Consider the following 57,671-nt stretch of genomic DNA (forward strand, 5'->3'; position numbering starts at 1 on the left):
ACGATCCCTGGCGGCAAGGCGGCATAAAAGGCGCACACGACAGCGTGCGCCTGCTGCCACGACGTCGCACTCTTGAGTTCGCCCGTCGCTGGCTCACACCACACGGCGGTTTGTTGGCGTAGATGAAAACCCACTCCGAGGTAGAAAGCCTCCATTTGGTCAACTCAGATTCTAGTCGCTTAGAGGAGAAACCGTCTTTATGACATCAGGGTTACTTTCCCCGTGTTCCACGCTTCTCCCATACTTGTTCTCCCCGAAATGTTTTCTTGCAATCATTGCGAACAAAGCTATACTGCCCGCCGTCCGTACTGCTCTTGTCCCGCGTATTCCCAGCGGGCATCCCAACAACAGCGATCCAAACGAGGACAGAAAATTCATGCAAGTGCCCCTCTTGCTTTTGCAGTCTTTGCAAACTGGCGGCGTGGCGCGGCTGGTGACGATTGATTACATCGTACTGGCGCTCTACTTCGCCGTGATCTTTGCCATCGGCTGGTATTTCTCGCGTCGTGAACGCAACACGTCGGATTACTTTCTGGCCGGACGCGATGTGGCGTGGTGGGCGATTGCCGCCTCGCTGTTTTCGTCCAATATCGGCAGCGAGCATTTCATCGGGCTGGCCGGGACGGGCGCTTCGTCGGGGCTGGCGGTGGGCCATTTTGAATGGCTGGCGGCGATGATCGTGTTGCTGTTGGGCTGGGTCTTCGTGCCGTTTTACCTGCGCTCGAACGTGTACACGATGCCGGAGTTTTTGGAGCGGCGCTACAACGGCGCGTGCCGGACGTATCTGGCGACGGTTTCGCTGATCGCGTATGTCTTCACCAAAATCGCCGTGGCGCTGTTTGCCGGCGCGATTGTGTTGAAGGCGGTACTGGGCTGGGGCATGTGGCAAAGCACGCTGGCGCTGGTGGTGGCGACGGGGATTTATACAGTGGTCGGCGGGATGGCGGCGGTGATTTACACCGAAGTCATCCAAACGGTGATTCTGGTGGCCGGTGCGCTGGTGCTGATGTTCATCGGCTTGGATAAGGTAGGTGGTTGGCATGGGTTGCAGGCGAGCGTGCCGCCAGAGTTCTTTCACATGATGAAGCCATCTGCCGATAAGGAATTCCCGTGGACGGGCATTTTCTTTGGCGCGCCGATCTTGGGCATCTGGTACTGGTGCACCGATCAGGTCATCGTGCAGCGCACGCTGGCGGCCAAGAATATCGAACACGCGCGCGGCGGCACGATTGGCGCGGGCTTTTTGAAAATCCTGCCGGTCTTTATGCTGGTCGTGCCGGGGATGATCGCGCGGGCGCTCTACCCGCAAGAGATGGCGGCGGATTCCAACGCGGCCTTTCCGATTCTGGTGGTGCGGCTGATGCCCGTGGGTTTGCAGGGCGTGATGATCGCCGCGATGCTGGCGGCGCTGATGTCGAGTTTGAGCGCGGTGTTCAATTCCAGTTCGACCATCTTCACGATGGATTTTTATAAGGAGCTGCGGCCCGGCGCTTCGGAAAAGCAGTTGGTGAATGTCGGGCGGCTGGCAACGGTTGTGATGGTGGGGCTGGCGCTGTTGTGGATTCCGCTAATGGGGCGCATCAGCTCGCAGCTTTGGATTTATTTGCAGAGCGTGCAGGCTTATGTTTCGCCGCCGATTGCGGCGGTCTTCCTGTTCGGCATTGCGTGGCGGCGGGTGAATAGCCAGGGCGCGTTGGCTTCGTTGCTGGTCGGTTTCGCGCTGGGCGCGCTGCGATTCATACTGGAAGTCATTTACGCCGGTCAAACGCTGAGCGGGTTTCTAGGCTGGTTCGTAGGCATGAATTTCCTGCATTTTGCGGTGCTGATGTTCGTCATCTGCGTCGCGGTGTTGATCGTGGTCAGTTTATTAACGCCCGCACCGACTGACGCACAACTAGCCGGGTTGACCTTTGCGACGGCGCATTCGGTGGTGGCGATTGAGAGTGAAGCGGCCACGCCGGGACTGCGGCGCTGGAATCTGGCGTTTACAGCGGTGTTGGTGGCAATGGTCGTTGGATTGTGGCTTTATTTTGCTTGAGAGGTGGCGCGTGGTGAGCGGTGTTTGGGTTCGCAACTGTTTTTTGATAGTGGTGTTGTGCGGCAGTCTGTTGGCGGCCAGTGGTTGCAGCGATGCCGCAGCGGGCCAATCCGTTGCGCAGGTCAGCGCGCAGGCAACGGTCACGCCAACGCCTGCGCCAGAGACAAAGCCAATGCCAACCGGTGCATTGCCAAAAGCAGGTGTTGGCGTAGTGGATGAATTATTCACGCTGATGCACGCGGCCCACACGCGCCCGTCGTTTCGCGCGCGCATGGAAGCCGAAGTGAACGGCGAACCGAGCGGCTTTGATTTGGAATTCGTCGCGCCGGATCGTTACCGCATGGTCGGCAAAGGTTTCGAGTTCATCGTCATCGGCCATGAGGGTTACGTGAAGATGGAAAACCTCTGGCAAAAGGCCATGCGCGATGAGGCCGATGATTCGCACACCTTCAACGTCGGCAATGCGCCGGTCTTCTGGGGCACGACGGCGGCGGCCAAACTCAAACCACTCACGACGATCAAAAATGTCAGCGAAGTCGCGGGCGAAGGCCAGCCGCAAAAGCTGTTTGAATACGAGATGACAGGCGCGCTGGGTCACAAAGGCCACAACTTTTCACGCACCTGGGTGAGTCTCGCGGACGGCTTGCCACGCAAGACCGAAGTCATGGGCGATTACGACGGCGTAAAATCGCATGCGGTGCTGACCTGGCTGGAATATGATGCGCACCTGAAAATTGAACCGCCGGTCGTACAGACCGCGCATTGAATTGAGATTGGTAAATCGGCGCACGGGGCGGGCCGCCAAGGGACGCCGCGCGCCAGTAAGTGCTAAAGGAGATACAGGATGAATTGGTTAAAGGTGCTGGTGTTGGTCGGGATGACGGGTTTAGCCAATGGTTGCGGTTCCAAGCCGCCCCAAGCGGAACAGCCGGTGGCGGCGGCGGCAAAAGCGCCCGAACCGGAAAACGAAGCGGCCATTGCCGCCGCGCGCGCGAACCCGCTGGATGGCCTCGCTAAGGCCTATCAGAAAGCCTTTGAAACAAATTCCTACCGCGTCCGGCTGGAAGCCACGCGCGAAGACATCACCGCCACCACAACCTATGAGTTCGTCGCGCCTGACCGGTTTCGGATGATTACCGGGCCGACCGAATTGATTGTGATCGGCGATGCGCCGTTCTTGAAAACACTCGGCTCCTGGCAAAAAGCCACGACTGGCTTGCAAACCCAGATGAAATCCATCCGCGATCCGCAGATGGTCGAAAAGCTGCGCAAATCCACCGACGCCAAGTTCGCCCAACCCGACACGCTCGCGGGCAAACCGATGCTCGTCTTTGAATGCAGCGCGAAGGATTTACTGGGCGCCGAGGGCGCAACCTATGCCAAGACCTGGATCGGCGTCCTGGATGGGTTGCCGCACAAAGCTGAGTTTGAAGGCATGACCGGCAGCGTCAAAACCAAAGGCGTGATGACGTGGTACGATTACAACGCCGAGATCAAAATCGAACCGCCCATTAAGTAGCAGTTCATTACCAGACCTTTCTCAACCGCAAGGGACAAAGGAGCCCAAGTACTGACGACAGTCTTGGGCTCCTTTGTCCCTTGCTTATTTTGCAGTTCAAATTCTTCTTTGCCCCCGAAACATAATGATCGCGCCAGCACAAATCATTGCTCAATTCCAAGCCCGCTTCGGCACGACGCCGCGCCTTTTTTCCGCCCCAGGCCGCGTCAACCTGATCGGCGAACATACCGATTACAACGAAGGCTTCGTCTTGCCGCTGGCGATTGACCGGCGCACTTACGTCGCGGCAGCCAAGCGCGCTGACCGGCGTGTGCGCGTATTCGCCAGCGACCTAGGCGAAGCGGTCGAGTTCGAGCTTGGGCCTGAGTTGCGTCCCGTTGCGCCCGGGCGTTGGAGCAATTATGTGCGCGGCGTGGCGGCCTGTCTGGAACAGGCCGGGCACACGCTGGGTGGCGCAGATTTGCTGATTGCCAGCGAAGTGCCGCTGGGCGCGGGCTTGAGTTCTTCGGCGGCGTTGGAAGCGGCGGTCGGTTATGCGCTGCTGTGCCTGAGTGAGCAAACCAGCAACCTGCTCAATCTGGCGTTGATCCTGCAACGCGCCGAGCACGAATTTGTCGGCACGCAATGCGGCATCATGGATCAATACATCGCCTGTCTGGGACAAGCCGGGCGCGCGCTGTTGATTGATTGCCGCACGCTGGACAGTGAACCTGTGCCGCTGGATTTGCGCGACACGCGCATCGTTGTCTGCAATTCGCTGGTCAAACACGAACTGGCCGCAGGTGAATACAACACGCGCCGCGCCGAATGCAGCGAGGGCGTGCGGCGGCTGGCGCAACATCTGCCCGGCATTCAGTCTCTGCGCGACGTCACGATTGAAGAATTCGATCAAGTAGCCGCTGTTTTACCCGACACGATTCGCCGCCGCTGCAATCACGTCATCAACGAAAACGAGCGCGTGCGATTGGCGGTCGCGGCGCTGAAACGCGGGGAGCTAGCCGTCTTCGGACAATTGCTCTATGCCTCACACGAGAGTTTGCGGGACGATTACGAGGTCAGTTGCCGCGAACTCGATTTATTGGTCGAGATTGCCCAAAACACACCCGGCGTTTATGGCGCGCGGCTGACGGGCGGCGGCTTTGGCGGCTGCACGCTCAATGCGGTGGCGGCTGACAGCGTGACCGATTTTATTGAAAGGGTCAGTCGAGAATACTCGGCGGCCACGCATTTAACCCCTGAATGCCATGTTTGCCGCGCTGCTGACGGTGTCAAAGAGCACGTGACGGGGCCTTAAACAACCAAAATCCCCTGCAAAATCGGCTAAGTTTTTGTTTGCCATATACGAAAGCATGCCCCTATAATCCGCCATCCCCTCCCGTCAGCGGAGCAAGCCCCAAACCTTGCAATCATCTTCGGGCATTCGCAGTGCGGTTTTGGTGCTAGGGAATTCAATTCGTGGCGTCGAGCGTCCCCAGAAACAGATTTATTTACCCGCTCAAAAATCGGTAAGCTGAGGTTCAGAATGGTTCGCCGTATTCTCACATCCGTGCTGCTCAGCACATTATTTGTTCAAATAGCTTTCGCCGACCCGGTCACGTACCGGCAATTGCGCCCTGAAGGGGCTGCTGCGGGCGCGGCTTTCTCGCGTCTGCCGCAACCGGCCAGCGCCGACAACACGCCGACGAAACCACCGCAAAGCCAAACGCAAAATCCGGCCACGCCACAGGGGCAAGGCGGGCGCGTGCAGGAAAGCCCGAATCACCCGGAATTTGTGCGCCTGCCGGATGGCCGCATCGTCAAATATGGCCCGGGCATTATTTGCGACGAAAACTGTATCGAAGCGGTGCCGCTGGCGCGCGCGCGCGTTTCGCGGAATTGGTATGTGCTGCCGCCCTTACTGGCCGCCGGGATTCTGTGCGCCGTGTTATGCCGGGGCGGCGCGGATGCCCCGCCTGCCCAGCCGCCAATTGTGCTGCAACCCAGCCCTTCGCCGACGTTGCAACCAACGCCGGTGCCGCCCAACCAAGTGCCGGAACCGGGTACCTTGATCTTGCTGGGCACGGGTCTGGCGACGCTGCTGGCGCGGCGCAAGCTGAAGCATAAGCCGGTCGAAGAGTAACCGATGTTTGCCCGACAAAGCGTTGTTTGCAATCAAAGCCCCGCCCAACATTGGCGGGGCTTTGTGCTGTAGTCTGATTTAGCCAAAGGCATACGACTGGGAAAGATTGCAAAAGGCGCACGCTCCCGCACCTGCCTAAACCGGTTTGCAATTGCGTTTATGGGAGCGCGTTGGGCCGAACCGCCCAAGCCCCGCTTGCTCACGCGCGCGGTACCGTCCCGGCCCAACGCGCTCTCATACACCGATATGAAAACCGGTCTAAGTACAAGCTAGATGCAAATTCGTCACAGACGTCTGAAAAGCTGGCCGCCGCTTGTCGGTTCTTGCCACACTGGCGTGTCCTTGGCGCTTCCCTGCTTGCTTCGTGGGATTTGTACGCATAACAATTTCTAGCACTCTCCAACTGGCGCGGCGGTAGTCCAGTAGATCAGACGAATACCTGGAAACGCCTATTCATCTCATATTTGCCGGTGTGTGCGCCACCCTTCGAACGGCGCACACACCGGCTGCTGACGGCAAGCCTACAACGGGCCTGCGCACACAACCGGCATACCCTTTGCTCTGCTCTCCCACACAGCCTGACTTGACCGTAAGAGCAGGCCGCGCGTACTCACGCCCCAGCAAAATTGCCCTTCGTTGATTGCCCTCGCGCTCCCGCCAGGTGACACAAGTTGACTGGCTTGCGCGCAACCCGTATGCGCAAAGTGGCGGCGTATAACAACGCCAGTCACACGCGTTCTGCCTCTGCAAGTAAAACCCGCTGCCGCCCCTTTGGCAGCCTCTGGCCGCGCCCCTGGCCTGACGACGAACTGCACACACGTCACTTCTCTCCCGTTTCATCAATCTAGTTAGAGTTCGGGCTGGCCTTAGTGTGCCCGCCCAACACCGAATAAAAAAAGGAGTCTCCCTATGCAATATCTGAAACTTTTCGTATTCGCGCTGTGCGCAACGTTCTTGAGCTTGCTGACGCTCAGCAGCCCGCCGGTCGCCAGTCAAACCATCGAAGCGCCCGCCGGTTTCGACAATCAAACCAACGGTCTCATCACGCAGGCGGCCTTTGAGGCCGACCTCGAAGATTTCGCCGCCCGCGAAGAAATCGCCGACGGGTTAGGCCCTATTTACAACGCGCAAGGCTGCGCCGAATGTCATCAGAACCCGGTGGTCGGCGGCATCAGCCAAATCACCGAATTGCGTGTCGGGTGGCGCGACCGGCAAGGCAGTTTCATCAACCCGCCCGGCGGTTCGCTCATCAACGACCGCGCCATTCATCCGTCGTTGCAGGAATACGTCACCGGCGCACGGCGCGAGATGTTTGCGCGCAACGACACAGTGCGCACCTTCCGCACTTCGCTCAACGTGCTCGGCGACGGCTTTGTCGAAGCCCTCGACGACAACACGTTGATCGAAATCGCGCGCAACCAGCCGCAACTTTCGGGCGGGTTGATTGCGGGTCAGGTGATTCGCGTGCCTGTGCTCGAAGCCCCCGGCGTCACCCGTGTGGCGCGGTTTGGTTGGAAGAATCAACACGCCAGCTTGCTCTCGTTTTCCGCCGACGCCTATCTCAACGAGATGGGCATCACCACCCGCTTGCTGCCGACGGAAAACACTTCGCTGGGTAATTCCGTGGCGGCCTTCGACACCGTCGCCGACCCGGAAGACACCGCCAATGAATTTGAAGGCTTCACCCGTTTTATGCGCGCGACCAAAGCGCCGCCCCGCGATCTGATGTTGGCCGCAACACCTAACGCCCTGGCGGGCGCGCAAGTGTTCAATCAGATCGGCTGCGCCATCTGTCACGTGCCGAATCTGGTCACCGCACCGGCTGGCATGGCGGTCAACGGCGGCACGTTCACGCTGCCCGCCGCGCTGGGCAACAAGGTGTTTCATCCTTACAGCGATTTCCTGCTGCACGATGTCGGCACGGGTGACGGCATCGTGCAAAACGGCGATCAATCCACCGCGAACAAATTGCGCACGCCGCCGCTCTGGGGCGTGCGCACGCGCACCCGACTGATGCACGACGGCCTGGCGCTGACCTATGAAGAGGCCATCGCACGCCATCGCAATGAAGCCCGCGGCGTGCTCACCCGCTACAACGCGCTGAGCAACGCGCAACGCACGCAGTTGCTCAGCTTCCTGCGTTCGCTGTGAGCAAACCAGTTGGCGGTTGGCGGTTAGCGGTTGGCAGTTGACGGTTTGAAAAGTTGGCGATGATCTTAGCTCAGTAGGAGCGCGATGTTTATAGCCACGGTCAGCGACAATTCTTCCAGCCCCAGAGGGGGCGACATGTGCCACATTTCGCTCCTCTGGAGCTGGAATTCACATTCCGCGCTGACTATAAACATCCCGCTCCTAGAGCGGTTTGCAGTTGCGTTTACGGGTGTCAGTTGAGGCCAGGACAGTACCGCGGGCGTGAGCAAGCGGCGCGTCAAGCTTGCCCCCTTGGCTGAATTGCCAAAGCACCGCTTGCTCACGCCCGCGGTACTGTCCCGCTGCGCGGTTTTCCCGTACACCGTAGTGAAAACCGATCTAACGGAGCTAAGTTTTCAACCAGCCTCTAACTGCTAATCGCTAACCGCTAACCGCCAACTGCCAACCACTAACCATTTCCAAGGAGAAGTTATGAGACGAAAGGTGATTTTCCCAATGCTGGCCCTGCTCGCCTTGAGCCTGGCCGTCGCGGTCTGGCCGCAAGGCGGCGGACGCAACAACAATGACGCCTGGGGGCCGCGTTACAAGCCCGCGCCACAAACGCGCGCGCCGCAACGCCACGGGCCGCCGTTGGGCGCCGACACACTGGCGCGGCTCAAACACTGGAACGAGTTGGCGATTAATGCCAGCGGGCTTGACCATACGCCGGTGGCCGTGGGCGAAACCCGCGTCTTTGGCGAACAACTTGGTCCCGGGCGTTCGAGCCGGGCGCTGGCGATTGTGCACATCGCGGTCTTCGATGCGCTCAACGCGCTGGTGGGCAGCTATCGCAGCTACACTGGCGTCATTGCGCCGCGCGGGCCTGTTTCGCCGGACGCAGCGATTGCCAAAGCGGCCTGTGATACGCTGGCGGCGTTGTTCCCTTCGCAAGCGGCGAGCTTCAATACGGCGTTGGCCGCAGACCTGGCGCAACTCGCAGACAGTCCCGCCAAAGTCAATGGCGTTGAATTGGGACGCCGTGCCGCGACCGCCATTCTCACCTTGCGCGCCAACGACGGCTCGCAATACACGGAGTTGCGCGTCGGCACCGATTTCATCACCAGCAACGAACCGGGCAAATGGCGGCAAGACCCGATCAGCCAGATTCCGCTCGCCCTGGGCGCAAAATGGGGCGCGGTCAAACCCTTCGTATTGCGGTCGGGCGAACAGTTCCGTGCGCCCGCGCCGCCAGCGTTGAATAGCGCGGAATACACTGCCGCGTTCAACGAAGCGAAACGGCTGGGCGGCGATGGCGTCACCACGCCGACGCAACGCACCGCCGACCAGACCGAGATCGGCATTTATTGGGCCTATGACGGCACGCCGAGCCTGTGCGCGCCGCCGCGCCTTTACAACCAAATCGCCGTGCAGATTGCCGAGCAGATGGGCACGAACGCCGTCGAACTGGCGCGGCTGTTGGCGCTGATCAACGTGGCGCTGGCCGACGCGGGTGTGGCGGCGTGGGAGTCGAAGTATTACTACCAACTCTGGCGGCCTGTCACCGGTATCCGTGAAGCCGACGCGGGCACCGGCCCGACGGGTTTGGGCGACGGTAATGCGGCGACGCTGGGCGATCCGGCGTTCTCACCGCTGGGCGCGCCTGCCAGCAATCTGACCGGGCCGAATTTCACGCCGCCTTTCCCGGCGTATCCGTCCGGGCACGCCGTCTTTGGCGGCGCGCTGTTCGAGACGCTGCGCGACTTTTACCGGACGGACAACATCGCTTTCACCTTTGTCTCGGACGAACTCAACGGCGTGACGCGGGACAATCAGGGCAACCTCCGTCCGCTCATTCCGCGCAGTTTCACCACGCTTTCGCAGGCGGAAGAAGAGAACGGCCAGAGCCGCATTTATCTCGGCATTCACTGGTCATTCGACAAGACGGCGGGCATTGCGCAGGGGCGCAAGGTGGCCAATTACGTGGCGGAGAATGCCTTCGTGCCGCTGCGGCGTGGGCGGTGAGCGGTGAACCGGGCAGCCAGACGAGGTGTTCGATGAGGTGTTCGATGAGGTGTTCGATGAGGTGTTGCTGAAATACCTCTTTCACCGAAAAGCGGCGGGCAGATTCGCAACCTGCCCGCCGCTTTTTTGCCGCTTCAACGTGACCCGAATAACTCTTACTTGATGTTGATCGTCACCGTGTTGGCGGCAGTGCCATCCACACTTAACGCCACCTCCACACTGCCGCGTCCGGCCAGGCTGCGCGGAATGAGGAGATTGGCTTGATCGAGTCCGGTGAGACTCCCTTGCGCGCCGGCGTATGAAACCGTGGCGCTGGCGCCGCCAATGGTAGCAGTGGCCGCCGCCAATGAGCTGCGATTACGGAAGCCCGTGCCATAGCCAATTAGGAAGACCTGCTCGGTGGTTGCGCCAAGGTCAATCGGGACGGCCTCATAACGATTGGTCGTGGTGTTGAATTGGGTGGCCGCTTCAAACGTTTGCGTGCCGTCGGCTTTGACACGCAGGACGAGGGCGGCGGCGACTCCGCTGCCATTGGCGTTGGCGGCAAACACACCCGGCGCAACCGCCGCCACGGTGAGCGTGCCGGCGCCGACCGTTGTGCTATTGAGCACGACATTGACCGTCGCGCTGCCGGTCGCCGTGCCCGCCGGAATCTGAAAGTTGAGTTGTGCCGGTGAGACGAAAAAGAGCGGCGCGTTGCGGGTGCTTCCGGCGGAGTCTTTCACCTGCACCTGGACGTTGCCGAGCGTGGTGGGCAAGGGCGTAGTGGAAGCGGAAACAGTGCCGGACGCCAGCCCAGTGCCAAACAGCGCGCCAATCGCTTCGGGGGCGAGTGCCCCGGAAACATAACTCGCTGCCGAAGTGATCGCGACTGCGGCCACAGCGCTGGTGTCGAGCGGCGTGGTCAGGCTTAAATCCTTGCCGTAATCGCGCACGTGATCGCGCCAGACCGTGTGGTAATGAATCTGATTGCGAAAGACGACGCCGCTCTGGCAAGCGAATTCAATCCAAACGCTCGGCCCGTCAATGCGCGCGTAATTCGTGTTGGCATTGAGAAAGGAACTCGTATCACCCGCCGTGCCGCTGCCCGTAAACGCGATGTACGTGCCGTCCAATTCGCTCTGATAAATGCTCAGCAAATTGGCGGCGACGGTGTCATCCATGTCCTGCACCCAGGGTTTCATGGCCGCCAGCACCAGCAGTTTTTGCGCGGCGCTCAAGGTGCTGACGGCAATGCCCACCTTCGTGGTCGGAAACGTCCCGTTGCCGCCATTGCTTTCGCCGGGAGTCATCGTGGTATCGCTGAAGGTGGTCGAGAGTTTGGCGCTCGCCAATTGCGTCGCGTTGAGCGCAGCCAGCATAGCCGCCAGCGCGTCGCGTTCCTGTGTGAGCGGCGCATACGTGGTTCCGCTCGTAGTAAACGTGAGCGGCTCCAGCGCTTCAAACTGCGGCGTCGTGCCGACGACGTGACCTTGGTTGTAGGCGACGTTCGCGCCGTAATGATGCCCGCCGAATTGCAGCATCCACGCGCCGGTGGCGCTGGGCGTGTTGAGAAACGACAGGAAATAGATCCCTTCGCTGTAACCGCTGCCGCCGCCATTCGCGCCAAGATACGTATCCGCCAAGCGAATTTGATTGAACTCGTCGGAGCCTTCATTGGCGACAGTGCCCATCGCGGCCTTCACGACTTCCACGGCGGCGGCCAATTGCGTCGCGGTCAGCGTGCTGAACTGGATACCGTTGCGGCAAGAGCTACCGCACGGCAGATTCGACCAGCGGCGCGCCAGTGTTGTCGTGTAAGTCTGTTCGAGCGTCGCTTGTTGCGTCGTGGTCAGCAGAGCTTTGAATGCCAGCGCTTTCGTTACGACTTCGGAAACGCCGGCGGGCGCAAGCGCTGAATCGGCTGGCGCGCCCTTGGCTGCCATCACTGACTGGGGCACTGACTGGGGCACTGACTGGGGCACTGACTGGGGCACTGACTGGGGCACTGACCGGGGCGCTGACGGCGGCACGGCGGAATTGTTTGCTGAAGCCTGAACCGGTTTGAGCGTGACCAGAAAATAGGCCGCGCAGGCCAACGAGAACAGGCAGAAAAATACCAGCAGAAGTTTCTCTCCTGCGGCGCGCGCCACGGCTGTGAACATAGCGCGTGAACCGTGAATGGAGCGGTTGTCTTGCATTTATGTTTTCTCCTCTAATGACGAAATGCTTCGTTGTTTGATTGAATGATGGACGTAAGCAGGCAGCGCCAGCAGTGCCAGCAACAAAATGCCCAGCGGCGCATACTGCGTGACCGTTTGCATCGAACGGTCAATAACGTTTGAGGCGCCGGACACACGGCTCGCGATCCAGCCGAGCGCGGCGAGGGCGGCCAGCACGGCGCTGCTGACTCTGACCCGCGTGTAAAACGGTGTGAGGCCGAGCAGAATCAACCAAGGCACGGTGACGGCAATGACAAAGACTTGCATCAACTCGATGCCGAGGTTGAAGCCGAAAATGCTCAAGGCCAGCGGGCCGGCGCTCAGTTTCAAATCAACCAAGACCGTGGCGAACGCCAAGCCATGTACCAAGCCGAAGCCCGCCGCGACGTAAGTTTCTTTGCCGGGAAACAGCGGACGTATGGCGTGAACCGCCGAAACGAGAATTGAAAACGCGATCAACACTTCGACGGGTTGTGGCGGCAGTCGCAGCCAGCCCAACGCCCCGGCGAGCAACGTGACGGAATGCCCGGCGGTAAAGGCCGTCACGATCTTCAGCAAACGGGCCAGGCTGTAACGGCTGCCGCCGAACGCGCCCCAGCGACGTCCATCAGTGAGCAACGTGGCGGGCAGCAACAGCGCCAGCAGAAACAACAAATGATCCGTGCCTGCTTTGATGTGCTGCATCCCAAGGCCGACCATGCCTTTGAAACCGTCCCACGAACTGCCTTTTTCCAGGTTGATTTCCAGCGGCTCGACGCGCGTGGTTTCGGTATTCACCTTGATGACGCCGACTTGCTCTTCGGCGGTCTGGCCGCGCTCCCAATCGTTTCTGATAGACACCAAGGCTCTGTGCGTGACGACCTGATGCAGAATGACATCGTAGTTCAGCGTGAATTTTCGCGTGTTGGCACCCGCCGGCGGCGTCAGAATCAGATGAACCGTGACCTCCTGAAAAGGGCCGCTTTGTGTTTGCTCGGCCTGTTCCACTTTCATCTCCATGACCTCGACCGCCCAGGCCTGGCCTTGATCGGTCAGCGGCTGAATGTGGGCGCGCAGATAAGCGCTGAATGGCGCCCGCCAGCTTGCCAGCGCTGTTTCGGGGTCTTTGGTGACAGCATTTCCAAAGGCCAGCTCCAATTCGCTGAGCGGCACGTGCAAATTCATCGCAACCCTATCCGGGCCGACATCCAGCACGACCAGCGTGGCCGGTTGTTGGTGCGCAAACGCGCGCTGTGACGCCGCGCCAAGTACCAATAACAATAAGAGAATTGGCAGCGGCCAGTGGTGCGAAAAAAGTTTGCTAAAGATTGTTTTGTTCATCGTGTCCTATAGAAAGGCTACACCAAGATGCACGAAATGAGTTGGTACGGAACCGGGAGCGATAGCGACCGGGTGCCTTCGCGTTAGATTTGTTGAGGAGCACCCGGTCGCTATCGCTCCCGGTTCCGTACCGCTAGACCCGCACTCCAAAACTCAACCTCGCGAGGAGTTGAATTATGAGTTCGTGTGGCGGGCGGAATCGAGCAGCGGAGATGGAAAACATACATCCGCACGAACGCAAGGCTCGCGGCAGCCGATCGCGCTGTTCATCTTTGCCACATTATTCTTTAAGCTCAATGCCGTGGTTGTCGGTTCTCGCCACGCCCTGCGACTGCTTTCCTCAAAAAACCGGCCCGCATTACCCGCAGCCGGTCAGGCATTGCAAGCGGGGTGCCAATTTATCCGGTGGTGCAAAAAATGAAGCGGCCTTGCCCGCAAGACGCGACGGCTATTCCCGCGCTGGCTTCCGCTCCGCCGGGGATGGCAACTCGCGCCCGCATCCGCTACCATACGCCCACCCTTTACTAACCAAACATTGGCAAACGACGGCGGACGCTGATATTCACCCACGACTTGACAGGCTGACACTGCAACTTGTCCACCTCCGCCGCGTTCAATGCCTGTCGCAGCACGTTGCCCCCGCACGCTGCGCGACAAAATCCGAACTCAGAACTCGCTGGGAGATTCGTTATGAAGAAGTCCATCGTCATGCTCTCCACCTTCACGGCGGCGCTGTTGCTGTTCTGTCAGCCGGCCCTGGCCCTGCGTTTCGACTGGGAAAAAGCGGTCTCGCTTTATAAACAAGGCCAGTTCCGCGCCGCGATTACCGAATTTCAAAGCGTCCTGACCGAATTCCCCGAGCACGCCGATAGCTGGAAATTCATCGGGCTGGCCTATTATCAACTCAAAGAATACGACCCGGCCGTCGCGCCTTTGGAAAAAGCCCTGACCCTCAAGCGCGGCGAAGGCAAACAGGATGTGGATATTTTGCAGGCGCTGGGCCGCATTCACGTCGCGCTGCAACAATACGACCGCGCGTTGCCTTACTTTGAAGCGCTGAGCAAACAGCAACCCAACGTGGCGGCGAATTTTTATATGCTCGGCGTGATCCAGGCCAATCTGAATCGCCCGGCGGATTCGGATGCCGCCTTTCGCGCGGCGCTCAAACTCGACCCGAAGGACGGCGACACCTGGTATTACCTCGGCGTGCAGCAATTCCGCGCGGGCAAATTCAGCGACGCCGCCAGTTCGCTGCGCAATGGGCTAAACGCCACGCCCAAAAATACCGAGATGATGGGCTTGCTGGTCGAGAGCCTCCTGCGGTTGGGCGCGAATGAACCGGACGAGCGCAAGGCACAGACGCTGCTCGACGAAGCCATTCGCGTTGCCACGAATCTCAAGACCGCGCGCCCCGATAAAGAGGATGCCGCTTCACTCGAATTGCTGGGGCGCGCCTTCCTGGCCGCCAAGAAATACACTAATGCCGAAATGACGCTGGAGCGCGCCTTGGCGGCTTCCAAGCAGCCGAGCGCCTCGCTCTTCTTCGCCGCGGGCTTTGCTCACGCGCAAAACCACGCCTGGGTGCGCGCGGCGGAGATGCTGGCCAACGCCGATCGTCTGCAACCCGGCGATTTTAATACGCTGTATTACCTGGGATACGTCTTTGAGAACCAACGCAAGTTCGCGCAGGCGCTCGATGCTTACAACCGCGCGTTTGAAGCCAGCGGGCGCGCCAACGCCGATGTCAAAGCCAGCATTGACCGCGTCGCGCCTTTGGTGCGGATGCAGTGAGCGGTTGGCGATTGGCGGTTGGCGGTTGGCAATTGATGGTTGATGGTCTGTCGCAATCGTAGAGAACTCAATGCCTACCATTCGCCATCCGCTTCCTACGGCATCCGATAAACAGTAACCGCAAACCGCCAACCGCCAACCGCCAACCGCCAACCGCCAGTTTTCTTACAACATCTCCACGAACCAATCATCTACGGTACAAAGCTATGAAAAGCGCTCTGGTTAAGAGCTGGAAGCAATTTCCGGCGTATTTGCTTTGCTTGGGATGCGGCCTGTTGACCGTAGGGTTAACGGCATGCTCATCGGCGAAAGGCGTGCTGAATAATGAAACGGCGTTCGTCGCTCCCGAAAAAATCCGGCTGCGCAGTTCGACGGCGGAGGCGGCGCGCACGGTCGGCGAACTCAAAAGCGGTGATCAGGTCACGATCACCGAGCGCAAAAGCGAGGGCAATACGGCTTGGGCCAACATCAATGGCCCCGGCGGCGTGAGTGGCTGGGTCGAGAGCAAAACGCTGGTCAAACAGGCGATTGTGGATGCCGCGCAAAAGATCGCCAGCGAAATTCAGGATATTCCCACCCAGGCCGTCGGCAAATCGAAAGCGCGGCTCAAGCTGCGGCTGACGCCAGATCGCAACAATGATGACAACGTGGCCTTTGAACTTTCGGCCGGCGCCGTCCTCGACATCGTGGCGCGCGAACGCCAGCCACGCCCTGAGAAACTCAGCGCGCAACAGACCGCCCCGGCGAACACTGCTGGCAACAATGCCGCCGCCGCCGGGCCGAAATTCGATGACTGGTACAAGGTGCGCATCAAAAATCTGGCGATTGCCCCGGCGGGCTGGATTTATGGCGGTTCCGTCGAACTTGACGTGCCGGGCGACATCGCCTTCTTCACTTCCACCGGACAGCGCATCACGGGCTGGCAAAAGATCGGTTCGACGCAGGACGAACAAAACCAAACCAAAGAACATTATTTGGTGGCCGAGAAACAGCTCTTTGGCGGTGATGAACGGCTCGATTTCAACCGGCTAAAAGTGCTGGCCTTCGATCCCAAGCGGCGCGAGTATTACACCCCCTTTCGCGAAGATGTCTCAGGCCGCTTTCCCATCCGCGTCAAGCTCGACGACAAACGCGGCTCCTTTCAAGTCACGGCCCTCGACAAAGCCAATCAGTCTCATCCCATTGATTACACCTTTGAATTCGTCGAGAACGGCCGCCCCAAAGTCACCCGTGTGACGCCCAAAGAAAGCGGCAAGAAGCGCTGACCGGGACGTACAGCAACCTGGAAAGATTCCTGTACAGAAGCCAAACGGTAGTGGCGAAGTCCGGTGGGATGTGTCAGCAGCCCGCGCTCCTTCAGGGCTTGTGCATTTCTTGGCGCCAGTTCCAGGGGCGTCGCTCCGCTTTGCCCCTGGCTATTGGATGTCGCCCTTTCAGGGCTTTACGCCGCAATGGAATTCCCTGCGCCGTTCTTTCTCGCAGCGGTCTCCGCTGGGTGTCCGCTGTATAGCTTGACCTCCTTCTGCTTCTTGGCTAGTTTGCCGTGGCGTTTGGCGTGCGCCGCGCAAGCCGCCCGCGCCACCGTGCCCCAAGCCGTTCACCCACGAGGAAACAAGCTCATGCCTGCACGACCCGGACAACTGACCGCGATGATCAGCAGCACTGCGCGCGACCTGCCCGAACACCGCCAAGAGGCGCTGGACGCCTGTCTGCGCCAAAGCATCTTCCCGGTGATGATGGAGCACCTGCCCGCCAGCGACGACGAAGCCATCGGCGCATCGTTGCAGATGGTGGATGACGCCGACATTTACCTCGGCGTGTTCGCGCATCGCTACGGCTACGTGCCTGCGGGTCACCAGATTTCCGTCACCGAGATGGAATACGACCGCGCCGTTGAACGCAAAATCCCGCGTCTGATTTTCGAGATGGGCAAAGACCATCCGATCAAGTTTGAAGACGTGGAAGTTGAGGCCGCTGCTCAACTCAAAGCCTTCAAAGACCGCGTCGGCACAGAGAACATCGTCAACTTCTTCAACTCGCCCGCCGATTTGCGCGCAAACGCCATCAACAGCCTGTCGCAAGTGCGTGCCAAGTTGGAGGAGACCAAAGGCACTTCGCAAAAATTCAACTTCCATCCGCCCAACCTCATTCCCACCGCGCCCGCGCCTTACATCGCGCACCCGTACTCGCTGCTGCAAACCGGCCAGGTCATCGGGCGGCGCGAGGAATTGAAGCTGCTGACCGATTGGGTGACGCGCAACGCGAGCGACCCGGCCAGCATTCGCCTGTTCAACGTCGTCGCCATCGGCGGGATGGGCAAGAGCGCGCTGACGTGGAAGTGGTTCAACGAGATCGCGCCCAACGAATTGCCGCAGTTGGCCGGGCGGATGTGGTGGAGCTTTTACGAGAGCGATGCCTATTTTGAAAACTTCGTCATCCGCGCGCTGGCTTATACGAGCGGGATGCCCGAAACGGAAGTGCGTCAGCTTGCGCCCGACGTGCGCGAAGACCGGTTGTTTCACCTGCTCGATACGCAACCGTTCCTGCTCGTGCTCGACGGGCTGGAACGCATCCTGCTGGCGTATGCGCGGATGGATGACCTGGATGCAGACCTGGGTACGCATCGCTTCCAGCGTGCGGACTCGGCAGCGGACGGAATGAAGGCCGAGGAAATCCCCTCCGGCATCCGTGGCTCTCAAGCCGAGACTGCTGGCAAGGATGCCAGCGTACCCAGGGAAAAGCATCGCTTGCGGATGTGCAGCGACCCGCGCGCCGGACGCTTTTTGCGGCGGCTGGCGCAGGTGCGGGCCGCGCGCGTGCTGGTTTCGACGCGGCTCTATCCGGCGGAATTGCAAACGACGACGGCCCAGCCGAGGCCCGGTTGTTATGCGCTCTTTCTGGAAGGCTTGAGCGACGATGATGCGCTGGCGCTCTGGCGCGCCTTCATCGGCGGCGAACGCAGCGGCGCGCGCGCGCGGTTGCTGCCGTGCTTCCGCGCCTTTGGCAATTATCCGCTGCTGTTGCGCGCGCTGGCCGGTGAGGTAGCCGAATACAAACCCGCGCCCGGCGATTTTGACCGCTGGCTGCAAGACCATCCTGATTTCAACCCTGCCGAGCTTGATCTGCGCAACGCCCGGACGCACGTGCTCGGTTACGCGCTCGAAGGCTTGCGCGACACGCACACCCGCACGCTGCAAACGCTGGCGGCCTTCCGCATGCCCGCGACGTGGGAAACGTTGTGCGCTGTACTGGTTGGCAAAGGGAAGAAGCCTTGCCGTGACCAGAGCGCGTTGGTGGCGGTGCTAACGGAGCTGGAAGATCGTGGGCTGGTCGGCTGGGACAAAGCAGCGAACCGCTACGACCTGCATCCGATTGTGCGCAGCGTGGTGTGGAGCAAAATGAGCAACAAAATGAGGCGTGTTGTGTGTAAGAGCTCGCTCAAGTACTTCGACTCGTTGCCAAAAATTGGCAATCCGCTTAAGGTCAATAACCTTAGTGACCTAACACTTGCCATCGAACGTTACATTACGCTTGTTCATCTTGGACGATATAACGCTGCTTTGTGGGTCTTCTTCAAACAATTAAATAGCGCCACGCTTTATCGTCTTGGTGCCAGCCGACAAGCTATTGAACTTCTAGAGATGCTCTTTCCTGCTGGGCTAGACCAGTTACCGACATTCGGCTTTCGCTTGTTTCAATTTTGGGTGTTTAATCAATTGGCTTTGGGGTACATAGGCATCGGACAGCCCGAACGTGCAATAACGCTATTTCGCCGCGCCAACATACTTCAATCACTGAGTACTTCCAGGGGCAATTTATCAGAAGCATTGCTAAGAAAAGGCAAAATCTATCAGGCTGAAGTTGCGGCACGTCGTTCTTTCATAATCGGGCGTGATAGGTTCCCCTTTCTAAAAGGCAGGAGCCCGGTCTTGTCTGAATGGGGTGCCAAAGTATTTGGAGTTAAGTCGATATTCCCGCTTTTGACCTACGGGCTTATCTTAGCGTTACGCGGAATTACAAGTAAGTCTGAATCCATCCTAAAACAATCGTTGCGAGTATTGGCTAATCAATCTGAAGTCCAAGCAGAAGGTCGCGCCAATTCCCGTTTAGCGCAAAGAGCGTTATGGCTGAAGGAATTTGCCAAAGCAAAAGTGTTCGCGACTCACGCTTGGGAATTATCCAGTAAAGCGAATTTTGAAGGAGACTTTATTCTTGCTGCGCGACTGCAAGGCGAAGCTGCTTTAGGGCGTAATCATTTCGCTACTGCCAACGAACACTTGCACCACGCGCTAACCCGCGCACGGGCGGTGAACCTTGAACTCCCCGCCCTGATTGCCCTCGCCGAATTGCGCCGCCAGCAATCGTCGCCGGACGAGGCGCGCGAACTGCTCGACGCCGTGTGGGACAGTGCCGCGCGGGGGCCGTATCCGCTCTTCCACGCCGATGCGCTGAACGTGCTCGCCGCCCTCGAACGCGACGCGGGCCAGACCGAGGCCGCCATCGCAGCCGCCACCGCCGCCTACCGCCACGCCTGGTGCGACGGGCCGCCGTATGCCTACCACTGGGGCCTGACCGCCGCGCGCCGCCACTTGCAGGAACTCGGTAGCCTTGAACCCCAGCTTCCGCCCTTCGACCCCACGCGACACGAACCCATGCCGGCGGTGGACATCAATCCGCGCGATGAGTTTTATGTGGAGGTGGGGGAGGAAGAAGCAGAATGAGATTTCGCCCGCGCAGCCGGGCGGCAGCATAAAGCCCAGGGTGGAGCACGCTTCGTGCGGAACCCTGGGACAGCGCCGTGAATGACACGTTAGCCCACGGAGTGGGCGGCAGACATTGGCCCATCCGCCATGTCTACCGCCCATCAACAATCACCTATTCCCCAGGGTTCCGCACTAGCGCGTACCGCTGGGACAGCGCCGTGAAATCACTTATTCCCCGGGGTTCCGCATAAACTCTGGGAACAACACCAAACCCTCGGAGGAATGCCATGCCTCAATCTTATGTCAACCTGCTTTACCACCTCGTCTTTTCCACCAAAGAACGCCAGCCGCTGATCACCGAGGCCTATCAGCCGCGTTTATATGAATACCTCGGCGGCACCATTCGCGGGCTGGGCGGCGTGGCGTTGGAGATCAATGGCGTCGAAGACCATGTGCACGTGCTGGCAAAATTGCGGCAGGACAAAGCCGTGTCTGAGGTCTTGCGCGATCTGAAAGCGAATGCGTCTGGCTGGTTGCACGCCGTCTTCCCAGAGTTACAGCAGTTCGCGTGGCAAAACGGCTACGGCGCGTTTACGGTGAGCACGTCGCAAGTTGCCGCCGTGCGCCGTTACATCGCCAATCAGAAAGCGCATCACCAACAGCAATCGTTTGAAGAGGAGTTCGTGCAGTTGCTGAAATTGCACGACGTTGAATATGACGAACGTTATTTGTGGAAATGAATTGCGGAGATCGTTCGCGGGCTAGGCATATTTAGCGCCGCATTCCCAAGTGATTGCGGCGCCAGCCCGCGAACATGGATGGCGGATGTGCGCTCATTCGCCCATTCGCCCATTTGCCAAGGTCTGCCGCCCACTCCGTGGGCTAATGTGTTCTTCACGGCGCTGTCCCAGGGTTCCGCGCGAAGCGCGCTCCACCCTGGGCTTTATGCTTCCGCCCGGCTGCGCGGGCTGGGCGTATTGAACTGTCGTGCCAAGCTCAAATGCTGCGCCGTGGCTGAGAAGTCGTCACAGCGCCCCGGCTTTTTCAAAATACGGCTCCATCAACCGGATGCCTGCCAGGCCCGGCAGCGTGCCCATTTTGGCGTCAATCTCCTGCACCACTTTGCGGCGCGCGGCGGCGGGAAAGACGGTGGTGAAGAGGCGTTTGACTTCCGCCGTAGTCTTGACGCCCGCGCCGACCGGCACCCAATTGGACTCCAGCAAGCGCCGCGTCAACCAGCGTGCGCCGGGCGTTTGTTCGAGTTGCTGGCGGGCGTGATTGAAATACCAGGCGAAGTGGCGGCGCTCCTGTTTGGCAATGCGGTCGCACAGGGTTTTGAGCACGGGATTGCGCGTGAATTGTTTGAGGTGTTCATAGCCACGCAACGTCGTCATTTCTTGAATCGCGCCGAACGAGAGATACACCGCCGGGAACTGATGATAAAAGACGCGCGAGAACAGCGGCGTCAGCACCAGTTCGAGCCATTCTTTGAGCGTGCCGCGCTTTTGGACTTGTTCAACGCGATTTTCTTCCAACGGATGGCCGCAGGCCGCCAGCAGGCGCGCCAGTTCGTAGCCGTGGAAAAACTCTTCATAGTTCCAGGTCGCCAGAAAGGCCGTGACGGCGGGTTCGAGGGCGATTTTCATGCCGAGCAGGCTGCGCAGGTAACGGATCGTCTGGCTTTCAATGTCAGAAAAGTAGGTGATGACAAAGCGTTCGTCCTCGGTCAGGCCGACGCGGCTGGCTTCGTCCCAATCAAGGTCAGTGGTGGCAATGCGGGTTGAAGCGCCGATATAACGTTCAATGTCTGCGGTCATAGGTGAAGTCTCCTTTTCACCAGCGATTACGGGGAGAATGGCGCAATGGATTTCTTTGACCGATGGCTTTGAAACAAGATGTTTGCAAATAGGAATGAACCACGGGGCACACGGGGGAAGAGGGGGGAAACACAAACTGCGCCCGCAGATCGCAACTTTACCCTCACATATATAGCTTTCAAGAAAAAGAAATTCTCCCACGAAGCTACACGAAGAAAACACGAAGCAGGATTGATGGGTATTTCTTTCTTCGTGGAATCTTCGTGTGGCTTCGTGGGGAAAATCATTATCTTGAAATCTATATTTGCTTGGTCTCCCTGTGCGCCCCGTGTGCCCCGTGGTTGGTTCAATACGAGCGCTCCCAAGTGGCATCCTTTGCCTGTAAACTAGGCGCACTCGTTGCCAGTGAAAGAAGCAGTGCCGGGCAAGGCCCAAGTGGCATCCTTTGCCTGTAAACTAGGCGCACTGCAAAATTTACGGCAGGTTGAAACCAACCGCCCCGGCTCGTCACTTACCCCACGGAACACGCAAGAGAAGTTTTGAGGGAAACACAGTGTGAATGTGATGAGCAGTTGGGCGATAGCGAGCGAGAAGCGAGGGACAATGGCCTTTTCCGAAATCGCGCCCGGCGTGGTTACGCGAGCGAAGAACGGAGACGAAGATGCGTTTCATCTCATCTTCAACCGTTATGGCCGACCTGTCCTTAGCTTCATCAACAACCTGGTGCAAAGCCACGAGTTGGCCGAAGAATTGGCCCAGGAAACCTTTGTGCGCGCCTACCGCAACCTGCGCGGCTTGCAGGATGAAGCGCGCCTCTCGACCTGGCTTTTCGGCATCGCCCGCAACGTTGTACGTGAGGCGATTCGGCAAAAGATCAAAGCCGAAAAGAAGGTAGACCTAGACGCCCCGGAAACGCTCCAATTGCCCGCGCCAGGCGTGTTGCCGGAGGGAGCGATGCTCGACCGCGAATTGACCGTGAAAATCAGCCGCGCGCTGGCTGACCTGGACGAAGACAAACGCGTCGTGTTCAGTCTGAAGATTTTTCATGAGAAAAGTTACGAAGAGATCAGCGCGCTGACCGGCCATTCCGTCGGCAAGCTGAAGACGGATTTACACCGGGCGCGGCTGGAAATCCGCAAACGGCTGGGGACGTATTTAGAAAGCGCGGCGTGTTGAAAGGCAATGATATTTTGACAGGATGAACAGGATTGGTGGGAAGGATTGACAGGATTCAAAGCTTTGGGACAAACCGTTCCAGTAACCTCATGCTCATCCTGTTGGTAATCCTGTAAATCCTGTCTAGCTCTGATGAGCTTTGCCGGAGAAGTTATGAATTGCGAACGTTGTCAGACAGAACTCGAAGATTTCTTGTACGGCGAATTGGCCGAGAGCCAGACCGCCGCTGTGCGGGCGCATTTGGCGGATTGTGCCGACTGTGTGCAGGCGCGGGCGACGCTCGAGCGCGAGCATGAAATCTTCGCGCAATACTACGAACAGACCGCGCTCGAACCGGCGCCGGAAATGTGGCAGACGATTCAGGCGCGCATTCATACTGAAGCGACTGCACCTGCCGCTGCGCCAGAGAAAGCCGGCTTCATTGCTGGGATACTGGCTTGGCTTTCCGGCGCAGCAGTGGTGCGGCAAGTGGCGTTGGCGCTGGTGCTGGTTGTGGTTTCGGTCATGGCGACGACCTACTATCTCAAATCGCAGCAGAGCAATGATCCGCGACTGGCAAGGCTCAAGCCGTCACCGACTGTCACCGTTGCGCCCACGCCTGGCGTAACGCCGGAGCAGTCGCAGGTCGCTCCGCCCACGCCACTCGCAAAAGATTTGGCGAAACACAACGCGCCGGTTCAGAATGCGCCACGCACGCCGCTCAAACCGCAACCGAAATTCAGTGAAACGCAGTTGATTCAAAATCAGATCGCGCGCGCCGAACGCGAATATCAGGGCGCGCTCAAATTGCTTGACCGCGTGATTGCGCGCCACCGCGACAACTTTGCGCCCGGGTTGTTGAAACGGTATGAGAGCAGTTTGGCATTGATTGATAACTCAATTGCCGAGAGCCGCCGCGCCTTGCGCGAACGCCCGGAAGACGCGGCGAGCGGCCAATTCCTGTTGGCTGCGTATGCGAAGAAGCTGGAATTGATGCAGGAGATTGCGACGCAGGCGGGGCAATAGATTAGGTGAAAGAAGCATGAAGAGAGATTACGGAACAGACGGAAATAGCAGAACAGACGGAAGCAGAACTAAACCAGCCCAGACGCGTTCTGTCTGTTCCGTTATTTCCGTCTGTTCCGTCATCTCCTCTTCTTTTGAGATAAAGATGCGAAACGTTCTGTTCAACTTGGCAACTTTGCTGACGCTGCTGACGGCATTCACCGCCGCCGCACCCGCGCAATCGTTCCCGCGCGAGTTGCACGAAGTTTACAACCTCAACTCCGACGGCACGATCAGCGTCACCAACAGCAGCGGCTACATTCGCATCACGACCTGGAACGAGAATCGTGTGCAGGTGGACGCCGTCAAAAACGCGCGCCGCGATGAGGATTGGCCGTTGATCGAAATCCGTGTCACGAGCCGTCCTGAACGTTTGGAAATCACGACCGTTTATCCGCGGGGCCGTTCGAATACGGCCAGCGTGAATTACGATTTGAAAGTGCCGCGTTCCGTCGTGCTCAACAACATTGCTTCGACCAGCGGTGATGTGACGATCACCGGCCCGCTGGCCAGCGTCAGTGCGCGTTCGACCAGCGGCAACGTCACGGCGACAGAGGTGACCGGCAATGCGAATGTTTCCAGCACCAGCGGCAATGCGACCGCCCAGCACATCGGCGGCAGCCTTTCGATCAGTTCCACCAGCGGCAATGTGAGCGCTTCGGATGTGGCCGCACGAGCAACGGCGCGCAGTTCGAGCGGCGACATTACCCTGAGCAAAGTGCGCGACGATGCCAGCGCGCATTGTGCCAGCGGTTCGATTCGGCTGGAACAGATCGGCGGACGCGTCGCGGCGCAAAGCTCCAGCGGCAGCGTCACCATTCGCACGGTCAGCGGCGATGTCGAAGCCGCCTCGAACAGCGACAACGTGCTGATCGAAGACGTGCGGGGCCGTGTCGTGGCGACCTCTTTCACCGGCAACGTCATTGTGCGCAAGGCGGATGAAGGCGTGCGCGCCACCGCGACCAGTTCCAACATCGAAATCACCAATGTCAAAGGGCGCATCGAGGCCGAAACCATCAGCGGTTCGGTTACGTTGCGCGAAGTGGATTCGCATGATTTGCGGATAAAAAGTCTGAGCAGCAGCGTGCGCTATCAGGGCAAGCTATATGCCGATGGCCGTTACGAATTTTCCAGCTTCAGCGGTGATGTCGTCGTGACCTTGCCCGCCGACAGCGAATTCAATCTGACCGCGCAATCGTTTAGCGGCACGATCAACACCGACTTTCCCATTCAACTAACCACCGGCAAACTCAGCAGCCGTGGCCCCGTGCAAGGCGTTGCGGGCAAAGGTGGCGCGCAACTCAAAGCCGAATCCTTTAGCGGCAGCGTGCATATCAAAAAGCTCGTGGCGCAAAACCGCTAGATCAGTTTGCAATTGCGTGTACGGGCAGCGTGTGGGGGCGGTACCGCGCGCGTGAGCAAGCGGAGGCGCTGCCCTGCTGCCAATTCGCCTCACTTGACGCGCTGCTTGCTCACGCGCGCGGTACCGTTTTCCCGTACAGCGCGCTCCTTCGTAGACGCGCTCCTCAAATCCGAATGAAAATCTTTTTGCGATACAGCCAGAACAACATCAACCAATAAATCGCCAGCACTCCAACACCCAGCAAAAACGGTTCGTAGGCTTCGCCGAACAGCTTGAAAGTATTCTGGCCGAAATGGCGTTTGAGCATGGCGGTCATAAAGCCGCCCCACAATTCGGCGATGCAATACGCGGCAATTGAATTCATGCCGATCACCAGCAACGGAAAGGCCCAACGCCGCTGGCCGTGCCAATCCAGCACACTGTAAAACCCGGCCAGCAACAGGCAACACCAGCCGCCGCTAAACAGCACCCAACTCGGCGTCCAGATGCGTTTGACGACCGGGCAAATTCCCAGCCAGCCGAGCAGCCAACCTGAAGCCAAGCCAACCAGCCCAGCGATCACAAACCATTTGGCTTTCTCGCGCTGGCTACGGTCGGAACGCAAGATGCCGCCCGCCAGCAAACCCAAAATCATCGTGCCCAGCGTCGGAATGAAGCTCAGCGTCAGATAGCCACCGCCGTTAAATACGAACGGCTTTTCGCGTGGGAACAGATTCAGGAACCATTGATCGAACCAAGCGGCAAAATTCGTATTCTTGTTCCAATGCGCGGCAAAACCCGTCAGCAGGTGCGGCCAGTCTTTCGCCACACCCACCCAGGTCAGATCGAAATCGGCAGGCGGCAACGGGTACAACGCAAACGCCAGCCAATAACCGACTAGAATTACGCCCAGCGCCAGCCATTGCACGCGCATCGTTTGCCAGCCGAGCAAGAACAGAAACACGTAGCCCAAGCCGATCTGCGTCAGCGTGTCTTCAAAGGTGAAATAAGTCATGGGCCGATTGACCGAACGCAGGAAGATGCCCAGGAAGATCAGAATCAACGCGCGCTGGCAGGCGTGGCGTAACATCCGCGCTTTCGTCTGGCCCTGCTGTTGGCGGCTGATGAGCGAGAACGGCAAGGCCGCGCCAACCAAAAATGAAAACGACGGTTGAATCAGATCGTGCAGCGAACAGCCAATCCATTCGACGTGCGATTGATGCCAGGCCAGGAAGCGCCAGAAACCGCTCTCCGGTAAAGCCGTTGAAACGCGGCGTAGGTGCAACACCTCGGCCATCATCAGCAGCATAACGAAACCGCGATAGGCGTCGAGCGAGGTGAGTCGGTTGGGCAAGGGCGCTTTGTTGGAAGTGCTTTCGACAACTGCTTCGGCCATACAGAGAACGTCCTTTCGTGAACCCTTGATACAGCAGTTGTGGTTGGCGTCAGCGAGCCGTCCAGACCAGGCGGCCGGCAACGACGGTTGCGACCGGCGCACCACGTAATTCCCAGCCATCAAACGGCGTGTTGCGGCTCTTGGATTGAAACTGCCCGGCCTCCACCTTGATCTGTTTAACCGGATCGAAGATTGTCACATCGGCCAGCGCGCCAGCTTTCAACGTGCCGCGCGCCAGCCCGAACAAACGCGCCGGATTACAGGACAGTAATTCCACCATCCGGCTCAACGAAATCACGCCTCGGTGCACCAGCCGATCCAGGGCTAAAGAGACCGCCGTTTCCAGCCCGATGATGCCGTTGGGCGAGCGGTCGAATTCGAGCATCTTTTCGTTGGCGTGATGCGGCGCGTGGTCGGTCGCAATCGCGTCAATCGTGCCGTCGCGCAAGCCTTCGATGATCGCATCCACATCGCTTTGGGCGCGTAACGGCGGGGCCATTTTGAAATTGGTATTGTAACGACTCTCAAATACATCGCGGTCGGTCAGCGTGAAATGGTGCGGCGCGACTTCGCAACTGACGGCCAGGCCCTTGGCTTTAGCTTCGCGCACCAGTTCAACCGAACGCGCCGTCGAGATGTGCGCGATATGCACGCGCGCGCCGGTGATTTCGGCCAGCATGATGTCGCGCGAAACGTGCAGGTCTTCGGCCAAGCCGGGCAAGCCTTTTAACCCCATCAGCGCGGAGTATTGGCCCTCGTGCATCGCCCAGCCCGTCGCGCCACAACAATCTTCGCAATGATCCACCACCGGCAGATCGAAATCGCGGGCGTATTCCAATGCGCGGCGCATCATGCCCGAATCCACCACTGGCTTGCCGTCATCGCTGATCGCCACGATCCCGGCGGCCTTCATCTCGCCAATCTCGGCCAGATGCTCGCCTTTGGAACCTTGCGTGATCGCGCCAATCGGAAAGACGTTCGCCAAGCCAGCCTTGCGCGCCTGTTCGATGATGAAGTTAGTGACCGACGAATTGTCATTGACCGGCTTCGTGTTGGGCATGCAGCAGACCGACGTGAAGCCACCCGCCACCGCCGCCCGCGCGCCTGTTTCGATAGTCTCTTTGTATTCAAAGCCCGGTTCGCGCAGATGTACGTGCAGGTCAATGAAGCCGGGCGCGACGATCAAGCCGGTGGCGTCAACGGTTTTGACACCCTCTGCATTGATTGTCTCATCAATGGTTTCGACTTTGCCGTCGCGAATGAGCAGATCGCGGCGCGCTTCGAGTTGTTGCGTGGGGTCAATGAGGGTGCCGTTTTTGATGAGCAAGGAAGACATAATTTCAAATTTGAAATTGGAGACTCAGGAGTTCCAAATTTCCGCTTGTCGCGAAGTGTCGTACCAGAGAACTGACTCCTGACTCCTGGTTCCTGATTCCTGACCAACGAAAAATGCTGGCTGATTTTCTGCCTGGCAGGAATCAGGAATCAGGAATCAGGAATCAGTTGAGTCTCCAAGTCTATGTTTCACCCCAATTTTTGGAACTACTGCGACTCGAAATTGGAGATGAGGGCACAGCTATTCACCGCCTGCCAGCAAATACAGCACCGCCATCCGCACCGACACGCCATTGTTCACCTGATCCAAAATCAGCGAGAAGGGCCCATCGGCTACGTCGGAATCAATCTCGACGCCGCGATTGATCGGGCCGGGGTGCATGACGATGGCGCCAGGTTTGGCTAGCGCCAAGCGGCGGCGGTTCAGGCCGTAATAGGTCGAGTATTCGCGCAACGAAGGGAAAAAGCCGCCCGACTGCCGCTCCAATTGGATGCGCAACATCATCACGACATCGGCGTCAGCAATCGCATCGTTGACGTGCGGGGCGAAGGTCACGGAGCCTTCCGACGGCGCGAGCAGTTTTTCAAAACCGAAAGGCAGCAGCGTGCGCGGCCCGGCGAAGACTACGTGCGCGCCAAGCTTGGAAAGCAGGTGCGCGTTGGAGCGCGCGACGCGGCTGTGCAGCACATCGCCGATGATGGCGACTTTTAAGCCTGCGAGCCGGTGCTTGTTCTGGCGGATGGTCAGCGCGTCGAGCAGCGCCTGCGTCGGGTGTTCGTGCGCGCCATCGCCCGCGTTGATGACACCGGCTTGTACGTGTTGCGCCAGCGCGTGCGGCGCGCCCGATGACGGATGGCGGATGACAATCGCGTCGGGCGACATGGCCTGCAGATTGAGCGCGGTGTCAATCAGCGTCTCGCCTTTGACGACGCTCGATGTCGAAGCCGAAATGTTGATCGCATCGGCGGAGAGGCGCTTGGCCGCGATTTCAAAGCTGGTGCGCGTGCGCGTCGAGGCTTCAAAGAAAAGATTGATGATGGTTTTGCCGCGCAGCGTGGGGACTTTTTTGATGCGGCGCGTGTTGATGTCGCGAAACGTCTCGGCGGTGTCGAGGATCAAATTGATCTCTTCGACGCTCAGGTCGGCGATGCCCAGCAGGTCTTTGCGTTTAAGAGGCATTCGGAAAGTTCGAGGTTCTGAGTTCTACGTTCTGGGTTTTGAGTGCCGCGTTTGTAAATCACCCGCTCTATGTATTAGCGGGTTTGATTTGCACGCAGATAGCTGGAAAAGCCGATGATCAGGGAAGACGTTTCTTCAGCGAGCTTATACAAGCTGTCAAAGGCGGCTTGGTTGATATAACCAATGTCCAGCGCCACGTAAAGCAGCGATTGCGTTTCCATCGTCGAGCCGCGCGCCATATCGAGAAAGTGGGCGAAGTCCTTGTTGCTGCTATGCCCAAAACCTTCAGCAATGTTGCTCATTGACGAAACGGCGGCACGGCAGATTTGATTGCGCAAGCCATAATCCTGGCTAATCGCACCGCTGCCGCAAGTCTTGTAAATCTCGTGGGCCAGCTCGCGGGCCTTTTGCCAGGCTTTGATCTCCTCAAACTTTCTGATCGCCGCCATTGCGACCTCCTCCAACATAGAACTCAGAACCCAGAACTTAGAACACTTAGGGGTGTTCAACCACGATGACTTTTTCCGTCTCGTCGAATTCGGGCAGCATTACCTTGATGATTTCGGTTTCGGTGGTCGTGACGGTCTTGCCGACGTAATCGGCCTGGATTGGCAATTCGCGCCAGCCGCGATCAATCAACACGGCCAGTTGCACGCGGCGCGGGCGGCCAAAATCAATCAGTTCATCCAGCGCGGCGCGGATCGTGCGGCCCGTGTAAAGCACGTCATCCACCAGAATGATCGTCTTGCCGGTGATGTCGGCAGGCAATTCGGTTTTATTGACGACGGGGCGTTCGCCGACGGTGCTTAGGTCGTCACGATAGAGCGTGATGTCGAGCGCGCCGGTGGCGACGGTAACGCCGTCCATTTCGTTGATCTTGGCGGCGATGCGTTCGGCCAGCGGGACGCCGCGCCGCCGTATGCCGACGAGCAGCACGTTGCCGAGGTCGGGGTTGTTTTCGACGACTTGCGAAGCCATGCGCGCCAGCACGCGGCTCATATCGGCGGCGGTCATCACCACGGATTTTTCAATAAAGTCCATAGGCTCTCTCTTCCGTTTCGTCCTGTTCGATCATCTGGGCAGTGATGCCCGTCAAGCTGGGCAACAACTCTTGCAACGGCAGGTCGCGCCGGGGCGCTTCTTGCGCCAGCATCTGCACACAGACGTTGACGCATTCGTTGCAAATGGCGACGTGCGCGCCAGTCAGCAGCAATTGCACCTGTGTGCGGGGTTTGCCGCAGAAATTGCAGCGTAATTCTTCTTCTCGCTTCGGGAGCGTGGCGTTTTCCATTGGGTTCATCTGGTTTGAAGAGGTAGCGCTGATTTGCGCCGCGCCGAATATACAACGCCTACAACCGTTTCGCCAATTCCATCTGAAAGGCGCGGATGCGGCGCGCGTTGGTGCCCAGATCGCCTTTGCCGATGCGCGATTTTGAGCGGACGTTGACGATGGTTGCGCCGTCCCCGCTCGTCACCGTGATGGTCACATCATCTTTGAATTTCAGCAGCCGCGTCGTCGCGGTCGCATCAATCGTGCCTTGGGCCGGTTCAGTCAAGCGGATTTCCCAACCACTGGCTTGCGCAACGGCCAGGGCGGCGGCAAAGACTTTGTCTGCCGGTTGGTTGAACCGTTGTGGTTTAATGTCGGCGTATTGCGGCGTCTCGCCCGTGCGCACGTCGTTGATGCGCGGCCAGATTAGTCCGAGGATGAAGGGGCTGCTGGCGAGTAAAACAATGCCGACAATGACGTAGACGTAAATTTTATTGGCTTTCATGCTTGTGCCTGTAGATTGAAGTATTGGAACCAATCGGCACGATACACGAATTCGCGTTGGTGCGACAATCCACGCCGGCAACGCCCAGCTTGTTCGTTTTGAAAAGCATCTGCTAGACTGCGCGCCTGTTTCCTCAAATCTGCCCTGCACGGAGAACTTCCCGAATCCACGGATGCCGAATCTCATGAAAGACACCATCGCCACGGTCGAACGCAACGAGTTGAGCCAAGCGCTGTCCGGACGCCGCTACGGGCGGTTGTGGTTAAGCCTGCCGGACTCGTTCCCGATTCTGCCCGGCCAGTTCGCCATGCTCAAAGCCGCTGGCATTTACGAACCGCTGCTGCGCCGGGCGATGGCTTTTTACCGCAGCCAACGCACGAGCAAGGAACTCAGGTTCGAGTTTATCTATCAAATTTTGGGACGCGGCACCCAGGCGCTGGCCGCAGTGCAACCGGGCGCGGGCGTTGAGTTTCTAGGCCCGCTCGGCAACACCTACGATCTGGATGCGGCGCGCGGGCGTGAGGCCGTGTTGGTGGCGGGGGGCGTGGGCGCTCCGGCGTTGTATATGCTGGCCGAAAAGCTGATCGCCTGGCAGATTCCGACGCGGCTCTTTATCGGCGGCGCGAGCCAGGGCGATCTGTGCGGGCTGGCAGATTTTGAAGCGCTGATTGCCAAAGGCAACGTGCACGGCGCGACGATGGATGGCAGTTATGGCGTGACGGGGTTTGTAACCGTGCCGCTGGAAAGTTATCTACAAGAAACGCCGAAGTTGCCGAAGATCATCTTTGCCTGCGGTCCCGATCCGATGTTGCAGCGCGTGGCGCAAATCGCGGCGAGTTACGACGTGCCCGCGCAGCTTTCGCTGGAAGCGCCGATGGGCTGCGGCTTCGGCGTGTGCGTCGGCTGCGCCGTGGCGGTTAAACACGAATGCGCCGAAGGTTTCGTGTACAAAAAAGTCTGCACCGATGGGCCGGTCTTTTGGGGTGACGAATTGCACTTTTGAATGCGGAATTCGGATGGCGGAATTTAGGAGCTAGGTATGGTCAATAAAAAGACAGTGAAAAAAAAGCAAAGCACGAAACAACAAACCAATCCGCCATCCGCCATCCGTAATCCGCAATCCCCGAAGATCACCTATGCGGCGGGCGGCATTCTGTGGCGCACCTCAAAACGCGGGCGGCAGGTGTTGTTGATCATGCGGCCCAAATACCACGACTGGACGCTGCCGAAAGGCCACATCGAAAAGACCGATGACGGCTGGGAGGCGGCAGCGCAACGCGAGGTCAAGGAAGAAACCGGTTATGACACGATGATCACCAGCTTCGCCGGTCACACCGCTTACGAAGTGAAAGGCCGTCCGAAAGTCGTGCTCTTCTGGCACATGACCCCGGTGGGCAATGCCAACTTCGAGCCGTCGGACGAAGTCACCGGCATCGCCTGGTTTCCGCTGGCCGAAGCGGTCGAGAAACTCACCTATGAAAAGGACAAAGCGTTGCTGCGGCAGTTTCTGAAGCATGAATAACCACCAAGCTCTAAATCCAAAACTGGCCATCGAGGTCGCCGGCATCGCGTTCAACAATCCCGTGCTGACGGCGAGCGGAACGTGTGGCTACGGGCTGGACATGGCCGAGTTGATTGATCTGAACCAACTCGGCGGCATTTGCACCAAAGGCCTGTCGGCCAAACCGATGCGCGGCAATGCCCCCTGGCGCATCGTCGAAACGCACGGCGGCATGCTTAACGCCATCGGCTTGCAAAACATCGGCGCGCGCGCCTTCGTCACGGAGAAGCTGCCGGAGTTGCGCAAGTACGACACGCGCATCATTCCGAATGTGTTCGGCTACACGGTTGATGAATACATCGAGGCAATTGAATTGCTGGAAGAGGGCGCGGGCATTCACGGCTACGAGCTAAACATCTCGTGCCCGAACGTGAAGGCGGGCGGCGAGTCGTTTGCCAATGACCCGCGCCAGGCTGCCGCTGTGACCGAGGCGGTGAAGAAAGTCGCCACGCGCCCGGTGATCGTCAAGCTCTCGCCGAATGTCACCGATGTTGCGGCGGTGGCGCGCGCGGTCGAAGCAGCGGGCGCGGATGCGCTGTCGCTGATTAACACGGCGGTCGGGATGGCGATTGACATTCATACGCGCCAGCCGCGCCTGGCCAATGTGACGGGCGGGCTTTCTGGCCCGGCAATCAAACCGATTGCCGTGCGCTGCGTGTTCCAGGCTTTCCGCGCGGTCAAAATTCCACTGCTCGGCATTGGTGGTATTGCGACCGTCGAGGACGCGCTCGAATTCATCATCGCGGGTGCCAGCGCGGTGCAGGTGGGCACGGCGAACTTTTATGATCCCAGCGCGTCTCTCAAAATCGCCGCCGGATTGGCCGCATATTGCGAACAGCACCGTCTGGCGAACATCGGGCAACTCGTCGGCACGGTGAGGCTGGCCCAGGAGTAAGATGAATTGATGCTCAAGGCGCAGTGCATCAAGTGGGCGTTTTTGCAATTGGCCTTTTTGGCGAGCTTCGCGTTGGCAAGCCAAGCGACGGCGCAAACATTGCCGTCCTTTGTCGTCACGCTGGAACCGGAACGCCTTGTGAATGGCTCACCCTGCGTGTTTCGAGTGACGGCGCCAACCGGGACGATCAACCGCGTGACTGGCACCTGGATGTGGCGGCGGCTGTTGTTTAACTTCGACGCCAAAGCGCGCGCGTGGTATGCGGTGGCGGGCGTTGGCCCGGAAGCCGCGCAGGCCAGTTATCCGCTGGTTGTTGAAGCCACACTGGCCAGCGGCGAGATCGTGACTTCGACCTATAACGTGCCGGTTGGACAGGTCAAGTTTCCGTTGTCACGGCTGAGCGTTGACCCAGACTTTCTTGATCCGAATCCGCAGATACGGGCGCGCATTGCGCGGGAACGTGGGTTGAAAAATGAAACCTTCAGCCGTGTGTCGGCACAACCTCTGTGGGAAGGCCCGTTTCGCCTGCCGCTCCAGTCTGTGATGACAGAGGCTTTCGGCACACGCCGGACATTCAACGGCAAGCGGCGCGGTTCGCATCACGGGGTGGATTACGACGCGAACCTGGGCACGCCCATCGCCGCCATGAACAGCGGCAAGGTCGTGCTGGCGCGCAATCTGTTTTTTGAAGGCAACTGCGTCGTGCTCGATCACGGCCTGGGGTTGTTGACGCTGTATCTGCATTTGTCCGCGTTCAAGGTGCAAGAAGGCGCGACCGTCAAACGCGGCCAGGTGCTTGGACTCAGCGGTGACACAGGGCGCGTGACCGGCCCGCACTTGCACGCCGCCGTGCGCTGGCAAGGGATTTATGTTGATCCGGTCAAACTGTATGGACTGGCGCTGCCCTAAGAATTTGAGATTCGAGATTTGAAAGTTGGTAAATACCGTGACCCATAACTCGCAATCCGCAATCCACAATCCGCCACCCGTGACCCGCAATCCGCAATCCGCAATCCGTAACCTGCAATCCACAATCCGTAATCCATTGGTCGTGGCGCTTGATGTGGATTCCGCCGCACAAGCCTTGGACGTGGTCGAACAACTGCGCGGAATCGCCGGCATGTTCAAAATCGGCAAGCAGCTTTTCACCGCCGCCGGGCCGGACATCGTGCGCCGTATTGTGGGCCTGGGCGAAGACGTGTTTCTCGATCTGAAATACCACGACATTCCGAACACCGTGGCCAAGGCGGGCATCGAAGCCGCGCGGCTGGGCGTGCGGATTTTCAATGTGCACGCGCTGGGCGGTGCGGCGATGTTGCGCGCGACTACTGAGGCGGTCGGGGAATTTGCCGCACGTGAAGGGGTGGCCCGTCCATTGATTTTGGGCGTGACGATTCTGACCAGCCACACGCCGGAAAGCTTGCGCGAGTTGGGCATCGAACGGGAACTGGCTGCGCAGGTTGTGCATTTGGCAAAACTTTGCGACGAGGCGGGCCTTGATGGCGTGGTCGCTTCGCCCCAAGAGATTGCGCCAATCCGCGCGGCAGTGCACAATCCGTCATTCGTGCTGCTGACCCCGGGTGTGCGTCCGGCTGGGGCGGCGTTGAATGATCAGGCGCGGGTGATGACACCCGGTGAAGCGATACGCGCGGGCGCCAGTTTGTTAGTCGTTGGCCGCCCGATTCTGGCGGCCTCTGACCCGGCGGCGGCGGCCCGGAAAATTATTGAAGAAATCGAACAAGCCTCGACGTAGTTCGTGAAAGCATGCGGCCTTTGACTCAGGCCCCGTTCAATAAATTAACGACAGCGCTGATAGACCAACGTTGAAAACATCGCTCGCAACGTATGCTGACGACGCTTCCATTCAATCGGCTCTGATTCCGGCAGCTTCCAATTTTTATAGGCCGTTTTCGTAGACCGTTAATAGGCCCCTCATTGGCGCATTCATTCTCTGTAGTAAGGCGGATTTGCTTTTAATGCTTCGTACTCTTTCACGTAAGGTCATCATGGCGGCGCTGTTGGTCGGCGGGCTGGGCTTATGCGGCTGGCGTTTGCTGGCGCAGCCCGGCGGGCAGGCCACGCAAACCACGCCGGGATTCACGCAACCGCCCAAACCAGCCACCCCAAAAACGGAAAAAGCCGCCGCCTTGGCCAGTGAGGGAATGCCTTTTGTGGCGGGTGAACGGCTCGTTTACAACGTGACCTGGTCGCGTTTTGCCTCCGCCGCACGGCTCGAAACCGAGGTCGTCGAACGCGGCGCCTTCTTTGGCCAGGAAGGTTATCAACTGCGCACAAAAGTTGAGACGGCGGGTGATGTCAAAGCGATCTTTTTTGAGATGTACAACCAGTACACGACCTACGCCAGTCCGCGGTCGCTGCTGCCGTACCGCTTGGAAAACACCATCCGGCAAGGGGTGAACCAGATGGATGAAACCATCTTCTTCGATCAAGCGCACCGCGAAGCCCGCTTTAACGACGACAGTACGTTGCCACTGTCACCCAACACCTACGATTTCACTTCCCTGCTCTACGCCGTGCGCCAGCAGCCGTTGGCGGAAGGCTGGAAGCAAAGCTTCAGTGTGCTGTATGGCAAACAACCGCTGGAAATCGAAGTCGAGGTGAAAAAGCGTGAGGCCGTGATTTCCCAACTGGGCCGGTACAACGCTGTGCGCGTGGATTTCACGCCCAAAGAAAAGCAATTCAGCAAATTCCGCGCGCGCGTCTGGTTCTCTGACGATGCCCAACGGCTGCCCATCGCCATTTCAGCGCAACTGCCCTTTGGCGAGGTGCGCGCCGAATTGACGAATGCCACGCAAACTTCGCGCGGCACGCAGCCGCGCATTCAAAACACGCCGCTGGCCGAGGCGCCCGAAGGCGGTGCGCCCGCGACGAACGGTCATCCGCCGGGAGGCGCGCGCGGCGAAGCCAAGCTCCCTTTTGACTTGGGCGAACGCCTCAATTACGACATCGCTTGGGGCAATTTCACTTCGGTCGGGCGCGCCAGTTTTGAAGTCCGGCAAAAGGGTTATGTCGGCGACCGCCGCGTGTTTGAATTTGCGGCGGAAGCGGCTTCGATAGGCGCCGCGCGCACACTCGTCAACGTCAACGATCAGTTGATTAGCTTCGCCGACGCCGATTCGCTCGAACCGATCAAAACCGACACCCGCTTGCGCGAAGGCCGCCGCGTCAAACAGGTCGCCGCCGATTACGATTGGAGCAGCAAACAAGCCAAACTGCCCAATGGCACAGTCATCGCGATTGCGCCGGGTACGCTCGATCTGCTGACGCTTTTTTATTCCGTGCGCGCGGCGGAATTGAAAGTGGGCGCGCTCTATCAATTTTCCTTCCTGGATGCCAATCATCGCGTGCGCGGCGTGGCCGTCCGCGTCAACAAAACCGAACCCATCGGCAGCGCCTTGGGTGCACGCGACGCCTTGCAACTCGACATTCTGACGACGGACAAAACACAGCTTTTGGCCCAGGCCTGGATATCCAACGATGCACGCCGCCTGCCGTTGTATATCGCCACGCGCACGCGCTTTGGCGAACTGCGCTTTCAAATCGCCACCGTCGTCAACCCGCGCTAAGGCTGGCGAAAAAACACCTAGATCGGTTTTCACTTCGGTGTAGGGCAAAAGCTGCGCAGCGGGACAGTACCGCGCGCGTGAGCAAGCGGAGCTTACGTCGTTGCGCCAGTCAGCCGTACTTGACGCGCCGCTTGCTCACGCGCGCTGTACTGTCCCAGCGCGGCGTGCCTACCGTACACGCAAATGAAAACCGATCTAAGCAAAAAGCGCCCGGCTTGTTGAATCAAGCCGGGCGCTTTTAGCTAACCATTTGGCTAAATCAGAATGGCGTTTGGGACAGTACCGCGCGCGTCAGCAAGCGATAATTCGCCGCGGCAGCCGCTTGCTGACGCGCGCGGTACTGTCCCAGCACACCTATGCCCCTTCAAACCGCACGTTGATGCGATAAAGCGTATCCACAATCAGCACGGCGATGGGCGGAAAGAGAATCACGCCCAACAGCGCATCATTGAGCGTCGTATTCAAAAACAACTCGGTTGAGATATTCGTCAGGCTATCAATCAGGATGCCGGCCCCCAGCGAAGCCATGTAACCGCCGATCACAAACGCCCAGGCTACACCCCGTTTGAAGCGTTGCCGTGGCGGTTTCCCTTTTTGGCTCTCGCGGCGTGTGGGGCGATAGGTGTAATAATCAAAATGCTGCTGCAAGCTCGTCACCAAATGCCAGACGCCCACGGTGAACAGCACCAGCAACGCGGCGCGCCAAAACAGGTTGGCGGTTTCCAGCAAGTTGGGCTTCGTCATGGCGATGATGAAGGTGGAAAGAAACAGCGTCACCGTGGTGTAAACCGCTTTGCCGCGCGCGCGCGTTTCGACGCGTTCACGTTCCAGCCATTCATTGACGATGCGGTCGGCGCGCGCCTGGTAATAGGCCCGCCGCGCCGCGCGCATCGAGGCCACGCTCATCTGCTGTGTATTCGAGACGAGATTGACGCCTTGCAGACTGCCGGTGCGGTCATACCAGGTGCGCCGCGTTGGATCGCTCAAGACGTGATAGGCCTCGTTGAGCACGGCGAATTTTTTCGCCGCCAAAGGATCCGGGTTGACGTCAGGATGATACTGGCGCGCCATGCGGCGGTACGCGGATTTGATCTCGGTGGCATCGGCGGAGCGTTTGACGCCCAACACCGCATACAGATCGGACATAGCGATTCCCAGCAGGAAGTCTGGGAAAGTCTGGGAAAGTCTGGGAAAGTCCGGCGGTCATTCGTTGCCAGAATTCTCCAGGCTTTTCGAGACTTTTCGAGACTTTTCCAGACTAACTACTAACGCACCAGGCCCGTTAGCGGGCTGCTCGCGCTTGCATACAAGCGTTTCGGCATGCGCCCGGCTTGATAAGCTCCGCGCCCGGCTTGCACCGCCAGCTTCATCGCCTCGGCCATCGCGCCCGGCTGTTCGGCTTCGGCAATCGCTGTGTTCATCAAGAGGCCGTCAATGCCCAACTCCATCGCAAAGCAGGCGTCGCTCGCCGTGCCTACGCCGGCGTCAACGATGAGCGGCACCTCGGTAATTTGCTCGCGCAAAATCCGCAGGTTGTTCGGGTTCTGAATCCCCAACCCCGAACCAATCGGCGCAGCCAACGGCATCACCGCCGCGGCCCCTGCGTCAATCAGCTTCTTGGCCATGATCAAATCGTCGCTGAAATAGGGCAGCACGGTGAACCCCTCTTTGACCAGAATTTTGGTCGCCGCCAGTGTCGCTTCGTTGTCGGGAAACAACGTCTTTTGATCGCCGATCACCTCGACTTTGACCCAATCCGACAAGCCGACCTCGCGGGCCAATCGTGCCGTGCGCACGGCCTCTTCCGCCGTGTAGCAGGCCGCCGTGTTCGGCAAGATCGAAAACTTTTTGAGATCAATAAAGTCCAGCAGCGACGGTTGCGAACGGTCGGTGATGTTCACGCGGCGCACCGCGACGGTGATCATCTCAGCCCCGCTGCGTTCAAAGGCCTCGACCATTTGTTCATTCGTGCGGTACTTGCCCGTGCCGATAATCAACCGCGATTTGAATTCTTTCCCAGCAATAATCAGTTTTGTATCCATAAGTGCATTATGCCTCGCTTTCTCGAAAGCGCTCAACTGCGATACTCCAACCGCAAATCAAAGCCCAGCGGCGAATGCAACTGCGCGCTCAATTCGTCACTCTTCGCCTGCCACGCCTGCCCTTCCAATTTGCTCGCCAACTGAAAAATCTCTTCTGCTGGCGTTTGGCTTTGCGTCAAGCGTTCATAGAGCGCCAGCGGGCAACTCATCTGAAAGCGCATCCGACGCGCCCGCGTGCGTTCGTCGGGAAACAGGCTCTCTTGCGCACTCAGCGTCGCCTGCAAGGGCAGCGGATATTCGATCTCGAATTGCAGTTTCTCCCTGCCCTTCTTGACTGGGAAGGCCAACTGCTTGCGCGTCTCAACCAGCGCGCGTTGCTGTTCGGTCAAATCCGCGACGGCCAGCACATTCGCCAGCGCGTGGCAGCCGAGCAGCGCGAAATGCTTGGCCAGCGCCAACTGCACGACCGCGATCAGCAAATCGCGAAACGGAATCTCGGTGAAAAGCGGAATCATCTCTTCCCACGTCGGGTCGCTCAGTTGCAGCGTCGCCGTTTCTTTGCTGCGCGTTTGTGGAATGAACAGGCCCGCGACCAGCGAATGTTTGATCCGGCTGCCTTCGCCCGGACTGAGATTTTGCTTCTGCTCAATGCCCGTCTTGATTGCCCGTTGCAACTCTTTGAGCGAACTCTGATTGCCTTTGCATTCCAGCGCGCTGAAACCCAACTCGCGATCCAGCGCGATGTAATCGGGTGCCTTCTTCGGCCCCTTTTTGGTCGTGCGCCCCAGCTTGAGCAGCTTCGTCCCCAGCAACTTTACCAGCGCCTTGGTGTCTACAAACAACAGGAAGCCCAACTTTTCGGTAAGCACTTGCGTAGCGACGCCGACGCTCATCTCTTCGCTCAACACAGCTTTTTGCTGACTGCTAATCTCGTCCCACTCGCGCCGCAACCGCAGATCATACGCCGGGGCGAACGCCCGCTGATAGCGCAGCCACGCCCAGCAATCGCTCAGATCGCAGCCGGTAAAACGCGGTGGGCGCGTCCACAACGCCGTTTGCAACAGCGCGAGGTCTAGGCTGACTGCCGCGCTGCCGCTAAGATCGGTGATTTCCTTCGGCGGCTTGCTCTTGGGCCAGCTTGGTTTGTCAATGAGGATGGTTAGGTGTTTGTTGTTCGACATTCAAGTAAGCCGGTCTTCGCTCAAATTTCGGTCAATTCAGGAGGATGCCAGCCCGCGCGCACCCAATTTTTGCGTACTGTCACCGCTAGCGAATTGCTCATCTTCAGAGTCTCAACGGTGGCGCGTCCGCAGACGGTCAGGCCACTTAGCAGCGTGCCGTCTTCACTCCAAGCGAAATGCTCTGTCCACAATTGGCGGCGCGGATGAAATAGCCCAATCTACTCATTCGTCAACGGGTCTAGGCCAATCGTTTTCTTCCATTTGTATTGATTGCAAAGCTCGCATGCCAGACACAGATTTTCGACTTCATCCACGCCATCCGCAGCCCGTGGCGTGATGTGGTCAACCTGCAACCGCCCCAGCACATAGTCCTGATGGCTCAGGCAATACTCACAACAATTGCCTGCACGGCGGCGGACGAATTCACGTGTTTCTTCCGAAACCATCTCTTAAGCGTGTAAAGGTTCGCGCAAGCCGCGTTGGACGGCTTCAGCTAGGGCTTCTGACTTACGCAAATGTCCGATTTGATAAATGCGTAGCAACGTCAACAATTCGTACCGCTCCGCGGCACTCAACGATTCGGCTTTGCCTTTGGCTTGTAAATCACCCAACCGCCGATTCTGCGTCTCATCCATCTTGGCTTCGGCCAGTCGTAAAACTTCGGCATCGGTCAGCGCAGCAACTGGCGGATAGCCGAGCAATTCCGGGGCGTCGTCAACCATCGGGAATAATAATTCCAACGCATCCGTCAGCACCCCTTCAACGGCCTGCTGTGTCGCACCGCCAAACAGCCTGGCGTTTTGGATTACTGGTTCAGAAACTGTAAGCGTGATTTCAACTGACATTTCAATACCTCTTCATCGTAAAAGTGCTTCCACCTGCCCCCGCACATTCGCCTCAATCACACTCTCGCTCAAATCCGCTTTCACATCCTTCACCAACCACCAACGCTCCACATGCTCTACGCTCTTGCCCGGCGCAATGCGTGCCATCGGTCCCAGCGATTCGACTTCCAAAAAGTCCTGATTGGTGAAGGTCTCGAAGTTGCAGCCGTTGTCGGGATAGCGCCGCCCTTGGGTGTACGGCAAGGCTTTGACGAAGAGCACGCCGCCATTCAGATAGCCGACCCAGCCCAGTTTGTGCGCCAAGCCGATCTTGGTCGGGCCTTTTTTCCCGTCATAGCGCAACACGATATAGCGCTTGCCCCACGTCCAGCGTTTGTCGCTGAGGTCTGTGTACGGCCAGATGATCATTTGCTGATTGGGCGCGAGGCCCTGCGGATGCGGTGTTTTGGGCGGCAGTGGAATGATTTCGGCTCCACCGGACGCCATTACCGACAAGGCCCAGGGCGCGAGTTCGATGTCCCAGAGGTTGGTGTTGCGCAAACGATGTACGACGCGCACAGCGGTGTTGGCGGCATCGAGCGTGATGTCCATTTCCTTTTGGATGCCGGTCAACGGCTCGACCTTTTGCGTGATGCGCACGCTGCCGTCTTTGAGTTGTTTCCATTCAACCGGCGAGTTGTCCAGATCGTAGGTGCGCTTCAAATCTTCCGGCGCGTGCCACAGCCGGTGGCCGCCGCGCATCTGCCAATCCTTTTCGCCCGCCTTGCCAAGCTGCTCGCTGAACTCTTTGAACACATTCGCGCCACCCGTGAAACCGTAGCGAATAATGCGCGGGCCAACTTCGAGCGTGATGATCAATTCGGCGGCGCCGTTGGAAAGTTTCAGGTTGTTTTGCCAGCCTTTGTATTCGACGGTTTCGATGTTGACGGCGGCGGGCGTGGCCGCGGCGAATTTCTTCTTTGCCATAGTTGATGTATGCGGGATAAGAGCAAAACCCAGCGTCAAGCAAGCCACCACTCCAATGCGCTGTGAGTTATGTCTGAACGACATTGCGGGTGTCTCCAGTTGACGGGATGAACTGCCGTGAACGCGAGCAACTATAACGGCAATGTCCGGATGCGGCAATTCTAGCTGAGTACGCAGCACGGCCAGCGGGCTGCCGTGGCGTAAGACGTGCTTGTGCCGACTGGTTTCCCTTCAGCATCGGCCCATCTCACGCGAAGAGCACGCTGGCCGCGCTGCGTACCCGGATGAAGTTGTCAGGACTTGCGCAAAAATTTGCCACAGAGGCACGGAGACACTGAGCAGAGACACAGAGCAGAGATACGGAGCAAGCCAGAAAACCTCGCCAGAGATGTATCAAAACTCTGTGGCTCTGTGCCTCTGTGGCAATCTCACTCGCGTTTTGCGCAAGCCCTGGTTATTTTTTCTTCCGGCTGCGGGAGCCAGATTCCTTGCCCGCATTGAGCATTGAAAAATCCACCAAGTGGCGGTCTACGTTCACGCGATCAACGCGCACGCGCACGCGGTCGCCTAAACGAAAGCGCCGTCCGGCCCGCCCGACCAGCGCGTGAATGCGTTCATCATAACGATAGAAATCATCATGTAGCGATGAGACTGCGACCAGCCCTTCGATAAAAATCTCGTCCAGTTCGACATAAAAGCCGAAATCGCGCACGTTGATGATCGTGCCATCGTATTCCTCGCCAATGCGTTCGGCCATGAATTTGGCTTTGCGCCAATCGTCAAGCTCGTGCTCGGCGGCATCGGCGGCGCGCTCGCGTTCGCTGGACTCTTCGGCCAGCGCGTCGAGTTGGGCAAACGGAATCGGAATGGGTGGGTGTTTGTGCTTTGAATGCTCGACGCCAAAAGTCGGCCCGGTCGCTACCGCTAACAGTACCGTACCGCGAGCCGTGCTTTCGCCAAGTTTTGGATTGGTGTGCAACAACGCGCGCAAGATGCGATGCACCAGCAAGTCAGGATAGCGGCGAATCGGCGAGGTGAAATGGGTGTAAGTCTTCGCGGCCAAGCCGAAATGGCCCGCCGGTTTGTCTATTGCGGCGGCATAGCGCGCCCGCATCAACGAACGCAGCATCGCATAGGCCAGCACTTTCTCTTCCGGCTTCCCTTCCAGTTGTTGCGATAGCCGCTGGTAATCGTGCGAGCTAACGCCTTCGTAAGGGAAGCCGTAGCCGTAAGCGTGCGCCAGTTCGGCGAATTCGATGACACGCTGCGGGTCGGGGTCTTCGTGGATGCGATAGACAGAGGGCACGCTCAAGGCTTGCAGATGCGCGGCGACGGTTTCATTGGCGAGCAGCATGAACTCTTCGATGATACGGTGCGCGATGTTGCGGTCGGCTTTGAGCACGCCGGCAACACGGCCTTCGTCATCGAATTCAAAGATGGCTTCGGGCAGGTTGAAATCAATCGCGCCGCGTTGTTGCCGCATTTGGATGAGGATGTGCGCCAGTTCCTCCATCGTTTTGAACAAGTCGAGCACCGAGGCGTAGCGCGTCTCCAATTCCGGCTCTGCGTGTTTGAGCAGCTTGTTGACGTTGGTGTAAGTCATCCGCTCGGCACTGCGAATCACCGTTTCGCACAGCCGGTAATTGACCACGCGCCCGTTGCGGTCAACCTCCATCAACGCCGACATTGCCAGCCGGTCAACCTGTGGATTGAGCGAACAGATGCCATTCGACAAATGTTCGGGCAACATCGGGATGGCGCGTTCGGGAAAATAAACCGAGGTGCCGCGCAAGCGCGCCTCGTGATCGAGCGCCGTGCCTTCGCGCACATAGAAACTCACGTCGGCGATATGCACGCCTAGGTGAAAATTGCCGTTGTCGAGTTTTTTGAGGCTGATGGCGTCGTCAAAATCGCGCGCCGTCTCGCCGTCAATCGTCACCGTCGGCACGGCGCGCCAATCCACCCGTCCCGCGCGCTGTTCGTCAGTCACGTCGGAGGAATACGCTTCCGCTTCGGCTAGCACTTCGTCGGGGAATACGTGCGGCAGGTCGTGTTTGTGGATGACGATGTTGATGTCCATGCCCGGCTCATCGCTGTTCGCGCCGAGCGTATCAACGATACGGCCCTGTGGATTGACGCGAAACGCGGGGTAACGTGTGATCTCAACGATCACAATCCAACCATCGGCCAGGTCTTTGCCGTCAGCATCTGCTAGGTCAATCTCGTGCAGGAACTTTTCATCCAGCGATTCGACCCAAGCTTGCCGGAACCCATGATGCAAGCGGCCAACGATTTTGAGTTGCCCGCGTTGCACCAGCATCTCGACGCGTGCCTCGCGTTCGCCCCGCGCGTTCGGACGCGACAGACTGACCAGCACGCGGTCGCCATCAAACGCCCCATGCAACTCTTCGGGTTCGACACGCAGGCGGCCCAGCTTGCGGGCTTCCAGGTCGTCGGGGATGAAGTGGATCACCTTGCGGCGGCGCTGGCGAATCGTGCCGAGCATGGCGCGCTGCTGATTCGACCGGCGGAACTCTTGCCCATAGCGCCGCACCAGGCCGAGGCTTTGCAACCGATTGAGCAACGGCGTCAGGGCTTTCTGCTGCGCGCGATTGAGTTCGAGCAGGTCAGCGAGGTCGCGGGCGGATAAACCCTCTTCGGCTTGACCCAATTCGGTCAGCACGGCGTTGAGGTCGAGCAGCGACTGCGTTTCATTGATCTGATGTTTGCGGCTCATAGCGGTCAGCATACGCAAGCTGCGCGCGGAACGAAACCGCCTTGCGTGTTTGTCCGTTCCCTGCTTTCCGCATTGGTCAAACCACTCTATAATCGCGGCAACTTACTTGCTGCGCTAGGCAGCTTCCCGCGCGAACGAAATGATTATGGCTAAGAAATTCAAACTCGCCCTCTGTAGTGCCGTCTGCTTGTCGGCGTTTGTCTGGCTGTGTGAACGTGGCTTGCCCCAATTTGCCAGCGCACAAACGCGCCCGCTTGATTTCAAACGCGACATCGAGCCGATTCTGGCGGCGAACTGCTATGGCTGTCACGGCGCACAAAAAGCGTCAGGCCAGTTGCGGCTGGATTTGCAAGCGACGGCTATACGCGGCGGTCTCAGCGGCGTGGTCATCCTGCCCGGCAAAGGCAAAGATTCGCGCCTCGTGCAGCGTTTGCGCGGCCTGGGTGGCGAGCAACGCATGCCGTTGGGCAAATCAGCGCTGTCTGCTCAGCAAATCAACCTGATTGAACTATGGATTGATCAAGGTGCGACTTGGCCTGCTGACCAATCCGCAATCCGCAATCCGCAATCCGCAATCCCGCAGCATTGGGCGTTTGTGACGCCGGTGCGGCCAGCGTTGCCGATGGTGAAAGACAAGACTTGGGGAAAGACGCCGGTGGATACGTTCGTTTTAGCGCGGCTCGAAAAGGAAGGGCTGACGCCTTCACCACAAGCCGACAAGACGACACTGGCGCGACGCTTGTACCTGGACTTGCTGGGCTTGCCGCCAACATTGCAAGAGCTGGATGCGTTTATGGCCGACACCTCGCCGGATGCGTATGAAAAACTGGTCGAGCGGTTGCTGGCGTCGCCGCATTATGGCGAACGTTGGGGCCGCTGGTGGCTGGACGCGGCGCGTTATGCCGATTCGAATGGGTTTGAAAAAGACCGCCCGCGTTCAATCTGGCCGTATCGCGATTGGGTCATCAAGGCGTTTAACGAAGACAAGCGCTTCGATCAATTCACGATTGAGCAACTGGCCGGCGATCTGTTGCCAAAGGCGACGCTCGAACAACGCATTGCCACCGGCTTTCTGCGCAATTCGATGCGCAATGAAGAGGGCGGCGTAGACCCCGAACAGTTCCGCGTCGAAGAGATCATTGACCGCGTGGATGCGACGGGCAAAGCCTTCCTAGGTTTAACGGTCAACTGCGCGCAATGCCACACGCACAAATTCGATCCGATCAAACACGAAGAGTATTACCGGTTTTACGCCTTCCTCAACAGCGACATTGAGGCCGAACTCGACGTGCCCGATGCCAAGGTCACAGCCAAACGCGCCGAAATCAACCAAGCCGTCGCCAAGCTGGAAGACGAGCTAAGCGCCAAGACGCCCGATCTGACGGCGCGGCTGGCCGCGTGGGAAGAGCAGATGAAGCCGCTGGCGGGCGCTTGGCAGGTGCTTGAAGATTCCACCGTCACGGCTTCGTTCGGCGTGAAATTCGAGCGGTTGCCGGATGGTTCGTATGCGGCGCGCGGCGATGCTTCGACGAACAACAGTTACGTCATCAAGGCGAAGACAGCGCAATCGAACATCACCGGCATCCGTTTGGAAGTGCTCAGCGATGTCAGCCTGCCGCGCGGCGGCCCTGGTCGCCGCAACGATGGCGTGGCGGCGGTCAATGAATTCACTATCGAGACGGTGCCTTATGACAACAAAGAGGAGCGGCCTAGCGGCGCGAAAGTCGCCTTTGGTCAAGTGAGCAGCGATTTCGAGACGCCGAAAAACCTGGCGAAGTTTGCCGCCGATGGCGATGGGAAAACAGCCTGGAGCACCGACACGCTCGTGGCCGAACGCCATCAGGATCGCAAGCTGGTCTTCGCCTTGCAGCAACCGCTGACGCTGGGCGCCGAAAAGCAATTCGTCTTTCAACTCATTCAAAAATACCCCGACAACAATGCGATTGATTGGGGCGTGCATTCGACGGTTGGGCGCTTCCGCGTTTCGGTCACGAGCGCGCCCAATCCACAAGCCGATCCGTTGCCTGCGCGCGTGCGCCAATTGCTGGCGACGCCTGTGGCGCAGCGCACCAAAGAACAGCAACGCGAAGTTTTCAGCTTCTACCGCACGACGGTGAAAGAGTGGAGCGAGACCAATCAAAAGATCGAAGAGTTGCTGAGAGCGTGGCCCTATGGCGACGTGACGTTGGCGCTGGCTGAACGCAGCGTCCCGCGCCCGACGCACATCTTCCGGCGCGGCGATTGGAAGCGGCCCGAAGCCGAAACCATCACGCCCGGCACGCCCGCGTTTCTGCATCCGTTCCCGGCGAATGCGCCGCGCAATCGGCTGGGCCTGGCGCAATGGATCGTAGCAAAAGACAACCCGCTGACGCCGCGCGTAATTGTGAATCGCCTCTGGCAAAGTTACTTCGGCGCGGGGCTGGTCACGACACCCGAAGATTTGGGCACGCGCTGCGAACCGGCTTCGTACCCGGAACTGCTGGATTGGCTAGCGCGCGAATTTTGGGACAACGGCAAGAGTTTCAAGAACGTTCACCGCTTGATCGTCAATTCGGCAACCTATCGCCAAGCATCGCGCATTACACCCAAGCTGCAAGAGGCCGATCCAACCAATCGCTGGCTGGCGCGCGCGCCGCGCTTTCGCGTCGAAGCGGAAACCGTTCGCGACATTGCGCTGGCGGCGTCGGGTTTGCTCAGTCGCAAGATCGGCGGGCCGAGCGTGTATCCGCCGATTCCCGAGGGCGTGCTGAGTTTGAGTTTTGGCCGCGCGATGGATTGGAAGACGGTGCCGGGCGAAGACCGATACCGGCGCGGGATGTATACGTTCTGGAAACGCAACGTGCCTTACCCGGCCTTGCAGGTTTTCGATATGCCGAACGGCGATTTCGCCTGCACGCGGCGCACGCGCTCGAATACGCCGTTGCAAGCATTGACGACGCTCAATGACGCAACGTTTATGGAAATGGCGCAGGTCTTTGCCTTGCGCATCTGGAAAGAAGGCGGCGCTGACGAACACGTGCGGATGCAGTATGCCTTTCGTTTGTGCACGAGCCGCGTGCCCGATGCGTTTGAATTGGAACGCTTGTTGAAGCTGCTGCACGAAGAGCAGCAGCAATTCGCGGGCAAGACGGCGGCGGCGGTTTACGTGTCGTCGGCGGATTTGAACAAGCTGCCTGAAGATGTTGATCTGCATCAACTGGCGCCGTGGACGATGGTGGCGCGGGCCTTGCTGAATCTGGACGAAACGATCACCAAGCAGTAAGGCGCGCGCTGTTGACACCTGCCACGAAGCCACCAGGATGTCCGACAAGCTGCCAGCTTGTCGCGGCTTGGGAGGCGAACCGCTACCGAGGTTGCTACGAAATTGGCCAGGGACACGGTGGCCTCAATGGGTCACAGGCCAAAAGTTCGACAAGCTGGCAGCTTATCGAACATACAAGCCACACGAAGTGATACCAAGAAAGAACCCCAGACTGCCGCCTGCTCTTTGTGTTCCTTCGCGTGGTTTCGTGGGAGAAATGTTCTTTTGAATTCGCGGGCTTAACTCAGCACGAATTCGCGTGACTGCCGCAGGTTGTGGGGCAATTCGGCCAGCACTTCCGCCGCTTGTTCCAGCGTCAGCTTGAGCAAGGTTCCCGCCGGATGGTTGACCAGCAAGGTGGGCGAAAAGCGTTCGAGGGCGGGCGCCAAATCTATGCGCGGCGTATTGATGGCGAGTGTCGCCAGATAATCGGCGAGGGCCGTGACCGCCACATAAGGCAGGTCGTAATAGTTCTTTTCCAGACCGTGATGAAAGGCCATGGCTTCGATAACCGCGCCGGGCAAGCGCCATTGTTCGCCGACAACGCGGCCAATGCGCGGGTGATATTCCCAGATGAGCGTTTCGACGACCTGGGGCGGCAACCCGCGCGCGAGGTTTTGGCGTTCGAGCAAGTCCTGAAAAATGGTGTAAAGCACCGTGATGCCCAAATCCATCAGCAGGCTGCACAAAAAGGCCAGGCTGCTTTTTAGCTCGACTTTTTGGGCAATCGTTTTGGCAATAAAGGCCGCCGCCGAAGAGAGCTTCCACATCTGTTCTTTTTCGGCGGCAAAGCGGTCACGCTTGGTGCGCTGGGTTTGGATGGCTGCGGCAATGACGATGTTGACGACTTCGCCCGCGCCGATGCGCTTGACGGCGGCTTCGAGCGAATCCACGCGATAGGAATAGCCGTACAAAGGCGAATTGGCATAGCGCAGGATTTGGGCGGCGACGGCTTGATCTTTGATGACCAAATCGCCGAGCGAACGCAGCGAGAAGTTTTCGTCGCTCGTCAGTTCCAGCACGCGCACGGCCAAATCCGGCAAGGCGGGAATCTTGAAATCCTTCTCCTGAATGCGGCTGACGGCATAGAGGCGCAGGTGTTCGGCCAAGGTGAAATTTTCGGAGTCCGAGGGAGCGCCATCGAATTGGAGCAGCGTGTCTGAAGGCTTGGCAGAAGCCTGATCGGCCAGAGCTGCTTGCAACAACCGTTCAGCCGCGAAGGTTTGCGTGACTTTGGCGGCCCAGGCGGGCAGACGATCCAGGCTGAAGGTGAAGCGGCCTGTCTGCCAATTCAGGGTGTTCGCCAGCAGCGCGCGCATGGAATTGGTATTGGTCACCGCGCCGCGACCGGCGACGGCGGCCCCGGCAATGCCGCCTTCGACAAAATAAACTTCAACACGCGGGCGCGGTTTGTTGCCGGGCAAAGCGTCCAGTTTGCCCGCGCGCAAGGCATCGAGTTGGGCGCGGTCTGGCCCCTGCGCCAGGTTGAGTTGGCCTGTGCGGCGCGTAAACGCCAGCCATTGAATCAGGTCAGGGAGTGGGAAGGTGTAAATGTCGCCTTGCAGCATGGTTGGATCACCTAAGCAGGCGCTTTGCTTGCACAAAACGCTGGCGGGTTAATAGGTTCCGCCCCAGGCCGGAACTCGCTTTACGAGCAAATTGGCTGGCCCGCAGCCAAAGTTCGCGGTCAATTAAAACGTGGCGGTCACCTTGCATTTATTGAGACTGCCGAAGTTTCAATCGGCAGATGGGCGTAAATACTTGAGCGCGCCGCAGGAATTTTGGCGCGGCGTTGTTTCAGTTGCCGGCAAACGGCCTAACTCTTAGGCTCGTTTCAGCACTCCGAAAACGATTTCGTTTAATCACCATGATAAATCGGTCGCTTAAATTGTTTGTCGTCTTGGCGCTGTGCGTGGGTTGCTTGCCGCTGTCTTGGCTCGCCACCGCGCAGCGCGCGCCCATAGATTTCGTCCGCGACATCCAACCGATCTTTCAGACACATTGCACCGGTTGCCACAGCGCACAAAAAGCCCTCGCGCAATTGCGGCTCGACAGCAAACCAAGCGCCGCGCGCGTGCTGAAACCGGGCGACAGCAAAGCTTCGCGTCTGTTGCAACGAGTACTCGGCGCCGGCGGCGAACCGCGTATGCCCAAAGGCGGCGTGCCGCTCGAACCCGAACAGATCGAATTGCTGCGCCGCTGGATTGACGAAGGGGCGAGCTGGCCTGAACAGACCGCAGACCGCAGATCGCAGACCTCAGACCCGCTGCAACATTGGGCGTTCGTTGCGCCGTTACGCGCGGCCTTGCCTAGGGTGAGGAACAAGACTTGGGCGCGCAATCCAATTGACGCCTTTGTGCTGGCGCGGCTGGAAAAGGAAGGGCTGACGCCTTCGCCTGAAGCGGACAAGGTGCAATTACTGCGGCGGCTGAGTCTGGATTTGATCGGCTTGCCCCCGACGCCGGAAGAGGTGGACGCGTTTCTGCAAGACAAGTCGCCGCGCGCCTATGAAAGGCAGGTCGAGCGTTTGCTGGCGAGTCCGCATTATGGCGAGCGCTGGGGGCGCTTATGGCTGGATGGCGCGCGTTACGCCGATTCGGATGGCTTTGAGAAAGACAAGCCGCGCAATGTTTGGTTTTATCGTGACTGGGTCATCAATGCGCTGAACCACGACCTGCCCTACGATCAATTCGTCATCGAACAAATCGCGGGCGACCTGCTGCCTAATCCAACCCAAGACCAGCTTGTCGCCACAGGCTTTCTGCGCAATTCGATGATTAACGAGGAGGGCGGCGTTGATCCAGAACAGTTCCGCATGGAAGCGATGTTCGACCGGATGGATGCGTTGGGCAAAAGCGTGTTGGGTTTCACGGTCAATTGCGCGCAATGCCACAACCACAAATTCGATCCGCTCAAGCAAGAAGAGTATTACCGACTGTTCGCCTTCTTGAACAATTCGCACGAAGGCGCGCTGGTTGTTTACACGCCAGAAGAACAAATGAAACGCGCCAACATCCTGGCGCAAACGCGCGAGATCGAAGCCAAGTTGCAAGAGTTGAAACCGGACTGGCAAACCGCAATGGATGTCTGGGAAGCGCGCGTCAAAAACGATCCTCAAGTCATGGCGGACTGGCAGATCGTTCAGCCCGAAGTGAACGACATCTCGACAGAGGGCGCGCGCTATTTGCCGCAAAAGGACGGCTCGTTTTTGGTCGGCGGTTACGCACCCGCCAAGCATCGTGTAAAGCTGGCACTCAAAACGAACGTCAAGAACATCTCGGCCTTTCGCCTGGAACTACTGACTGATCCGAACCTGCCGCTGAACGGGCCGGGGCGTTCATACAAAGGCTCCTGCACGCTGACTGAATTTGAAGTCGAAGCGGCGGCTTCGGAAAAAGACAAACCCGCCAGACTGAAACTCGCCCGCGCCACGGCGGATGTAAATCCGCCCGAACAGGAACTCGAAGCCAAATTCAATGACAAGAGCGGCAAGCGGCGTGTGAGCGGCCCAGTTGAATTGGCGATTGACGGCAAAGAAGAAACCGGTTGGAGCATTGATGCCGGGCCAGGCTCGCGCAATCAATCGCGCAAGGCTGTTTTCAATCTCGCGCAACCGCTCGCCAATGAAAGCGGCACGACGCTGTCGTTTTACCTGAGCCAAAAGCATGGCGGTTGGAACAACAACGACAACGAGCAACAAGGCATCGGACGTTTGCGCTTGTCGCTGACGACCGCGCCGGATGCCGTCGCCGATCCGTTGCCCGCTGGTGTGCGCGACATTCTGAGCATCCCGCGCGCGCAGTGCGGCAAGGCGCAGCTTGAAACGGTGTTTAGTTACTGGCGCACGACGGTGCCGGAATGGGCGAGCTACAACCAACAGATCGCCGAACTCTGGCAGCAATATCCTGAAGGCAATTCGCAACTGGTCATGAACGAGCGCGCCGAATTGCGCGACACCTTCACGCTCAAACGCGGCGATTTCCTGCGACCCGACAAACAGATCGAACCCGGCGTACCCGCGTTCCTGCATCCGCTGCCTGCGAATGCGCCGAAGAACCGGTTGACGTTTGCGAAATGGCTGGTGGATCGGCGTTCGCCCACGACGGCGCGCGCGCTCGTCAATCGCGTCTGGCAAGCCTATTTCGGCACGGGCCTCTATGCGACAACCGAAGATTTGGGGCGGCAGGGCGAACGGCCATCGCATCCGGAGTTGCTGGACTGGCTGGCGGTGGAGTTGATGGAGCCTCAACCAGTTGGCAGTTGGCAGTTGGCAGTAGCAGAAATTCAAATTCGCAATCGCCCAAATGGAGCTTGAAACACATTCATCGGTTGATTGTGACGAGCGCGACGTATCGGCAATCGTCGAAGCTGACGCCGCAACTTTTGGAGAAAGACCCAGACAATCGTTTGCTGGCGCGTGGCGCACGGTTGCGCGTGGAGGGCGAGATCGTGCGCGACATTGCGCTGGCGGCGAGCGGCTTACTCAATCCGGCAATCGGCGGGCGCAGCGTCTATCCGCCTTCGCCGGAGTTTTTGTATCTGCCGCCGGTGAGTTACGGCACGAAGGCTTGGAAGGAAGAAAAAGGCGCGGAGCGGTACCGGCGCGCGCTCTACACCTTCCGCTTCCGTTCGGTGCCCTATCCGGTCTTGCAGGCCTTTGATACGCCAACCGGCGATGTCTCGTGCGTGCGGCGCGCCAAATCGAATACGCCGTTGCAGGCGTTGACGACGCTCAACGAGACGCTGTTTCTGGAAGCGGCGCGCGCCCTGGCATTGAAGACGTTGAATGAAGGTGGCACGACCAATGCGCAACGAATTGAATTCGCTTTCCGCCGTCTGCTGGCGCGCAAGCCTTCGGCGCAGGAAACGGCGGCGTTGCTAGCGTTGCTCAACGAACAACACGCGCGGTTTGCGAGCGGTGCGTTGAATCCGCAAGCGTTCGCGCTGAATGAGCCGGAACAATCCGTGACGTTGCCGCAAGGCGTCACGCTGGCGCAATTGGCGGCGTGGACGGCGGTGGCGCGGGCGCTGCTGAATTTGGATGAGACGATTACGAAAGGCTGATGCTCAAGTGAGCCAAAGGCGCTTGACGCCGTAAGGATCAAAGGCCGCGTCAACGCTGACAACGGTCAGGTTTTCGGCTTGGGCTTGGGCGATTAACAGCCGGTCAAATGGGTCTTTGTGGTGAAATGGCAAAGTCTCGATCAAAGCCAGATGGTTGAGCTGGATGTTCAGCAAACTAACATCGCCGCGGCTGATCTCCGTATTGACGATTTGCTGGACTGGTTGTGGCAAGCGCAACTTGCCGGTTGAGACCTTGATAGCTGTTTCCCAAACGCTGGCGATGCTGAGATACAGCGTGTTGGCAGGGTCTTCGAGCAACTCCCTAGTGGCCTGTGGCAACCCCGGTCCGAAGCTGGCGATCACTGACCACAGAAAAGTATGCGTGTCGAGTAGTAGTTTCATGGCATGTATTCTGCAAAGTCTTCGAGTGGTTCGTTAAAGTCGGGGCTCATCCAGGCAGGGCCTTCGATCAAACCAAGCTGGCGGCGTTTCGGTTTGGCTTCTGCTACGACTGGCTCATTGGCAGGAACCAGTTTGGCTACGACCTGATTCTGGTCGCCGGTCAAAATCAATTCTTCATCGCGTTTGAGATTGGCAATGACTTCTTCCACTTTTGTGGCAAACTCTGCGACGTTCATGGTGATTGCTGACATAATCAATTCCTTTCGCAAACCAATCGTAATCTGGCGAAAGTATAGCGCAACCGAGCGCAGAAACAGGAACTTATGAAAACACCGGAATCCATTCAACCGCCAGACAGCAGCCGCCGCTGGTTCATCGAACAATGCGGCGTCGGCTTGGGCGCCATTGCTGCGAACTCGCTGCTCACGCAAGCGGGTTACGCACAGGCACAAAACAATCCGCAATCCGCAATCCACAATCCACAATCCAGTAATCCGCTCGCCCCCAAACAGCCGCACTTCAAACCCAAGGCCAAGAACATCATTTACCTGTTTATGGCGGGCGGGCCGAGCCACATCGAACTCTTCGACAACAAACCCGCGCTGGCGAAATTTGACGGCACGCTGCCGCCGCCGGAATTGCTGAAAGGCTACCGCGCGGCGTTCATCAATCCGAACTCGACGCTGCTGGGGCCGAAATTCAAGTTCGCCAAATATGGCAAAAGTGGCGCGGAGCTTTCCGAACTGTTGCCGTATACCGCCAAAATCGCGGATGACATCTGCATCGTCAAATCAATGGTCACGGATGCGTTCAACCATGCGCCCGGCCAATTGCTGATGAATACGGGCGCGATGATTTTCGGGCGTCCGAGCTTTGGCGCGTGGACGGTTTACGGGCTGGGCAGCGAATCGCAGGACTTGCCCGCCTTCGTCGCGTTCAGCACGGGCAGCAAGGGGCCGAGCGGCGGCAACGCGTGTTGGGGCAGCGGCTTTTTGCCGACGGTTTATCAGGGCGTGCAATTCCGCACGGTGGGCGATCCGGTGCTGTATCTTTCCAACCCGCGCGGCGTAGATGATGAGCTGCAACGCGCCACGCTCGACACCATCAACCGGCTGAACCGCATGCAACTCGCAGCGACGGGCGATCCGGAAATCGCCACCCGCATCAATTCGTTCGAGACAGCCTTCAAGATGCAAAAGGTCGCGCCCGAAGCCACTGACATCAGCAAGGAGCCGAAACACATTTTGGATTTATACGGCGCGGAACCGGGCAAACCTTCGTTCGCCAATTCGGTGTTGATGGCGCGGCGGCTGGTCGAAAAGGGCGTGCGCTTCGTCCAAATCATGCACGAAGCCTGGGATCAGCACGGTTCGCTGGTGCGCGACCTGACCAAGAATTGCAAGGACACCGAACAGGCGTGCGCAGCCTTGGTGCAGGATTTGAAACAGCGCGGCATGCTCGACGATACGCTGGTCATCTGGGGTGGCGAATTTGGCCGCACGCCGATGGTGCAGGGCGGCAACGACGGACGCGATCGTCATCCGAATGCGTTTACGATGTGGTTCGCGGGCGGCGGTATCAAACCGGGCGTGACGATTGGGACGACCGATGATTTGGGCTTCAACGTCGCCGAAGACCGCGTCCACGTGCATGATTTGCACGCGACGCTGCTGCACCTGCTGGGCTTCGATCACGAGAAGCTGACCTATCGTTTTCAGGGGCGCGATTTCCGGCTGACGGATGTGCATGGCGTGGTGCAAGAAAAGCTTTTGGCATAGCAAGGAACAACCAATGAATTACCAAGACGAAATCAAACTCGAATTCAAAAAGCTGCTCACCCGGCGGCACTTCTTTCGGGAATGCGGCGTCGGGCTGGGTTCCATCGCGCTGACTTCCCTGTTGGGCCAAACCATGCTTGCGCAATCCGCAATCCGCAATCCGCTTGCGCCCAAACAGCCGCATTTCAAAGCCAAAGCCAAGCGCGTCATTTACCTGTTCCAAGCGGGCGCGCCCTCGCAATTCGAGACCTTTGATTACAAGCCGGGCCTGGCGAAATACAACGGCAAGCCCTGCCCGCCCGAGTTGCTCAAAGGCCAGACCCTCGCCTTTATCAAACCGGATGCCGCGCTTTATGCCACCGAATTGAAGTTCAGCAAGCACGGCCAGTCGGGCGCGGAAATTTCTGAAGCGATGCCGCATCTCGCCAAGGTCGCCGATGACATCACGATCATCCGTTCGATGATGACGGATGCGGTCAATCACGCGCCGGGCCAGATCATGATGAATACCGGCTCGGTGCAATTCGGGCGTCCGAGCATGGGCGCGTGGGTGACTTACGGGCTGGGCAGCGAATCGCAGGATTTGCCGGCGTTTGTGGTGCTGACTTCGGCGGGCGGGACGAGCGGCGGCGCGGGCAATTGGGGCAGCGGCTTTTTGCCGACGGTTTATCAGGGCGTGCCCTTCCGCCGCACGGGCGAACCGATTTTGTCGCTCACCAATCCGCGCGGCATCACACGCGCGATGCAGCGGCAGACGCTGGATGCGCTGAAAGACCTGAACGAGCATCATCTGGACGCGACGGGTGACTCTGAAATTGCGACGCGCATCAATTCGTTCGAGATGGCTTATCGTATGCAGGAAAGCGGGCCGGAGTTGATAGATTTGTCCAAGGAATCGCCAGAGACGCTGGCGCTGTACGGCGCGGAGCCGGGCAAAAACACCTACCAAAACAACTGCCTGCTGGCGCGGCGGATGATCGAACGCGGCGTGCGCTTCGTGCAGCTTTTCCACGAAGCTTGGGATCACCACAGCGAGGTGCGCAAGGGCGTGCTCAGCCAGTGCAAGAACACCGATCAAGCAACGGCGGCGCTGATCCATGACCTGAAACAGCGGGGGTTGCTGGAAGACACCATCGTCATCTGGGGCGGCGAATTTGGCCGCACGCCGATGGTCGAGAGCGACCCCGAAGCCGGGCGCGCACTGGGCCGCGATCATCACAACAAAGCGTTCTCAATGTTCGTGGCGGGCGGCGGTTTCAAGCCGGGCGTCACACTGGGCCAGACGGATGAATTGGGCTTCAACGTCGCCGAAGACCCGGTGCATGTGCACGATTTGCACGCGACGATCATGCAGTTGCTAGGCTTCGATCACACCAAACTGACGTTTCGTTTTCAGGGCCGCGATTACCGGCTGACGGATGTGCACGGGTTGGTGATTGATAAGTTGTTGGCGTAGGGCGCGGCGGCTGGCGTTAAACAAAAAGGGCAAGCGAAGCAAGGAGGGCAAAACCGTATCCGGGGTTTGCCCTCCTTCTTTTTTGTCTTTTAGCGCCGCGCCTTACTTGTTGACGCGCGCTGCGCCGGTGACCGCCAGTGGCAAACGTTTGGTCTGTGGCGCGTTCGGATCGGGCGCGAGAAAGTAGAGGCGCGGTTCGAGGCGCAACTGCTGGTCGCGCGACGTGGCGCTGTTAAGTAGCTGAAGGGTGATGCGTCCGCTTTGCCCTGTCCGTAAAAAATCGGCGGACAAATTGTTTCTGGTATCGAGCAATTCCTGCAACCGGCGAAAGACGGCCGGTTTTGCGGCAAACGTGCTGGTGCCTGTCCCCGCTGTCGGCGCGGCGCTGTCAACCGGCCCTAACCACTCGGCTCCATCCGGATATTCGCTGAACGAAGCTTCCAGGCGCGTTTGATTGATCTGCTTGAACGACAAGCCGAGATCAAGCGCATACAACACGGCATTGGCTTGCCCCGCCGCCGTGTTTTGCAGCGTGATGGTCAGGATGGTGCCCGTGGCGTCCAGCGCAAAACTGGCTTGCGCGCTGATGTTTTGGAAGGCGGCAGGCGGCGGGCCTTTTTCCAACGGGCGCACATTGTCGAAACGTATAGTTTCGGATTGACCGGCTTTGAGCGGAATGACTTGTGCACGTGCCGCGCCCGTCAGCCAGAGTAATGCAAATAAAAGTGCGGTTTTGTGTTTCATAGAATCCCTCTTGAACTACGATTCAACCACGGGGGTCACGGGGATCGCGGAGAGGCTGATAGGTAGTGGGTTTCCCCGTGTTCCCCGTGGTTGCTCTGTCCCAATGTTTGTTGCCCTGATTTAGCGCGGCAAGATCGCCCACTTCGGATTGTCATTGAGTGTCGCAGCCGGGGTGACGACTTGTTGTTGAATGAACGTCCAGGC

General features: G+C 58.7%; 44 protein-coding genes and 2 pseudogenes (1 of these 46 cut by a window edge). 24 read left to right on the top strand and 22 right to left on the bottom strand.

Annotated features, from left to right (window positions below; all coding sequences use genetic code 11):
• Nucleotides 1-376: 376 nt before the first annotated feature.
• The 7 genes from HY011_26340 (at nucleotide 377) to HY011_26370 (ending at nucleotide 9,828) form a co-directional block, all read left to right on the top strand.
• Nucleotides 377-2,038: a sodium/solute symporter gene (locus HY011_26340; GenBank protein ID MBI3426463.1), complete on the top strand. Its 1,662-nt coding sequence runs from the start codon at nucleotides 377-379 to the stop codon at nucleotides 2,036-2,038.
• 172 nt (nucleotides 2,039-2,210) lie between these two features.
• A complete protein-coding gene (locus HY011_26345; GenBank protein MBI3426464.1) occupies nucleotides 2,211-2,804 on the top strand; it encodes a hypothetical protein in 594 nt (197 codons plus the stop codon).
• Nucleotides 2,805-2,882: 78 nt separating this feature from the next.
• Nucleotides 2,883-3,557 (top strand): hypothetical protein, encoded by a 675-nt coding sequence (locus HY011_26350; GenBank protein ID MBI3426465.1) that lies wholly within the window; start codon nucleotides 2,883-2,885, stop codon nucleotides 3,555-3,557.
• Nucleotides 3,558-3,681: 124 nt separating this feature from the next.
• Nucleotides 3,682-4,851 (top strand): galactokinase, encoded by a 1,170-nt coding sequence (gene galK, locus HY011_26355; GenBank protein MBI3426466.1) that lies wholly within the window; start codon nucleotides 3,682-3,684, stop codon nucleotides 4,849-4,851.
• Between the two features lie 228 nt (nucleotides 4,852-5,079).
• Entirely contained in the window at nucleotides 5,080-5,676 is a 597-nt protein-coding gene (locus HY011_26360) for a PEP-CTERM sorting domain-containing protein (protein ID MBI3426467.1), read from the top strand.
• Nucleotides 5,677-6,585: 909 nt separating this feature from the next.
• Complete coding sequence (locus tag HY011_26365; protein ID MBI3426468.1) at nucleotides 6,586-7,827, top strand: hypothetical protein; 1,242 nt, start codon at nucleotides 6,586-6,588, stop codon at nucleotides 7,825-7,827.
• A gap of 471 nt (nucleotides 7,828-8,298) precedes the next feature.
• Nucleotides 8,299-9,828 carry a phosphatase PAP2 family protein gene (locus HY011_26370; GenBank protein MBI3426469.1) on the top strand — a complete coding sequence of 510 codons (1,530 nt, stop codon included), beginning with the start codon at nucleotides 8,299-8,301 and terminating at the stop codon, nucleotides 9,826-9,828.
• 155 nt (nucleotides 9,829-9,983) lie between these two features.
• Here the strand turns inward: HY011_26370 and HY011_26375 are convergent, their stop codons facing one another.
• Both HY011_26375 and HY011_26380 read right to left on the bottom strand, forming a co-directional pair.
• Nucleotides 9,984-11,753 (bottom strand): DUF3500 domain-containing protein, encoded by a 1,770-nt coding sequence (locus HY011_26375; protein ID MBI3426470.1) that lies wholly within the window; start codon nucleotides 11,751-11,753, stop codon nucleotides 9,984-9,986.
• A gap of 255 nt (nucleotides 11,754-12,008) precedes the next feature.
• Entirely contained in the window at nucleotides 12,009-13,349 is a 1,341-nt protein-coding gene (locus tag HY011_26380; protein MBI3426471.1) for a HupE/UreJ family protein, read from the bottom strand.
• Between the two features lie 690 nt (nucleotides 13,350-14,039).
• On the opposite strand from HY011_26380, the gene HY011_26385 reads away from it, so the two are divergent.
• From HY011_26385 to tnpA, 4 genes are all read left to right on the top strand, one after another.
• Nucleotides 14,040-15,140 (top strand): tetratricopeptide repeat protein, encoded by a 1,101-nt coding sequence (locus tag HY011_26385; GenBank protein MBI3426472.1) that lies wholly within the window; start codon nucleotides 14,040-14,042, stop codon nucleotides 15,138-15,140.
• A 314-nt stretch (nucleotides 15,141-15,454) separates the two neighbouring features.
• The gene (locus tag HY011_26390; protein MBI3426473.1) at nucleotides 15,455-16,405 is read left to right on the top strand and encodes an SH3 domain-containing protein; all 951 of its coding nucleotides are present in this window, start codon (nucleotides 15,455-15,457) and stop codon (nucleotides 16,403-16,405) included.
• A 354-nt stretch (nucleotides 16,406-16,759) separates the two neighbouring features.
• A complete protein-coding gene (locus HY011_26395) occupies nucleotides 16,760-19,861 on the top strand; it encodes a DUF4062 domain-containing protein (protein MBI3426474.1) in 3,102 nt (1,033 codons plus the stop codon).
• A 269-nt stretch (nucleotides 19,862-20,130) separates the two neighbouring features.
• Nucleotides 20,131-20,583: an IS200/IS605 family transposase gene (tnpA, locus tag HY011_26400; GenBank protein ID MBI3426475.1), complete on the top strand. Its 453-nt coding sequence runs from the start codon at nucleotides 20,131-20,133 to the stop codon at nucleotides 20,581-20,583.
• Between the two features lie 285 nt (nucleotides 20,584-20,868).
• Here the strand turns inward: tnpA and HY011_26405 are convergent, their stop codons facing one another.
• Nucleotides 20,869-21,660, bottom strand: a complete 792-nt coding sequence (locus HY011_26405; GenBank protein ID MBI3426476.1) for an acyl-ACP desaturase — start codon at nucleotides 21,658-21,660, stop codon at nucleotides 20,869-20,871.
• Nucleotides 21,661-22,263: 603 nt separating this feature from the next.
• Here HY011_26405 and HY011_26410 point away from each other — a divergent pair.
• The 3 genes from HY011_26410 to HY011_26420 all read left to right on the top strand — a co-directional run bounded on the left by HY011_26410 (nucleotide 22,264) and on the right by HY011_26420 (nucleotide 25,243).
• Nucleotides 22,264-22,836, top strand: a complete 573-nt coding sequence (locus HY011_26410; protein MBI3426477.1) for a sigma-70 family RNA polymerase sigma factor — start codon at nucleotides 22,264-22,266, stop codon at nucleotides 22,834-22,836.
• 153 nt (nucleotides 22,837-22,989) lie between these two features.
• Nucleotides 22,990-23,841 carry a zf-HC2 domain-containing protein gene (locus HY011_26415; protein ID MBI3426478.1) on the top strand — a complete coding sequence of 284 codons (852 nt, stop codon included), beginning with the start codon at nucleotides 22,990-22,992 and terminating at the stop codon, nucleotides 23,839-23,841.
• A gap of 145 nt (nucleotides 23,842-23,986) precedes the next feature.
• Entirely contained in the window at nucleotides 23,987-25,243 is a 1,257-nt protein-coding gene (locus tag HY011_26420; GenBank protein ID MBI3426479.1) for a DUF4097 family beta strand repeat protein, read from the top strand.
• 163 nt (nucleotides 25,244-25,406) lie between these two features.
• Here the strand turns inward: HY011_26420 and HY011_26425 are convergent, their stop codons facing one another.
• From HY011_26425 to HY011_26455, 7 genes are all read right to left on the bottom strand, one after another.
• On the bottom strand, nucleotides 25,407-26,618 hold the full coding sequence (locus HY011_26425; protein MBI3426480.1) for a DUF5009 domain-containing protein: 1,212 nt from the start codon (nucleotides 26,616-26,618) through the stop codon (nucleotides 25,407-25,409).
• Between the two features lie 49 nt (nucleotides 26,619-26,667).
• On the bottom strand, nucleotides 26,668-27,954 hold the full coding sequence (locus tag HY011_26430; protein MBI3426481.1) for a dihydroorotase: 1,287 nt from the start codon (nucleotides 27,952-27,954) through the stop codon (nucleotides 26,668-26,670).
• A 240-nt stretch (nucleotides 27,955-28,194) separates the two neighbouring features.
• The gene (locus HY011_26435) at nucleotides 28,195-29,133 is read right to left on the bottom strand and encodes an aspartate carbamoyltransferase catalytic subunit (GenBank protein ID MBI3426482.1); all 939 of its coding nucleotides are present in this window, start codon (nucleotides 29,131-29,133) and stop codon (nucleotides 28,195-28,197) included.
• Between the two features lie 74 nt (nucleotides 29,134-29,207).
• The gene (locus HY011_26440) at nucleotides 29,208-29,582 is read right to left on the bottom strand and encodes a four helix bundle protein (GenBank protein MBI3426483.1); all 375 of its coding nucleotides are present in this window, start codon (nucleotides 29,580-29,582) and stop codon (nucleotides 29,208-29,210) included.
• Between the two features lie 46 nt (nucleotides 29,583-29,628).
• A complete protein-coding gene (gene pyrR / locus HY011_26445; protein MBI3426484.1) occupies nucleotides 29,629-30,174 on the bottom strand; it encodes a bifunctional pyr operon transcriptional regulator/uracil phosphoribosyltransferase PyrR in 546 nt (181 codons plus the stop codon).
• Nucleotides 30,161-30,424, bottom strand: a complete 264-nt coding sequence (locus HY011_26450; protein MBI3426485.1) for a ClpX C4-type zinc finger protein — start codon at nucleotides 30,422-30,424, stop codon at nucleotides 30,161-30,163. The genes pyrR and HY011_26450 overlap by 14 nt, the downstream gene beginning before the upstream one ends.
• 58 nt (nucleotides 30,425-30,482) lie before the next feature.
• The gene (locus HY011_26455; protein MBI3426486.1) at nucleotides 30,483-30,908 is read right to left on the bottom strand and encodes a DUF1499 domain-containing protein; all 426 of its coding nucleotides are present in this window, start codon (nucleotides 30,906-30,908) and stop codon (nucleotides 30,483-30,485) included.
• Between the two features lie 172 nt (nucleotides 30,909-31,080).
• Here HY011_26455 and HY011_26460 point away from each other — a divergent pair, with 172 nt between their 5' ends.
• The 6 genes from HY011_26460 (at nucleotide 31,081) to HY011_26485 (ending at nucleotide 36,951) form a co-directional block, all read left to right on the top strand.
• Nucleotides 31,081-31,911: a dihydroorotate dehydrogenase electron transfer subunit gene (locus HY011_26460; protein MBI3426487.1), complete on the top strand. Its 831-nt coding sequence runs from the start codon at nucleotides 31,081-31,083 to the stop codon at nucleotides 31,909-31,911.
• 36 nt (nucleotides 31,912-31,947) lie between these two features.
• Entirely contained in the window at nucleotides 31,948-32,430 is a 483-nt protein-coding gene (locus HY011_26465; GenBank protein MBI3426488.1) for an NUDIX hydrolase, read from the top strand.
• Nucleotides 32,423-33,364 (top strand): dihydroorotate dehydrogenase, encoded by a 942-nt coding sequence (locus HY011_26470; protein ID MBI3426489.1) that lies wholly within the window; start codon nucleotides 32,423-32,425, stop codon nucleotides 33,362-33,364. The genes HY011_26465 and HY011_26470 overlap by 8 nt, the downstream gene beginning before the upstream one ends.
• Before the next feature lie 9 nt (nucleotides 33,365-33,373).
• Nucleotides 33,374-34,273 (top strand): M23 family metallopeptidase, encoded by a 900-nt coding sequence (locus HY011_26475; protein ID MBI3426490.1) that lies wholly within the window; start codon nucleotides 33,374-33,376, stop codon nucleotides 34,271-34,273.
• Between the two features lie 124 nt (nucleotides 34,274-34,397).
• Nucleotides 34,398-35,117 carry an orotidine-5'-phosphate decarboxylase gene (gene pyrF / locus HY011_26480; protein ID MBI3426491.1) on the top strand — a complete coding sequence of 240 codons (720 nt, stop codon included), beginning with the start codon at nucleotides 34,398-34,400 and terminating at the stop codon, nucleotides 35,115-35,117.
• Nucleotides 35,118-35,340: 223 nt separating this feature from the next.
• Nucleotides 35,341-36,951 (top strand): DUF3108 domain-containing protein, encoded by a 1,611-nt coding sequence (locus tag HY011_26485; GenBank protein ID MBI3426492.1) that lies wholly within the window; start codon nucleotides 35,341-35,343, stop codon nucleotides 36,949-36,951.
• Between the two features lie 354 nt (nucleotides 36,952-37,305).
• Here the strand turns inward: HY011_26485 and HY011_26490 are convergent, their stop codons facing one another.
• From HY011_26490 to HY011_26520, 7 genes and pseudogenes are all read right to left on the bottom strand, one after another.
• On the bottom strand, nucleotides 37,306-38,097 hold the full coding sequence (locus HY011_26490; GenBank protein ID MBI3426493.1) for a DnaJ domain-containing protein: 792 nt from the start codon (nucleotides 38,095-38,097) through the stop codon (nucleotides 37,306-37,308).
• Between the two features lie 119 nt (nucleotides 38,098-38,216).
• On the bottom strand, nucleotides 38,217-38,993 hold the full coding sequence (locus HY011_26495; GenBank protein ID MBI3426494.1) for a thiazole synthase: 777 nt from the start codon (nucleotides 38,991-38,993) through the stop codon (nucleotides 38,217-38,219).
• Nucleotides 38,994-39,025: 32 nt separating this feature from the next.
• Nucleotides 39,026-40,174 carry a hypothetical protein gene (locus HY011_26500; protein ID MBI3426495.1) on the bottom strand — a complete coding sequence of 383 codons (1,149 nt, stop codon included), beginning with the start codon at nucleotides 40,172-40,174 and terminating at the stop codon, nucleotides 39,026-39,028.
• Between the two features lie 20 nt (nucleotides 40,175-40,194).
• A pseudogene (locus HY011_26505) lies at nucleotides 40,195-40,620 on the bottom strand (HNH endonuclease).
• Nucleotides 40,621-40,623: 3 nt separating this feature from the next.
• Nucleotides 40,624-40,896 (bottom strand): hypothetical protein, encoded by a 273-nt coding sequence (locus tag HY011_26510; GenBank protein ID MBI3426496.1) that lies wholly within the window; start codon nucleotides 40,894-40,896, stop codon nucleotides 40,624-40,626.
• A 135-nt stretch (nucleotides 40,897-41,031) separates the two neighbouring features.
• Nucleotides 41,032-41,985 carry a hypothetical protein gene (locus HY011_26515; protein ID MBI3426497.1) on the bottom strand — a complete coding sequence of 318 codons (954 nt, stop codon included), beginning with the start codon at nucleotides 41,983-41,985 and terminating at the stop codon, nucleotides 41,032-41,034.
• Nucleotides 41,986-42,439: 454 nt separating this feature from the next.
• Nucleotides 42,440-44,734, bottom strand: coding sequence for a VacB/RNase II family 3'-5' exoribonuclease (locus HY011_26520; GenBank protein MBI3426498.1), 2,295 nt, complete (start codon nucleotides 44,732-44,734; stop codon nucleotides 42,440-42,442).
• 133 nt (nucleotides 44,735-44,867) lie between these two features.
• Here HY011_26520 and HY011_26525 point away from each other — a divergent pair, with 133 nt between their 5' ends.
• Entirely contained in the window at nucleotides 44,868-47,984 is a 3,117-nt protein-coding gene (locus tag HY011_26525; GenBank protein MBI3426499.1) for a PSD1 domain-containing protein, read from the top strand.
• Between the two features lie 278 nt (nucleotides 47,985-48,262).
• Here HY011_26525 and HY011_26530 read toward each other — a convergent pair whose 3' ends face one another.
• Entirely contained in the window at nucleotides 48,263-49,591 is a 1,329-nt protein-coding gene (locus tag HY011_26530) for an HDOD domain-containing protein (GenBank protein MBI3426500.1), read from the bottom strand.
• 299 nt (nucleotides 49,592-49,890) lie between these two features.
• Here HY011_26530 and HY011_26535 point away from each other — a divergent pair.
• Nucleotides 49,891-53,087: pseudogene (locus HY011_26535) on the top strand (PSD1 domain-containing protein).
• A gap of 3 nt (nucleotides 53,088-53,090) precedes the next feature.
• Here the strand turns inward: HY011_26535 and HY011_26540 are convergent.
• Both HY011_26540 and HY011_26545 read right to left on the bottom strand, forming a co-directional pair.
• The gene (locus HY011_26540) at nucleotides 53,091-53,489 is read right to left on the bottom strand and encodes a type II toxin-antitoxin system VapC family toxin (GenBank protein ID MBI3426501.1); all 399 of its coding nucleotides are present in this window, start codon (nucleotides 53,487-53,489) and stop codon (nucleotides 53,091-53,093) included.
• Nucleotides 53,486-53,725 carry a DUF2281 domain-containing protein gene (locus tag HY011_26545; protein MBI3426502.1) on the bottom strand — a complete coding sequence of 80 codons (240 nt, stop codon included), beginning with the start codon at nucleotides 53,723-53,725 and terminating at the stop codon, nucleotides 53,486-53,488. The genes HY011_26540 and HY011_26545 overlap by 4 nt, the downstream gene beginning before the upstream one ends.
• Before the next feature lie 87 nt (nucleotides 53,726-53,812).
• Between HY011_26545 and HY011_26550 the strand changes: the two genes are divergently transcribed.
• Both HY011_26550 and HY011_26555 read left to right on the top strand, forming a co-directional pair.
• Complete coding sequence (locus tag HY011_26550) at nucleotides 53,813-55,267, top strand: DUF1501 domain-containing protein (protein ID MBI3426503.1); 1,455 nt, start codon at nucleotides 53,813-53,815, stop codon at nucleotides 55,265-55,267.
• Between the two features lie 13 nt (nucleotides 55,268-55,280).
• The gene (locus HY011_26555; GenBank protein MBI3426504.1) at nucleotides 55,281-56,723 is read left to right on the top strand and encodes a DUF1501 domain-containing protein; all 1,443 of its coding nucleotides are present in this window, start codon (nucleotides 55,281-55,283) and stop codon (nucleotides 56,721-56,723) included.
• Nucleotides 56,724-56,825: 102 nt separating this feature from the next.
• Here HY011_26555 and HY011_26560 read toward each other — a convergent pair whose 3' ends face one another.
• Both HY011_26560 and HY011_26565 read right to left on the bottom strand, forming a co-directional pair.
• Entirely contained in the window at nucleotides 56,826-57,467 is a 642-nt protein-coding gene (locus HY011_26560; protein ID MBI3426505.1) for a hypothetical protein, read from the bottom strand.
• Nucleotides 57,468-57,587: 120 nt separating this feature from the next.
• A protein-coding gene (locus HY011_26565) for a hypothetical protein (protein MBI3426506.1) crosses the window boundary here: on the bottom strand, nucleotides 57,588-57,671 show its end. The gene runs 2,184 nt beyond the window's last position; only the last 84 of its 2,268 coding nucleotides appear in the window; its start codon lies beyond the right edge, outside the window — the gene reads right to left on this strand; its stop codon occupies nucleotides 57,588-57,590.

The sequence above is a fragment of the Acidobacteriota bacterium genome (assembly GCA_016196035.1).
GTDB lineage: Bacteria > Acidobacteriota > Blastocatellia > RBC074 > RBC074 > JACPYM01.

Coding starts and splice junctions, on each gene's coding strand:
- HY011_26525 (MBI3426499.1), top strand. CDS start 44,868: ATGGCTAAGAAATTCAAACTCGCCCTCTGTAGTGCCGTCTGCTTGTCG.
- HY011_26435 (MBI3426482.1), bottom strand. CDS start 29,133: ATGCCTCTTAAACGCAAAGACCTGCTGGGCATCGCCGACCTGAGCGTC.
- HY011_26395 (MBI3426474.1), top strand. CDS start 16,760: ATGCCTGCACGACCCGGACAACTGACCGCGATGATCAGCAGCACTGCG.
- HY011_26455 (MBI3426486.1), bottom strand. CDS start 30,908: ATGAAAGCCAATAAAATTTACGTCTACGTCATTGTCGGCATTGTTTTA.
- HY011_26495 (MBI3426494.1), bottom strand. CDS start 38,993: ATGGATACAAAACTGATTATTGCTGGGAAAGAATTCAAATCGCGGTTG.
- HY011_26375 (MBI3426470.1), bottom strand. CDS start 11,753: ATGGCAGCCAAGGGCGCGCCAGCCGATTCAGCGCTTGCGCCCGCCGGC.
- HY011_26415 (MBI3426478.1), top strand. CDS start 22,990: ATGAATTGCGAACGTTGTCAGACAGAACTCGAAGATTTCTTGTACGGC.
- tnpA (MBI3426475.1), top strand. CDS start 20,131: ATGCCTCAATCTTATGTCAACCTGCTTTACCACCTCGTCTTTTCCACC.
- HY011_26500 (MBI3426495.1), bottom strand. CDS start 40,174: ATGTCGAACAACAAACACCTAACCATCCTCATTGACAAACCAAGCTGG.
- HY011_26360 (MBI3426467.1), top strand. CDS start 5,080: ATGGTTCGCCGTATTCTCACATCCGTGCTGCTCAGCACATTATTTGTT.
- HY011_26465 (MBI3426488.1), top strand. CDS start 31,948: ATGGTCAATAAAAAGACAGTGAAAAAAAAGCAAAGCACGAAACAACAA.
- HY011_26460 (MBI3426487.1), top strand. CDS start 31,081: ATGCCGAATCTCATGAAAGACACCATCGCCACGGTCGAACGCAACGAG.
- HY011_26475 (MBI3426490.1), top strand. CDS start 33,374: ATGCTCAAGGCGCAGTGCATCAAGTGGGCGTTTTTGCAATTGGCCTTT.
- HY011_26540 (MBI3426501.1), bottom strand. CDS start 53,489: ATGAAACTACTACTCGACACGCATACTTTTCTGTGGTCAGTGATCGCC.
- HY011_26485 (MBI3426492.1), top strand. CDS start 35,341: ATGCTTCGTACTCTTTCACGTAAGGTCATCATGGCGGCGCTGTTGGTC.
- HY011_26420 (MBI3426479.1), top strand. CDS start 23,987: ATGCGAAACGTTCTGTTCAACTTGGCAACTTTGCTGACGCTGCTGACG.
- HY011_26550 (MBI3426503.1), top strand. CDS start 53,813: ATGAAAACACCGGAATCCATTCAACCGCCAGACAGCAGCCGCCGCTGG.
- HY011_26370 (MBI3426469.1), top strand. CDS start 8,299: ATGAGACGAAAGGTGATTTTCCCAATGCTGGCCCTGCTCGCCTTGAGC.
- HY011_26450 (MBI3426485.1), bottom strand. CDS start 30,424: ATGGAAAACGCCACGCTCCCGAAGCGAGAAGAAGAATTACGCTGCAAT.
- galK (MBI3426466.1), top strand. CDS start 3,682: ATGATCGCGCCAGCACAAATCATTGCTCAATTCCAAGCCCGCTTCGGC.
- HY011_26560 (MBI3426505.1), bottom strand. CDS start 57,467: ATGAAACACAAAACCGCACTTTTATTTGCATTACTCTGGCTGACGGGC.
- HY011_26345 (MBI3426464.1), top strand. CDS start 2,211: ATGCCAACCGGTGCATTGCCAAAAGCAGGTGTTGGCGTAGTGGATGAA.
- HY011_26405 (MBI3426476.1), bottom strand. CDS start 21,660: ATGACCGCAGACATTGAACGTTATATCGGCGCTTCAACCCGCATTGCC.
- HY011_26520 (MBI3426498.1), bottom strand. CDS start 44,734: ATGCTGACCGCTATGAGCCGCAAACATCAGATCAATGAAACGCAGTCG.
- HY011_26430 (MBI3426481.1), bottom strand. CDS start 27,954: ATGTCTTCCTTGCTCATCAAAAACGGCACCCTCATTGACCCCACGCAA.
- HY011_26510 (MBI3426496.1), bottom strand. CDS start 40,896: ATGGTTGACGACGCCCCGGAATTGCTCGGCTATCCGCCAGTTGCTGCG.
- HY011_26490 (MBI3426493.1), bottom strand. CDS start 38,097: ATGTCCGATCTGTATGCGGTGTTGGGCGTCAAACGCTCCGCCGATGCC.
- HY011_26515 (MBI3426497.1), bottom strand. CDS start 41,985: ATGGCAAAGAAGAAATTCGCCGCGGCCACGCCCGCCGCCGTCAACATC.
- HY011_26440 (MBI3426483.1), bottom strand. CDS start 29,582: ATGGCGGCGATCAGAAAGTTTGAGGAGATCAAAGCCTGGCAAAAGGCC.
- HY011_26410 (MBI3426477.1), top strand. CDS start 22,264: ATGGCCTTTTCCGAAATCGCGCCCGGCGTGGTTACGCGAGCGAAGAAC.
- HY011_26385 (MBI3426472.1), top strand. CDS start 14,040: ATGAAGAAGTCCATCGTCATGCTCTCCACCTTCACGGCGGCGCTGTTG.
- HY011_26545 (MBI3426502.1), bottom strand. CDS start 53,725: ATGAACGTCGCAGAGTTTGCCACAAAAGTGGAAGAAGTCATTGCCAAT.
- HY011_26340 (MBI3426463.1), top strand. CDS start 377: ATGCAAGTGCCCCTCTTGCTTTTGCAGTCTTTGCAAACTGGCGGCGTG.
- HY011_26365 (MBI3426468.1), top strand. CDS start 6,586: ATGCAATATCTGAAACTTTTCGTATTCGCGCTGTGCGCAACGTTCTTG.
- pyrR (MBI3426484.1), bottom strand. CDS start 30,174: ATGGACTTTATTGAAAAATCCGTGGTGATGACCGCCGCCGATATGAGC.
- HY011_26380 (MBI3426471.1), bottom strand. CDS start 13,349: ATGAACAAAACAATCTTTAGCAAACTTTTTTCGCACCACTGGCCGCTG.
- HY011_26425 (MBI3426480.1), bottom strand. CDS start 26,618: ATGGCCGAAGCAGTTGTCGAAAGCACTTCCAACAAAGCGCCCTTGCCC.
- HY011_26530 (MBI3426500.1), bottom strand. CDS start 49,591: ATGCTGCAAGGCGACATTTACACCTTCCCACTCCCTGACCTGATTCAA.
- HY011_26470 (MBI3426489.1), top strand. CDS start 32,423: ATGAATAACCACCAAGCTCTAAATCCAAAACTGGCCATCGAGGTCGCC.
- HY011_26555 (MBI3426504.1), top strand. CDS start 55,281: ATGAATTACCAAGACGAAATCAAACTCGAATTCAAAAAGCTGCTCACC.
- HY011_26350 (MBI3426465.1), top strand. CDS start 2,883: ATGAATTGGTTAAAGGTGCTGGTGTTGGTCGGGATGACGGGTTTAGCC.